General features: G+C 50.4%; 35 protein-coding genes. 21 read left to right on the top strand and 14 right to left on the bottom strand.

The window, feature by feature from the left end:
- Nucleotides 1–442: 442 nt before the first annotated feature.
- Together xylB and FD28_RS07155 are read left to right on the top strand one after the other, a co-directional pair.
- On the top strand, nucleotides 443–1,951 hold the full coding sequence (xylB, locus tag FD28_RS07160) for a xylulokinase (protein WP_057734053.1): 1,509 nt from the start codon (nucleotides 443–445) through the stop codon (nucleotides 1,949–1,951).
- A gap of 474 nt (nucleotides 1,952–2,425) precedes the next feature.
- Nucleotides 2,426–3,799 (top strand): sugar porter family MFS transporter, encoded by a 1,374-nt coding sequence (locus FD28_RS07155; RefSeq protein WP_057734052.1) that lies wholly within the window; start codon nucleotides 2,426–2,428, stop codon nucleotides 3,797–3,799.
- A 150-nt stretch (nucleotides 3,800–3,949) separates the two neighbouring features.
- Here the strand turns inward: FD28_RS07155 and FD28_RS07150 are convergent, their stop codons facing one another.
- Entirely contained in the window at nucleotides 3,950–4,663 is a 714-nt protein-coding gene (locus tag FD28_RS07150; protein WP_057734050.1) for an MIP/aquaporin family protein, read from the bottom strand.
- A 380-nt stretch (nucleotides 4,664–5,043) separates the two neighbouring features.
- On the opposite strand from FD28_RS07150, the gene FD28_RS07145 reads away from it, so the two are divergent.
- From FD28_RS07145 to FD28_RS07125, 5 genes are all read left to right on the top strand, one after another.
- The gene (locus tag FD28_RS07145) at nucleotides 5,044–7,077 is read left to right on the top strand and encodes a right-handed parallel beta-helix repeat-containing protein (protein WP_057734048.1); all 2,034 of its coding nucleotides are present in this window, start codon (nucleotides 5,044–5,046) and stop codon (nucleotides 7,075–7,077) included.
- Nucleotides 7,078–7,247: 170 nt separating this feature from the next.
- Nucleotides 7,248–8,489 carry an MFS transporter gene (locus tag FD28_RS07140; protein ID WP_057734046.1) on the top strand — a complete coding sequence of 414 codons (1,242 nt, stop codon included), beginning with the start codon at nucleotides 7,248–7,250 and terminating at the stop codon, nucleotides 8,487–8,489.
- 579 nt (nucleotides 8,490–9,068) lie between these two features.
- Nucleotides 9,069–10,439 carry a sugar porter family MFS transporter gene (locus FD28_RS07135; protein WP_057734043.1) on the top strand — a complete coding sequence of 457 codons (1,371 nt, stop codon included), beginning with the start codon at nucleotides 9,069–9,071 and terminating at the stop codon, nucleotides 10,437–10,439.
- Between the two features lie 732 nt (nucleotides 10,440–11,171).
- Nucleotides 11,172–11,546: an iron chaperone gene (locus tag FD28_RS07130; RefSeq protein ID WP_057734041.1), complete on the top strand. Its 375-nt coding sequence runs from the start codon at nucleotides 11,172–11,174 to the stop codon at nucleotides 11,544–11,546.
- 263 nt (nucleotides 11,547–11,809) lie between these two features.
- On the top strand, nucleotides 11,810–14,371 hold the full coding sequence (locus FD28_RS07125) for a YfhO family protein (protein ID WP_057734039.1): 2,562 nt from the start codon (nucleotides 11,810–11,812) through the stop codon (nucleotides 14,369–14,371).
- A gap of 104 nt (nucleotides 14,372–14,475) precedes the next feature.
- Here FD28_RS07125 and FD28_RS07120 read toward each other — a convergent pair whose 3' ends face one another.
- Nucleotides 14,476–14,988 carry a universal stress protein gene (locus FD28_RS07120; protein WP_057734036.1) on the bottom strand — a complete coding sequence of 171 codons (513 nt, stop codon included), beginning with the start codon at nucleotides 14,986–14,988 and terminating at the stop codon, nucleotides 14,476–14,478.
- A 31-nt stretch (nucleotides 14,989–15,019) separates the two neighbouring features.
- Nucleotides 15,020–15,532 (bottom strand): YbhB/YbcL family Raf kinase inhibitor-like protein, encoded by a 513-nt coding sequence (locus FD28_RS07115; protein ID WP_057734034.1) that lies wholly within the window; start codon nucleotides 15,530–15,532, stop codon nucleotides 15,020–15,022.
- A 193-nt stretch (nucleotides 15,533–15,725) separates the two neighbouring features.
- On the opposite strand from FD28_RS07115, the gene FD28_RS07110 reads away from it, so the two are divergent.
- Complete coding sequence (locus FD28_RS07110; RefSeq protein WP_057734032.1) at nucleotides 15,726–16,898, top strand: ArgE/DapE family deacylase; 1,173 nt, start codon at nucleotides 15,726–15,728, stop codon at nucleotides 16,896–16,898.
- A 220-nt stretch (nucleotides 16,899–17,118) separates the two neighbouring features.
- A complete protein-coding gene (locus FD28_RS07105) occupies nucleotides 17,119–17,877 on the top strand; it encodes a potassium channel family protein (RefSeq protein ID WP_191982163.1) in 759 nt (252 codons plus the stop codon).
- 55 nt (nucleotides 17,878–17,932) lie between these two features.
- On the opposite strand, the gene FD28_RS07100 is transcribed toward FD28_RS07105, so the two are convergent.
- The gene (locus tag FD28_RS07100; protein WP_057734030.1) at nucleotides 17,933–18,544 is read right to left on the bottom strand and encodes a hypothetical protein; all 612 of its coding nucleotides are present in this window, start codon (nucleotides 18,542–18,544) and stop codon (nucleotides 17,933–17,935) included.
- 206 nt (nucleotides 18,545–18,750) lie between these two features.
- Here FD28_RS07100 and FD28_RS07095 point away from each other — a divergent pair, with 206 nt between their 5' ends.
- Complete coding sequence (locus FD28_RS07095) at nucleotides 18,751–19,614, top strand: aldo/keto reductase (protein ID WP_157059866.1); 864 nt, start codon at nucleotides 18,751–18,753, stop codon at nucleotides 19,612–19,614.
- Here FD28_RS07095 and FD28_RS07090 read toward each other — a convergent pair whose 3' ends face one another.
- On the bottom strand, nucleotides 19,615–20,004 hold the full coding sequence (locus tag FD28_RS07090; protein WP_057734028.1) for a hypothetical protein: 390 nt from the start codon (nucleotides 20,002–20,004) through the stop codon (nucleotides 19,615–19,617). It abuts the gene before it with no gap.
- Nucleotides 20,005–20,637: 633 nt separating this feature from the next.
- Between FD28_RS07090 and FD28_RS07080 the strand changes: the two genes are divergently transcribed.
- Both FD28_RS07080 and nhaC read left to right on the top strand, forming a co-directional pair.
- Nucleotides 20,638–21,168 carry a GNAT family N-acetyltransferase gene (locus tag FD28_RS07080; RefSeq protein WP_057734024.1) on the top strand — a complete coding sequence of 177 codons (531 nt, stop codon included), beginning with the start codon at nucleotides 20,638–20,640 and terminating at the stop codon, nucleotides 21,166–21,168.
- A 355-nt stretch (nucleotides 21,169–21,523) separates the two neighbouring features.
- Nucleotides 21,524–22,984 (top strand): Na+/H+ antiporter NhaC, encoded by a 1,461-nt coding sequence (gene nhaC, locus FD28_RS07075; RefSeq protein ID WP_057734022.1) that lies wholly within the window; start codon nucleotides 21,524–21,526, stop codon nucleotides 22,982–22,984.
- A 120-nt stretch (nucleotides 22,985–23,104) separates the two neighbouring features.
- On the opposite strand, the gene FD28_RS07070 is transcribed toward nhaC, so the two are convergent.
- Complete coding sequence (locus tag FD28_RS07070; protein ID WP_057734020.1) at nucleotides 23,105–23,752, bottom strand: metal-dependent transcriptional regulator; 648 nt, start codon at nucleotides 23,750–23,752, stop codon at nucleotides 23,105–23,107.
- A 399-nt stretch (nucleotides 23,753–24,151) separates the two neighbouring features.
- On the opposite strand from FD28_RS07070, the gene FD28_RS07065 reads away from it, so the two are divergent.
- From FD28_RS07065 to FD28_RS07055, 3 genes are all read left to right on the top strand, one after another.
- The gene (locus FD28_RS07065) at nucleotides 24,152–25,732 is read left to right on the top strand and encodes an Nramp family divalent metal transporter (protein WP_057734018.1); all 1,581 of its coding nucleotides are present in this window, start codon (nucleotides 24,152–24,154) and stop codon (nucleotides 25,730–25,732) included.
- 3 nt (nucleotides 25,733–25,735) lie between these two features.
- The gene (locus tag FD28_RS07060) at nucleotides 25,736–26,167 is read left to right on the top strand and encodes a universal stress protein (RefSeq protein ID WP_057734016.1); all 432 of its coding nucleotides are present in this window, start codon (nucleotides 25,736–25,738) and stop codon (nucleotides 26,165–26,167) included.
- Between the two features lie 183 nt (nucleotides 26,168–26,350).
- On the top strand, nucleotides 26,351–26,782 hold the full coding sequence (locus tag FD28_RS07055) for a universal stress protein (protein ID WP_057734013.1): 432 nt from the start codon (nucleotides 26,351–26,353) through the stop codon (nucleotides 26,780–26,782).
- Between the two features lie 659 nt (nucleotides 26,783–27,441).
- Here the strand turns inward: FD28_RS07055 and FD28_RS07050 are convergent.
- Both FD28_RS07050 and FD28_RS07045 read right to left on the bottom strand, forming a co-directional pair.
- The gene (locus FD28_RS07050; RefSeq protein WP_057734010.1) at nucleotides 27,442–28,428 is read right to left on the bottom strand and encodes a GMP reductase; all 987 of its coding nucleotides are present in this window, start codon (nucleotides 28,426–28,428) and stop codon (nucleotides 27,442–27,444) included.
- 25 nt (nucleotides 28,429–28,453) lie between these two features.
- Nucleotides 28,454–29,740: an adenylosuccinate synthase gene (locus FD28_RS07045; RefSeq protein ID WP_057734008.1), complete on the bottom strand. Its 1,287-nt coding sequence runs from the start codon at nucleotides 29,738–29,740 to the stop codon at nucleotides 28,454–28,456.
- 273 nt (nucleotides 29,741–30,013) lie between these two features.
- Between FD28_RS07045 and purB the strand changes: the two genes are divergently transcribed.
- The gene (gene purB, locus FD28_RS07040; protein WP_057734006.1) at nucleotides 30,014–31,309 is read left to right on the top strand and encodes an adenylosuccinate lyase; all 1,296 of its coding nucleotides are present in this window, start codon (nucleotides 30,014–30,016) and stop codon (nucleotides 31,307–31,309) included.
- 26 nt (nucleotides 31,310–31,335) lie between these two features.
- Nucleotides 31,336–31,563, top strand: a complete 228-nt coding sequence (locus FD28_RS07035; RefSeq protein WP_057734004.1) for a type II toxin-antitoxin system prevent-host-death family antitoxin — start codon at nucleotides 31,336–31,338, stop codon at nucleotides 31,561–31,563.
- Between the two features lie 333 nt (nucleotides 31,564–31,896).
- On the opposite strand, the gene FD28_RS07030 is transcribed toward FD28_RS07035, so the two are convergent.
- Both FD28_RS07030 and FD28_RS07025 read right to left on the bottom strand, forming a co-directional pair.
- Nucleotides 31,897–32,838, bottom strand: coding sequence for an alpha/beta hydrolase (locus FD28_RS07030; RefSeq protein ID WP_057734002.1), 942 nt, complete (start codon nucleotides 32,836–32,838; stop codon nucleotides 31,897–31,899).
- A gap of 580 nt (nucleotides 32,839–33,418) precedes the next feature.
- Nucleotides 33,419–34,213, bottom strand: coding sequence for a tyrosine-protein phosphatase (locus FD28_RS07025; protein WP_057734000.1), 795 nt, complete (start codon nucleotides 34,211–34,213; stop codon nucleotides 33,419–33,421).
- A gap of 177 nt (nucleotides 34,214–34,390) precedes the next feature.
- Between FD28_RS07025 and FD28_RS07020 the strand changes: the two genes are divergently transcribed.
- Nucleotides 34,391–35,278 (top strand): alpha/beta hydrolase, encoded by an 888-nt coding sequence (locus FD28_RS07020; protein WP_057733997.1) that lies wholly within the window; start codon nucleotides 34,391–34,393, stop codon nucleotides 35,276–35,278.
- Nucleotides 35,279–35,466: 188 nt separating this feature from the next.
- Here FD28_RS07020 and FD28_RS07015 read toward each other — a convergent pair whose 3' ends face one another.
- The 3 genes from FD28_RS07015 to FD28_RS07005 all read right to left on the bottom strand — a co-directional run bounded on the left by FD28_RS07015 (nucleotide 35,467) and on the right by FD28_RS07005 (nucleotide 39,358).
- Nucleotides 35,467–37,302 (bottom strand): DUF5776 domain-containing protein, encoded by a 1,836-nt coding sequence (locus FD28_RS07015; protein WP_057733994.1) that lies wholly within the window; start codon nucleotides 37,300–37,302, stop codon nucleotides 35,467–35,469.
- Between the two features lie 593 nt (nucleotides 37,303–37,895).
- Nucleotides 37,896–38,543, bottom strand: a complete 648-nt coding sequence (locus FD28_RS07010; RefSeq protein ID WP_420806197.1) for a YczE/YyaS/YitT family protein — start codon at nucleotides 38,541–38,543, stop codon at nucleotides 37,896–37,898.
- Between the two features lie 80 nt (nucleotides 38,544–38,623).
- The gene (locus FD28_RS07005) at nucleotides 38,624–39,358 is read right to left on the bottom strand and encodes a gamma-glutamyl-gamma-aminobutyrate hydrolase family protein (protein WP_057733990.1); all 735 of its coding nucleotides are present in this window, start codon (nucleotides 39,356–39,358) and stop codon (nucleotides 38,624–38,626) included.
- Between the two features lie 208 nt (nucleotides 39,359–39,566).
- Between FD28_RS07005 and FD28_RS07000 the strand changes: the two genes are divergently transcribed.
- The 3 genes from FD28_RS07000 to glpK all read left to right on the top strand — a co-directional run bounded on the left by FD28_RS07000 (nucleotide 39,567) and on the right by glpK (nucleotide 42,811).
- On the top strand, nucleotides 39,567–39,812 hold the full coding sequence (locus FD28_RS07000; protein ID WP_057733988.1) for a hypothetical protein: 246 nt from the start codon (nucleotides 39,567–39,569) through the stop codon (nucleotides 39,810–39,812).
- A 680-nt stretch (nucleotides 39,813–40,492) separates the two neighbouring features.
- Complete coding sequence (locus FD28_RS06995; protein ID WP_057733986.1) at nucleotides 40,493–41,140, top strand: endonuclease III domain-containing protein; 648 nt, start codon at nucleotides 40,493–40,495, stop codon at nucleotides 41,138–41,140.
- Between the two features lie 153 nt (nucleotides 41,141–41,293).
- Nucleotides 41,294–42,811 (top strand): glycerol kinase GlpK, encoded by a 1,518-nt coding sequence (gene glpK / locus FD28_RS06990; protein ID WP_057733983.1) that lies wholly within the window; start codon nucleotides 41,294–41,296, stop codon nucleotides 42,809–42,811.
- 171 nt (nucleotides 42,812–42,982) lie between these two features.
- On the opposite strand, the gene FD28_RS06985 is transcribed toward glpK, so the two are convergent.
- Nucleotides 42,983–43,318, bottom strand: a complete 336-nt coding sequence (locus FD28_RS06985) for a helix-turn-helix domain-containing protein (RefSeq protein ID WP_235806867.1) — start codon at nucleotides 43,316–43,318, stop codon at nucleotides 42,983–42,985.
- Between the last annotated feature and the right edge of the window lie 488 nt (nucleotides 43,319–43,806).

The following is a 43,806-nucleotide window of genomic DNA, read 5'->3' as shown; positions in this document are numbered from 1 at the left end:
TGGGGACCGCCTGCGGCCTGAGAAGCGGTCCTCCGGCTCGGTTTGAAGCCTGACAAGAATCGTCAGTCTCCAAACGCGTCCCACGCTGTAAGCCGAGAATCGGCTAACACCGTCGACACAGCTGGCTACATCTCTGCCCGCCTCCGGTTAAGCTAGTCTTTGAATAGTAAATTGGTTTAAACACCTGGTAAATCAACATTTAGCCAATAGTAATTGGTAATATCCAGGTAGCCGTGAGTGAGTCAAATTTGGACTCAGCCGTGGGATTTTCAAGCGATCTTCTTGAAAATGGCGACTTGAAGACGCGTTCTTCGGCTTCAAGCGAGGGGCAAGACTGCCCCGTCCTGCTCACCGCGTTCCAGTCCAAATTTGGCGAACGGTAAGGCGTAGGTAAACACATTAAGCAATGAACAGATGAACCGAAATTTAGGAGGAATGACCGATGGGAAAGTACGTACTCGGTGTTGACCTAGGGACAAGTGCCGTTAAGGTCTCCGCACTAGATCACAGTGGGCAGATTGTCGCCCAAGAGAGTTTTGATTACGATTTGATTCAAAAGAAGCCCGGTTATAACGAGCAAAATCCAGAGGACTGGGTTTCCGGTACGACCGTTGCGATTGTACGCTTGATCTTAAACGATCACTTGAGCGCCAGCGACATTGAAGGCCTGAGCTTCTCCGGGCAAATGCACGGACTGGTTCTGCTGGATAAGGACAAGAAGGTTCTGCGGCCTTCCATTTTGTGGAACGATACGCGGAGCACGCCCCAACGGAAAGAAATCGAAGCCAAGATGGGCGACGAGTTCGTTGACATTACCCGAAACCAACCACTAGAAGGGTTCACCCTGACAAAGTTGTTGTGGGTTAAGGAAAACGAACCCGACATCTGGGCACAAGCCAAATACTTTGTTCTGCCTAAGGATTACGTTCGTTACCGCATGACGGGGAACCTCGCCATGGATTACTCCGATGCCACGGGGACCGTCTTACTGGACGTTGCCAAGGGTGAATGGAGTAAGAAGATCTGTGAGACCTTTGATATTCCGTTGAGCATGTGTCCACCATTGATCAAGTCCGTTGATTTTGCAGGGACGGTCACCCCGGCCTACGCTGAATTCTCCGGCTTGACCACGGACACCAAGGTCTTCGGTGGGGCCGCCGATAACGCCGCCGGTGCCGTGGGTGCCGGGATTTTACACCCCAATATGGTGCTGTCCAGTATCGGGACATCTGGGGTTGTGTTGAAGTATGAGGACACGCCTGATGTGAACTACCACGGGGTTGTTCAATTTGAAGATCACGCCATTCCTGACAAGTATTACTCCATGGGTGTGACGCTAGCTGCCGGATACTCCCTCAGTTGGTTTAAGAAGACCTTTGCGCCCGCTGAAGACTTTACGGACGTTGTAGCGAGTGCCGCCAAGTCAACGGTTGGAGCCAATGGTTTGCTCTACACCCCTTACATTGTGGGTGAACGGGCACCGTACGCCGACGCTGATATCCGGGGAAGCTTTACCGGGATCGATGGGACTCATCAACGTTATGACTTCGTCCGGGCCGTTCTAGAGGGCATTATCTTCTCCTTTAGAGACTTGTTCGATATCTACGAAGAAAACGGTGGCGACTTCGATACGGTGGTTTCCATCGGTGGTGGGGCCAAGAGTCCGCTCTGGTTACAGATTCAAGCTGACATCTTTAACCGTAAAGTCGTCAGCCTGAAGAACGAACAGGGTCCCGGCATGGGAGCTGCGATGATCGCGGCCACCGGCTTGGGCTGGTTCGATTCCTTACAAGACTGTGCCAAGACCTTCGTTCACTTCGGCAAGGCTTACGAACCAAACCCAGAGAACGTGGCGAAGTACGCCAAAATGCACAAGATTTACAAGCAGGTTTACCAACAAACGAAGAGCATCAGTGCCCAATTGTTGGATTACCGTCGCGAAGAACTTTAAAGATGAGATTGAGGCGTGAGTGGCGCTATTTGGGGGCCGCCGCCTCCTCCATCATTCAAAGGTGAAGAGATTAGAGAAGCTGGGATTTTTAATCCCGGCTTCTTTGTGTCTCTATTAATACTAACGAAAAAAACCGAAAATCAGTCTCACTTTTTGGCGGTTTAATTTTGATGACTGCGCAATTCCTAATCATTGAAAGGAACAGGGACCGGTCAGAATAGAAAACATTTACGCGTTAGACTGGGATTTTACTAAACTTATGGTGAGCGACTAGGAAGGTGTTTTGCAGCTGAACAAATTAATATAAATCGTTTAGAAAGCGCTTCCATTTTGATGAAGGTCGTGCTATGATGAGTTCATGGTTGGTTGGCAACCTCAACCAACCGACAACCAACTTACATGTTCAGCTATACTTCTTTACATACACTGCCACTGCTGACTATACGACGTTCGTCATACGAAGGAGCGATATCTATGCGAAAGGTTTCGACCGGATTTGTTTACTTTTTCGGTGCATTAGGGGGATTACTGTTTGGCTATGATACCGGGGTTATTTCCGGAGCCATTCTGTTTATCCAAAAGCAAATGCACCTGGGTTCTTGGCAACAAGGGTGGGTCGTGAGTGCCGTCCTCTTGGGTGCTATTCTCGGGGCCGCTATCATTGGGCCCTCCTCTGACCGTTATGGTCGGCGGAAACTACTGTTATTATCAGCTATTATTTTCTTCGTTGGGGCGTTAGGTTCCGGACTATCACCGGAATTCTGGACCCTGATTATCTCACGGGTCATCTTAGGGATGGCCGTGGGGGCGGCTTCGGCGTTGATTCCAACGTACCTAGCCGAGTTATCTCCCGCTGACAAACGGGGAACCATGTCTAGCCTGTTCCAACTGATGGTTATGACGGGGATCCTGTTTGCCTACATTACGAACTACGCCTGGGCCGGTGTCTACACCGGTTGGCGTTGGATGTTAGGGTTTGCGGCTATCCCGGCCGCACTGCTCTTCTTGGGTGGTCTGATTTTACCCGAAAGTCCTCGGTTCCTGGTCAAGACGGGACACTCTGATCAAGCGCGTGAAGTTCTGGATACCATGAACAAGCATGATCAGACGGCCGTCAACAAGGAATTGAGCCAGATTGAAGAACAGGCCAAGATGAAGAATGGTGGCTGGAGCGAACTCTTTGGCAAGATGGTACGACCTTCCCTGATTATTGGGTTGGGCTTAGCCATTTTCCAACAAGTCATGGGTTGTAACACGGTGCTGTACTACGCGCCAACCATCTTTACAGACGTTGGTTTTGGGGTTAACGCAGCTCTGTTAGCCCACATTGGGATCGGGATCTTTAACGTGATTGTGACGGCTATTGCGGTGATGATCATGGATAAGATCGACCGGAAGAAGATGCTGATCGGTGGTGCCATTGGGATGGGGGTTTCCCTGTTCGTGATGAGTATTGGGATGAAGTTCTCCGGTGGGTCTCAAGCTGCAGCCATCATTTCAGTGATTGCCTTGACCATCTACATTGCCTTCTTCTCCGCAACCTGGGGTCCGGTAATGTGGGTCATGATCGGGGAAGTCTTCCCACTGAACATCCGGGGGTTAGGAAACTCCTTCTCCAGTGTGATTAACTGGTCGGCTAACATGGTGGTTTCCTTAACCTTCCCTGCTTTGCTGAACTTCTTTGGCACAGGGAGTCTGTTCATCGGTTACGGGGTTCTCTGCTTCCTGTCCATCTGGTTCGTGAAGGTGAAGGTCTTCGAAACGCGGAACCGTTCACTGGAAGAAATCGAAGCAACATTGCGGGAAAAAGCGGGTGCCACTGCGACCGATCTGAGTTCCGCTAAATAAGGTTTTAAGCGAGAGACTACTCCAGTGAGGGTAGTCTTTTTTTGGTGGGTAATAGGGGCGTGTAAGCCGGCAAAGCGTGTTTTTGAGAGTAATAAAAAACCGCGCCTCATGGGTTGCAGGGCGGTTTGGCGAATGACTAATCGTGAATGATTAAACGAGCACGGACTGAATGGCGGTCGCAGCGATGGCGCCCAATAAAGGACCAAACAGCGGCACCCAAGCGTATTCCCAGTGGGCAACGTCTTTGTTGGGAACGGGGATGATGGTGTAGGCCAGGCGGGGTGCCAGATCACGTGCTGGATTCAGGGCGAATCCCGTGGTGGTCCCCAAGCCAGCACCAATGATAAAGATCACGAGGCCGACCACAAAGGGTTTGAACCCTTGGCTGAAGTTACCTAGGTTGAGGAGGATCTGTGTGAAAAAGAAGGTGGCAATGAATTCGCTGAGAAAGTTAAAGAGGTTATTTTTGATGGTGGGCTTGGTTGCAAAGATGGCGACGGAGTTCCCTTGTTTAACGGTCTTGGCTTCCTTGAACTGCGGATAAAAGTGAACCATCACGATCGCAGCGCCTACGAAAGCGCCTAAGAATTGGCCAAGCAGGTAGGGGCCCACCTCATGCCAGGGAAATAAGCCGAACAGGGCGTAAGCAATCGTAATGGCCGGGTTGAGATGACCCAGGGAGCCGAGAGAACTCGCAACGTAAACACCCATTGTGACGGCGATTCCCCAGGCAAAGGTGATATAAAACCAGTTGGTTCCCGTAGCGGTTCCGAATGTTTTCTTTAAATTGCCACCAGCGGCAACGGATTGTCCTAAAACGATCAGCACGCAGGTCCCAAAAAATTCTCCAATAAAGCCATTCATGCGGTTATCTCCTCGTATAAGCTATAAGTTTACTAAACATTATTAAGTTGGTTCGATAAACATACTAACACGAGATGGAATCGGTTTCAATATCCTATTGTGGTGGAGCGGGTTTTAGAAAATAAATTCAAAAAGATTTCTCGCACATTAGGACAGGGGTTAACCGGCGCTGCATCGGCATTCCTTACAAGCAATAATCGATATATCCCAAAAAACATTCAAAAAATCGGACGTTTATTCAAACGGTTTGCAACGTGAGCGGCTAAACTAATAAATGTAAGCGCTTCACCGAAACGTAAACCGGACTTGCCACTCAGCGTCAGGCTGGGATGACAGCGAGGGTTTAAGCAGGTGAGTTAAGACTAAGGAGGCAGTTTATCGTGAAAATCTATGTTGATGCAAATGCAGCACATGACGGTAATGGGACCAAGGTAGCACCTTATAAACAGATCAATACAGCCGCACAGGTTGCCCAACCGGGTGACAAGGTTCTGGTATTCCCCGGAACTTATCGGGAATACGTTAATCCCAAAAATGGTGGGACCGACGACGAACGCATTACATATCGCAGTGTGGAACCCTTGAAGGCCATCATCACGGGGGCCGAAGCAGTTAAGAACTGGCAACAGTATCAAGGCAACGTGTGGGTGAGCCGGATTAACAATGGCTTGTTTGGGTCATATAACCCGTATACCGAGTTTGTTATGGGGGACTGGTACTTCGGTCCCGTGAACAAGCATACCGGTGCGGTTTACATGAACGATCGGCAATTCTACGAAACCACGTCATTGGAAGAGTGTATTGAAGCCAAGGTTTATGGGCGTTCTTGGGAACGGAAGAATTCCGTTTACAAGTGGTACACCGAACAAGATACGGCTCGTAATGAAACCGTGATTTACGCCAACTTCCAAGGGAAGAATCCTAACGAAGAGAACGTAGAAATTAACGTTCGGCGGGAAGTCTTCATGCCTCAAGAAACGGGCATTAATAATATTACCGTGAGTGGTTTCAACGTTAACAAAGCGGCCACGACTTGGGCACCGCCTGCATCTTACCAAGATGGGATGATTGGCCCCCACTGGTCTCGTGGCTGGATCATTGAAGACTGTGACATTAGCCATAGTCGTTGTGCCGGTATTTCTCTCGGGAAATACGAAGATCCCGTGAACAACCAATACTTCACCTACAAGCACGTGAAGAGTCCAACACAAATGGAACGGGACGCGGTTTGCCGCGGTCAATACCATGGCTGGTTAAAGGAAAATATTGGGCATCACATTATCCGGCGTAACAACATCCATCACTGTGAACAAGATGGGATCGTCGGTCGTCAGGGTGGGGTCTTCAGTATCATCGAAGACAACCACATTCATGACATCAACAACATGCAAGAATTAGCAGGTGCCGAAATTGCCGGGATCAAGATGCACGCTGCGATCGATGTCATCATCCGGCGCAACCACATCAATGATTGCACGATGGGAATCTGGACGGACTGGGAAGCGCAAGGTACTCGGATCACGCAAAACCTGTTAGATCATAACTACGCGCCAACTGGCACTGCAACACGGATCGTGGGTGCTATGCAGAGTCAAGATATCTTCGTTGAAGTGGGTCATGGACCAACCTTGATTGATAACAACTTACTGTTGTCTAAAGCCTCACTGCGGCTGGCTACTCAAGGTGTGGCTTGTGTCCACAACCTCATGTTGGGGTCCATCACGTCCATTGGTGCCAACACCGACTTCTTTGTGGATGGGAAGAACCAACCTCGGTTCACGCCTTACCACATCCAACACCGGACGGAAGTTGCTGGTTTCATGACGATTCTTCACGGGGACGATCGTTTCTACAACAACGTCTTCGTTCAGAACTGGCCAGTTGAAAAGACTGAGGATGAGACTCTGGTTGACCGTGAACACGAGGATACGGAACAAGTTGGGACGGACGGCTTCGATGAATATCCAACCTATGACGAATGGTACGACCAATTTAAGAACGTCAACGGCACGTTTGCCAAGGAAACGGATATGAATGACCTGATGAGTGCGCATTACGGTCACCTGCCAGTCTGGGCTGCCGGAAATGTTTACTTCAACGGCGCCAAGGCTTGGAAGAAGGAAACCGACAACCTGGTTAATACCACTGACAAGGTTTCCGTCGAATTGGTTGAAGATGGCGATAAGGTTTCTGTGAAGACCAACCTCTACGACCTGATTGGCGACTACTACGAAGGCATTATTACCACGGATACGCTGGGCGAGGCCTTCGAGCCGGAACAACGCTACGAGCAACCTAATGGCGATGACATTGTCTTCAATGAAGACTACTTCGGTAATCATCGTGGCGTATCGACGGTACCTGGCCCATTCGTATCGGGCGATGACGCGCGCGAAGTTTTGTGGAAAAACTAAGAATCGAATAATTAGAGTATTCATATTCTAAGCGGCACCGACTGGGTGTTGTGACGTGGATTCTTACTAGGAAAATCAATTTGAGATGATATTTCTAGTAAGGATCCTTTTTGTATAGCAACATCCAGTTGGTGGCTACATATGTCCATTCCTGTGTGAGGAGGATAATCATGAAAAATGAACAGCAAGCAGTCCAAAAGGGAAAATTTCCCTATAGATTAGGTTTTGGGATTCTATTTGGTTTACTGGGGTGGCTGGTTCCCTACTTGGGGGTTAACTCAACCTTACTGCCGGCAAAGATTCAACAGATTGCGCCGGGGCAAAAAGTTCAAATTGTGGCGTTACTAGCCACGATAGCGATGATTGTGGCTACCATTGCCAACATTATTGAAGGGGCACTTTCCGATAGAACGACGAGCCGCTGGGGAAAGCGGAATCCGTGGATCTTCCTTGGGATGATTAGTACGCTGGTGTGCTTTTACTTCTTGACGAAAGTGACCACGGTTCCGGGAATCATCATTAACTGGTCACTGTTCCAAGTGGCGTTGAACATGATGGTAGCGCCCTTGGTCGCATTTATCGCGGACAAGGCACCGAAGAAGTATCGGGGGTCAATTTCCGCCTTCTATGGGGTGGGGATGAACATTGGGACGCCCGTGGGGACGATGATTGCCTCCCACTATATTACCAACGTTAACAGTGGAATTTACATCTTCATGGTATTCGAAATTATCTTTACGATTGTTGGGTTACTGTTGGTCGGTGACGGAAGCAACAAGGGCGAAAAGGTCGAAAAATTACATGGTTCCGAATTGATTGAAGCCTTCTCATTTCCCATTCATGGGGACATCAAGGACTTTTACTTAGCGGTCTTTGGAAAGCTGCTGTTCGTCTCCGCGCAATTTATTATCACCGGTTATCAGTTATACATTTTCACGGATTATATGAATCTGTCGTCAGCAAGTGCCACGCATAATCTCTCAGTGATGTCGATGATTCTGCTGGTGGCGGGGGTGTCATTCGCCATTATCGGGGGGCCTTTAGCCGACAAATTCCATAGCTTGAAGCTCTTGGTAGCCCTGTCAACGGTTGCGATGGGGATCGGGGTTGCCATTCCCGCGCTTGATCCCGCGCCTTGGACGATGTTTGTTTATGCCGGCTTGAGTGGTGCCGCCATGGGGATGTACAACTCGGTTGACCAAGCCCTGAATGTGACGGTATTACCGAACCCCAACAGTGCTGCGAAGGACTTGGGGATTGTTAACTTAGCTAACTCACTGGGTCAGGTATTTGGGCCCATCATGGCGTCCCTGGTGATTGGTTTCTCAGGTTACCGCATGATCTTCCCAATGGCAGGAATTATGTGTTTAGTCGGTGCCGGACTGATTCTGATGATTAAGAAAGTTCATTAGGGCTAACTGAAGGTTGAAAGTTTCAAAGTACTGGCCATATCTGTTCTATCATCAACGGTGTGACTAAAATTAGGCAATTGAGATAATGACTGCAACAATCGTTATCAATTTTGGGTCGAAAATGATAACTTGCCACGTTCTCCAACTGTTTTTGTGATAAAACACAATCATAGCCGGAGTGCGGTAATTTAGACTAATTTAATAGCGTCAAACCAGATTGAGATTGCGCCATCGGTGGGCAATCTCTTTTTCTACAGTTAAATTTAGCAAATGAGTATGTAGATCTCACCATGATTGTGTACAGAATAGGTAAAGACGCTAATGTTAAGTCACCATTGGGTAGACATCTTGCAGTATGAATAGTCTGGCGTATGCAGAATTGAAAGGCGATCATTAACTTTCAATGGTACGCAAGATTCGTGCAATTAATCACAATTTTTTCACGTAAACGCTTTCAAAAGTAGAATGTAAGTGCTATCATAGACTCATAGTTGGTTGCCGCAATCAACCAACAAAAGCTTGCCAACTTACATATTGCATAATTCAGCGGCGATGAACCGCGAAAAGGAAGTAATATTAATGCGAAAAGTTTCTACCGGATTCGTTTACTTCTTCGGTGCCCTTGGGGGTCTCCTCTTTGGGTATGATACCGGGGTAATTTCAGGGGCGATTCTGTTTATTCAGAAGCAAATGCACCTGGGATCTTGGCAACAAGGCTGGGTTGTCAGTGCCGTTTTGTTAGGTGCCGTTTTAGGTGCCGCGATTATTGGGCCATCTTCTGACCGGTTTGGTCGGCGGAAGCTCTTACTGTTATCTGCTATTATCTTCTTCATTGGGGCTTTAGGATCAGCATTTTCTCCAGAGTTCTGGACACTGATCGTTTCGCGGATTATTTTAGGGATGGCCGTTGGTGCCGCCTCTGCATTGATCCCAACGTACTTGGCCGAATTGTCACCTGCTGATAAGCGGGGGACGATGTCCAGTCTGTTCCAATTGATGGTTATGACTGGGATTCTCTTGGCCTACATCACCAACTACTCCTTCGCCGGGATGTACACCGGCTGGCGTTGGATGTTAGGTTTCGCTGCGATCCCAGCGGCCTTACTGTTTATCGGTGGGCTGGTCTTACCAGAAAGTCCCCGGTTCTTGGTCAAGATGGGTCACATTGACAGTGCCCGTGAAGTTCTGGATACCATGAACAAACATGATACCAAGGCCGTCGACAAAGAACTTTCTCAGATTCAAGAACAAGCCAAGATTGTCAGTGGTGGCTGGACCGAACTCTTCAGTAAGATGGTTCGTCCTTCATTGATTATTGGTTTAGGCTTGGCGATCTTCCAACAAGTCATGGGTTGTAATACCGTGTTGTACTACGCACCAACCATCTTTACGGATGTTGGTTTCGGGGTTAACGCCGCTTTGCTGGCCCACATTGGGATCGGGATCTTTAACGTGATCGTAACGGCCGTTGCCGTAATGATTATGGATAAGGTTGACCGGAAGAAGATGCTGATCTACGGTGCCATTGGGATGGCTGCTTCCCTGTTCGTCATGAGCTTTGGGATGAAGTTCTCCGGTGGTTCTCACGTGGCGGCGATCATTTCCGTTATCGCTTTGACCATTTACATTGCCTTCTTCTCCGCAACTTGGGGCCCTGTTATGTGGGTCATGATTGGTGAAGTCTTCCCATTGAACATTCGTGGGTTAGGGAACTCCTTCTCCAGTGTGATTAACTGGGCTGCTAACATGGTCGTTTCCTTGACGTTCCCATCCTTACTGGACTTCTTCGGTACTGGGAGCTTGTTCATCGGTTACGGTGTCTTGTGCCTGTTCGCGATTTGGTTCGTTCACGCCAAGGTCTTCGAAACGCGGAATCGTTCTCTTGAAGAGATCGAAGCAACGTTACGTGCCAAGGCTGGCGAAACTGAACCTGCCAGTGCAACGAAGTAATTTTAAATAAATCACGTTTGAAATTGAGGTGACTCCTGAGAGGGTCGCCCCTTTTTTATCTGACTAAAGGTTGGAAGTTTTAAAGTACTAGGTATACCTATTTAGCAATAACAGTCGACCTAAAATTAGGCAACCTAGTGGTCCCTTCGCCTTACCGGTCGTCAGATATGGACTGGAACGGTGCGAACGCAACTTGAAGCCTCGAAAATCACGAGTCTACAAGCTTGGTTTTCTACTAAGCCAGTAAGAAATTCACTTACTGACTAAGTAGAACGACGCACCTGAGCCCATATCTGCCGACCTCACGGCTTACATGGTGCTCTTAGCTGACTGTGATCATAACTATAGCAGTCGTTATTAACTGAACCGAATACGCGGGGTAGTCACGTTTTCGAACGATGTGTTGTGATAAAACACAACCAGAGCCGGAGGAGGCCAGGGATGGAACCAGCCGTGAAAGTGGTGTTAACTGGCGTTTTTTCAGCCAGTTTACAGCACGGGCGACTTTGGAGACACGTGATCTTCGTGGCTCCAAATCGAGCGAGAAGACCGGTTTCTTTCCGGTCTGAAGCGTCCCCACAGCAGGCGGAATCCCTGGCAGCCGTAGTGCGTCTACTTCAGACGGATTTAATGGCGCAAATATTTACCAATATCGGGACGCGGCGAGCATTTCGGTTCTGCCAGCGTGCTATACTGACTAAAAGATTAACGAAATCGTTAAGGGGTGACCATATGATTGCAGCGTTTGAAACGTATTTGGACAAAATCGAGGATCCCAGCCAGCAGGCACGGGTCCGAGAGGTGTTGAATTGGGTGCAGACGGCATTTCCCCAATTGGAACAACGCTTTGCGTGGAACCAGCCGATATTTACCGATCACGGAACGTTTATTATTGGTTTCAGTGTGGCCAAGGCCCACATGGCTTTTGCGCCGGAGGGTGCGGTCATGACGGAATTTGCCGACCAGATTGCCGCCGATAACTACAATCCGGGTAAGAAATTTGGACGCATCAAGTGGACACAACCCGTAGATTATGACCTGTTGAAGCGGATCATTGCCTTTAACCTTGCGGATAAGGCGGACTGCACGACCTTTTGGCGAAAGTAAATGATTACATCGCTTACAGTCGGTAGCGGCATGACCAGTGCGACCGGCTTTTTTCGTCACGATGATTAAGCCAATTATGCAAGCGAAATTTACATTGGCTAATCGTTATTTTAGGTCACGTAAATGGTACAATAAGGAAAGCTTCAGCCGTCAATGGTGGCGGAAATTGTACGGACAACGGCCACGGTCACGGCGATTATCGGGGGATGAGCGCGTGACCAGTGACCACGGAGTAGTTTAATTATCGGGGAGATTTTAAAACAATGCGACGAGAAAGATTACGGTTCAATCACTGGCGCTTGCCCGTCTTGGCGGGTGTTTTAGCGTTAGCAATGGTGGCCGGTTTATTTGCGGTGCGAGGGATTACACCCTTTGGCGATCGCAACCTCTTAATTGGGGACCTGGGAACGCAGTACATTCCTTTTTTTACGGACTTTACGCGGCTGATTCACGGTCACGTGTGGGATCTTTATAATTTTCATCAGGCCTTTGGCGGGAGCTGGGTCCCGGTCATCGCGTATTACCTGCTCAGTCCCTTCAACCTGTTACTGGCGTTCTTTAAGGCCAGTCAGATTCCCGTGGCGATGGCCATCATTATCATGCTGAAGATCGCGACGATGGCAGGGACCATGACCTTTTACCTGCAGGAACACTGGCGCACCCAGCGGCCCTTTGTGATGGTCTTTGGCGTGGCCTTTGCCTTCAGTGGCTTCGTAGCCCTGAACTTCTTTAATCTGATGTGGTTAGACGCGCTGATTTTTCTACCGTTGATCACGTGGGGGATTGATCGCCTGGTGGTTTCCGGCCGGACGGGGGCCTACTTTGCCTGGCTCTTTATCAGTGTGCTGACGGATTATTATTTGGGTTATATGACCTGTCTCTTCGTCGTTGCCTACTTTATTTATGAGGTGACGGCTGACTGGCCAGCGGGGCAAACGGTGCGCGACTGGCTACGGGCACAGCGGCATCTATTCTACCGCTTCATTGGCGCGTCTCTATTGAGCGTAGGAAGCACGCTGGTCGTTTTATTGCCAACGGTATTGAGCATGTTAGAAACGCCGAAAACACAGTCGCAGTCTGGCAACTTTCATTTGTTGCCGACGTTTGGTCTGGAATTCTTCAGTCAGCTGGGCGTGGGATCGGCAAATTATTTGCAGCGTTTGAACCATGGGCCAGCCATCTTTGTGTCGTCGCTGGTGGTCCTGTTGGTGGTGGCCTATTTCGGCTTGCCACAGGTCAAAGGCTGGGCCAAAGCGCGCGCGGGCCTCTTTCTGCTATTCTTATTCCTGGGAATGTGGTTACGCGGGTTAAATACGATCTGGCATTTGATGACGCCGCCCGCGGGTTATCCCTTCCGTAATAGCTTCTTCTTTAGCTTTGTGCTCATCCTGATTGCCAGCAGTGCCTGGCGCCTGGGCGTCTCGCAGTTGTCGCTACGGTGGCGCTGGGGGATACCGTTAGGGTTAGGCGTCGTGATGCTGCTGGGTAGCGCCCTGATTCCTTGGATGCAGACCGTGACGCAGTCCGATTATTATGCGAGCCTACAGCCGTTAAATTGGCCCGCTATCATCACGAGTCTGGTGATAGTGGTGCTTACGGCCGGTCTGCTCTGGGTGGGTCGGGCGCGTCCTGTCCTGCTGGGCGTAGTCGTGGTGATTGAACTCTTGGTGAACTTTAGCTTTGCCTTGACGGGCGTCGATTATGGGAGTCAGCGTCGGTATGCCAAGGCCTATGACCAGTCCGTCAAACGCTTGCAGCCGATGACCACCGCCACCACCCTCTACCGGATCCGTAATGACACACCGACCGTGGCCCCGGGCTTTCAGGGGCATTACAATCCTTATAACGACAGCATGTGGTTGGGCTACAATGGTACCACGGCTTATAGTTCAACGATTTCTGCCAATACGATTTCAATGGCGAAGTCCCTGGGTCTGTACACACGCAACGAACGGCGCTTGAGTCATCAAGGCTTTACGCCGGTTACGGAGATGGTCTTCGGGATTCGCGAAAAACTGGCGAAGACGGGCAACGTTCACGTTGGGAGCTACAGTGGCATGGGCTTTGCCGTGGGTGCCCCGTTCCTTAACCTCAAACTGTCGTCCAACGCGATTGCCAATCAGGAAGCAATTCTTCAGGCGTTGCGGCCGAGCAAGCGAGCTTACTTCATGCCGGTGTCGGCGGGTCATGATCAGGTTAAGGCCATCTGGCGAATCAACAATCATCCCACTAATTTCGTCTACAATCACAGGTGGCATGTGACCCCACAAGCGACGGGGCGGCTATACCTCTTCGATCCCAGCAGTTCGAGCAAATATTCTACAATGCGGGTCAACGGGCATACCGTGGCCCCACGGATGTTTACGGACGGCAATACCAGTCTGATTAATCTGGGTGAGTATCGCCGGGGTGAGGCCTTGACAATCACGTATGCCAGCAATCGGCCAACACCGAAGTCCCTGGAGGTCGCCACACTACCAGCCAGTCGCATGGCGGCCGTGCACCAGTCGGTCGCTGCCCACGCGTTGACGTTAAAGCGGCATCGCGGTCATCTGCGGACGGCTTATCAGGGGACGTTGACGGCAACCGCAACGAAGCGGTGGGCCTACCTGAGTTTGCCACAAGAACAGGGCTGGCGGATCACCGTGAACGATCAACCGGTGAAGACGCGAACCGTGTTGGGGGATATGACGGCCGTTCCGGTCACGCCGGGGAGAAATCACGTGGTCGTTCGGTATCACGTGCCCGGCGGTGTGGTGGGCCTGGCCATCACGTTGGTCAGTGTCAGCACCTACCTTATTTTCTGGTATCGGAAACGGTTGTAACTAATCGTGGCCAGATGCCATGCTAGAAACCATTAAAAATACCCGTAACTGCCAAACATCAGCGGTTACGGGTATTTGTGTTTCTGGTTATTTTGAAGTGAATCTTAGAGTTGGGGCTGATCCTGGTTCTCGACCGCAACCTGTTTGGTATCAACGGGCTGGCCGCTCTCATTGGTTCTCACGACCAGAACGTCCACTTCCGCCATCCGACTCACGTAGGCGGTGACGGAGCCCTCGACCATCTGCGCGACGGCACTCATTCCGGTCGCCCCCAGCATGATTAAATCATTCTGGTGGTCGCGGACAAATTCGTGGGCGATGACGGTCTTGGGATTGCCGAACCGCACGTGAATGTCGAGGTCCTGAAAGCCCGTTGCGGCCTTGGTCGTTTCCATGAGCGACGTGAGGTAGGACGTCGCATCCGTTGCCAGTTCATGAATCACGCTACCTGGCATGGAGCCACTGGCATAAAAGCCGTAGTGGTTGATCCGCAAGACGTTAAGCAGATCGACGTGAGCGTGGTTGCGTTGTGCCACGGTCACCGCCTTTTTTAGGGCCAGCTCCGCTTGAATGGAGCCGTCGACGGGCACTAAGATCTGTTGGTATTGTTGTCCCATAATTAGCCTTCTTCTTTGAACTGAGTTGTGGTTAGGCCCGTCCACGTAACGTAATCGTGGCGGTGTCCAAGACGTGGCCATTGATTTGATGGAGGAGGTCGTTTAACCAGAAGCCATCGGCCAGGTCAAGCTTGGTGTTTAATGCATAAATGGTCAGACTGTAATCGTGATCGCGGTCTGGTGGGAAGGGTCCCGTGTAGTTTTGGAAAACTTGGGGATCGGTGTTACCCACTAGAGAGCCGGCATTACTGTTGCGGCCATGGACGTGAGGAATGGCGTTCGTGCGGGAAACGTCCATCGGAATCTCACGGGTACTGCCCGGAAAGTTGGCGGCGACCCAGTGAATCCAAGGGAAACCACTGACGGGAACGGCATCGAAATCAATGAGGTTCAACGCCAAGGTCTGGGTCTTCTTCGGAATCTTATGAAGCTTGATCGGGAATGATTTGACGGGTTGCCCGCCGTAAACGTCATCGCCCGTGGCATATTTGCTAAATTCATCGGCTAAAAAGCCATTTTCTTCGGTTGGCACAACGATTCGCATGAAATCCCTCCTAGGTATAACTAACACTCTTCATTATACCGCAGTCAAACGTCAGTCGCGAATATGCATGAATAATGTATAAAAATACGAATATGTCGTATATAACTAATATATTTGCAAAATAAGCTTGATTTTTGCACGAAAGGGCGTATGCTAATAACAACTTAACGAAACGACGAAAGGATTGATGCGTATGACGCCCCAAGCAAAGATTGCCATTTTACAGCACTTGATTCAGATTCCCTCAGTGAACGACCACGAGGCCCAGGTGGCGGACTACATTGCTAGTCTGTTTGAACCCTATCCCCAAGCCAAAATTGAAAAAGTTACCTATGCGCCTGGTCGTGACAACCTGGTGGTCACCATTGGCCATGCGGGTCCCCAACTGGGACTGTGTGGGCACATGGACGTTGTCGCTGCGGGAGATGAAAGTGCCTGGCAGCATGCGCCCTTTGCCGGGGAAGTCGTGGGTGATCAACTCTTTGGTCGCGGTGCTTCCGACATGAAGAGCGGACTGGCCGCTATCGTCATCACCATGCTGGAGTTCTTGGAACAGGGTACACAGCTCCCAGGAAGTATTCGGTTACTGGCGACGGTTGGTGAAGAGACCGGCGAGTATGGGGCGGCTCAGCTGACCGATGCGGGTTATGCGGATCAGTTGGCCGGTCTCGTGATTGCCGAGCCCAGTGGCCTGGATAACGTGGTTTACACGGCGCGGGGCGTGATTGATTATAAGGTGGTCTCTACCGGGAAGGGCGTGCACAGCGCCCAGCCGGAAAAGGGCATCAACGCGATTGATAATCTCATGAAGTTTTACAACGCCGTGGGGCCGGTGATGGCAAAGTACACCAAGACCGATCCCGTTTTAGGCAAACTGCTTCATAACGTCGACCTGATTTCCGGTGGCGAGCAGGTCAATTCGATCCCGGCTCATGCGGAATTGATGGCGAATATGCGGACGATTCCGGCTTACCCAAACCAGGTGATCTATGACGAGTTGGAGGCCCTCATTGCCCAGTTGAATCAAGAGCCGGGGGTGCAGCTTGACCTCAGTTATAGCTTTCCAGAAGAGGCCATTCCGGGTGATCCGAATGCGCCGTTGGTCCAGCTAGCCAAGCAGATCAGTGACGATATTTGTGGGCACGACACCCAGGTAGTGGGTTCCGGTGGTGCCAACGATGGGGCCGAATTCTTACGGGCCAAGGCGGACTTCACCAGCATTGAAATCGGTCCGGGGAGCAACACCTCTCATCAAGTGGACGAGTATATTTCACTCAAGGAATACCTGCAGGCCGTTGATTTTTACGAAGCGTTAGTACCGGCTTTCTTGAAGCAGGCGGCCCAACCGGAGAAGGTACAAGGCTAGCTGATAACGCCTATTGTGACTAGTCGTGTATTGACGTAGGTTTCAGCAAAAATAAATAAAGAGTGTCTCGCGGTCAGGGCCTTTGTCCTGGCCGTATTTTTGTGGTCCAATTATTAAGTTTGCATATAGAAGCTAGCAAACTGCTAAAATTTTAGGCCGGCTACTGGTAATTCTCGAAGGAGCGCCTATATTAGATATCATTGTTATGGGGGGAGAAAAGATGATGACCAAACGCAAGCAACAACGGCTGATTGGCTACCACGTGGGGGTCACGCTGCTAACGCTTTTATCAGTGGGGTTGGTGACGGCTTTGCTAATGGGCTGGGGGGATCGCTGTGCGGAATTAGTCGGAATTAATGGCTTGTTAGTGGTGTTTGCCATTGACTATGTGGTCCGCCTCATCTGCACGCCCAACCGAAAGATCTTTCTCATTCAATCGGCGTTTGATTTATTGGGCATTATCCCGTTGCACCCGGTCTTTGCCTTCTTTCGGCTGGGGCGGTTGGTCCGCTTCATTCGCTACCACCACTTATTCTGGCGCCTGCGCCTCAACAGCAAGTGGACCCGGGCTTATCATCAATTTATGTATAAAACGGGATTTATCTACCTGTTTTCAATCAGTGTCAGTATTATTGTCCTCAGCGCGTTTCTATTCTCACTGACGGAAAAGCAGAGCCTGGCTAATTCCTTGTGGTGGGCGATGACGACGGCGACAACCGTGGGTTATGGGGATGAGACGCCCCACACCGCGTTTGGCAGAATTATTGCGAGTGTCCTGATGGTCGGTGGTATTGGGTTCATTGGGTTGTTGACCAGTACCATTAGTGGCTTTGTGGCCGATCGCAGTCGTCAGGTGGCGACCAGCCAAGAGCGGCAGGAACAGGCGGACCTCAACCAACTCTTGGCGAAGATTGAGACGCTGACGGAGAAGGTGGATCATTTGCAGAAACAAGTGGATGATTCCAAAAAAATCAGATAATTCTGTGACAAATTTTGAGTCAAAAAAAAACGCGGTGCTCCAAAGAGCGTCGCGTTTAACGGACAAATTGTAGATTGTAATTGCCTTGACCATCCGATGTAATCGTATAGGTCGTGTAGCCGGCCTGCAGCCATTGATTCTTAGAGGCCTGGGCCCAGTTTTGGGCATCGTCAACGGAAGAGAAAGTGTGCACAGCGTCAAATGAGGTCGGATTGTGGCTACTTGCCGAGGAACTTGAGGCGCTGCTCTGCGTGGAAGACGACTTCGTTTGCGCCTGGTCGAGGAGCTTTTGCTCACGGGACTGGACAGCACTATTCGATTCATCATTAATCATGTTCTGAAGCTTTTGTTTTTGCGAAACGGTAATGCCATTATCATTGAAGTCATCGTACTTATCTTTAAAACTTTCGTAGGCACTCTGCTCGGAGACGGATGACGCCTTGGCGACGAGCGAAGCACTGTTGCTCGATGATGAGGCAGTTTTGGATGCGGAATTATTATGGTGTGTGATGCCTAAGACCAACAGGATAGCGATGGCCAACGTTAATAGCGTCATGACCCAAGGCCACCACCGTCGCGGCTTCCGGGGCCGTTGGCGGGTTGGCCGGTTAGGGTCCTGATTAAAGTTATACCGTTGTACGCGTGATTTTGGCTCTTGGTTGTTCAACTGAAAAACCTCCATGTCAGAAACGGTGTGAAAAAACAAGCTTGCCGTTAAGACGACAAACTACCACACTCTCCATATTAACGCAAAATGGGTACAGAAGAAAATTTTAACCCTAAATTTTGTGATTTCCTTGGCTTTCTTACCGCGGAAACCGCCAGCATATTGTATGATGGTAGTGGAACTAAGTTTGAAAGGTGGTTTTTAATTTGCATAATGACATTCCTGAATTACCTCTAAATAACGGCAACCGGATTCCGCAACTGGGTTTGGGTGTTTTCCAAGTGGACAACGCCGAAGATACCAAAAACGCGGTTAAATGGGCGCTAGCTGCGGGCTATCGGCACATTGATACGGCAGCCTACTACGGCAACGAACAGTGGGTCGGTGAAGCCATTCGTGAGAGTGACGTCAAGCGCGAGGATATCTTTGTGACTTCCAAGCTCTGGAACAGCGAACGGGGCTATGACGAGACCAAGGCGGCATTTCAGACGACCTTGGACAAGCTGGGGTTTGACTACCTCGACATGTTCCTGATTCACTGGCCAGCTCCTGGCTACGCCGAAAGTTGGCGGGCGATGGAAGACCTGTACAAGGCCGGTAAGATCAAGAACATCGGGGTTTCCAACTTTAACCAGGCCCAACTGGAAAAACTGATGGAAACGGCCACCGTGAAGCCAGCGGTTGATCAGATTGAAACGCACCCGTATTTCCAAGAAAACGACTTACACGCTTACCTGGAAACGCAAGGCATCTTGCACGAATCCTGGAGTCCGTTGGGTGGCGGTAAGAACAACGCGTTGACCGATCCCGTCATTAGCGAATTGGCCGCAGCGCATGATGTGAGTGCCGCTCAGATTATTTTGCGTTGGCACATTCAACGTGAAGAGATCGTGATTCCTAAGTCCACGCATGAAGCCCGGATTCAACAAAATCGCGACGTCTTTGCCTTTGGCCTGGATGAAGATGAAATGCGGGCCATTAGTGACTTAGATGCCGGCAAGCGTGTGGGACCAGACCCAGCCGATGAAGCTTGGCTCAAGCAGTCGCAGACGTATTCCAGCCGAAAGTAACTAGCGGTAACGTGGAATATCGTGTTCCTTGGCCTGAATCTCTAGCTGATCAGTCAATTGATTGACCACGCTAAGGGGCACCTTGGCAAAGGGACTGAAGAAGTGGGGATGGTCCGGATCGGGCACGTCCTGTGTTTCTTTTAATTTAGATACCATTGAGACTAGGTCATCCTTGTGATAGCCTAGTTTTTTTGCGTAGTAGACGACTTCGCGATAACTCACGTTTTTAAAGTAAAAGTAGTAACAAAGTCCGGCCGCCGTAAAGTACCAGAAGATGGTCCATTCTAAACCAACCTGTTTCGGGTCAATGATGCCGGTAAAAATAGCGACCAGCACGAAGGCAACGTAAAGCAGAATGGAAAGGCCAGCCCAACGCTGTTTGGAGGTCATAGAGTTCAACTCGATTCTTGAATGATTTCGTCCAGTTTACGGGGTTAGCGGCCAGATTTCAAGTTATTTTCGGTGATAAGTTAGTGAGAGTTCAAACAGTTTGGGCGATCCCAACTTGCGTGACAGCGCCATCCCGTGAGATGGGGACGGACAGGGCACGTGATGGTTGGAAAGTCAGTATGGGCCCGATTAGGCGTGTACTTTTATGGCAGGTTATCGAGTCTAGAGTGGCTGTCAGTTTTGACTGGATGCGAGTGGAGTAATCCCTTTTTAAACAACTTCTAGTAACTTGAGATAAGTCGTTCTTAACTGGGGCGTCTTTACGAACAGTTGCGGTTTATTGAAGGTTAGTCGATGGTCTTCGGCTTACAGCGTGGGACGTGTTTGGAGACCAGCGATCTTTGCTGGGCTTCAAACCGAGCCGGAGGACCGCTTCTTAGGCCGCAGGCGGTCCCCACAGCAGCCGGAATCTCTGACTGCCGCAGGCAAAACCGACTATCTGAAATCAATTAATTCTTTAAGATTCACTTAGGTAAACCATTAAGGCCAAATGAATGTTTCGCATTTAATGATGAGTCGTGTATAATAGCACAGTATTGATGCAGACCGCTTTGGAAATGAGAGGTATACGAATTGAATTTGAGTTTTGAAACCATTCAACCGGAAGATTACCAGCAGGTAGACCAATTAGTAACGGCAGCCTTTACGCCCGCGCAAGAAAGCGCAGGAACCGAAGGCAACGTGATTCACCAACTGCGTTCGACCTATGACTATCAACCTAGTCTAGAAGTTGTGGCCAAGCCGGCACTTGACCAGGTCGTGGGCCATGGGTTGTTAAGCCCCGTCACGATCCGGGGAAACTGGCACACCACCACGATTCTAGGACTCGCCTCATTGGCGGTTGATCCTGAATGGCAGGGGCAGGCGATTGGTAGCCAACTCCTGAGCGAATTGGAATCACGGGCACGGCTGGCCGGCTTCGCTGCTATCAGCGTGGTGGGTGATATGAATTTCTTTGGAAGCCGGGGCTATGTGATGGCAGAAGATTTTTCAATTCATAATAGCTTGGCCGTTCCTATGGGGAGTCACCTGATCAAACCACTGACAGCTGGGGCTTTGGCTCATGTCGGGGGGATGTTGGAATACCCAGCCTCATTTAAATAAATTTTAGATTAGAGGTTGACGGTCTTTTCTCATCGTGCTATTATCAAATCAATCAAATAACGAACGCTAATTTCCATTACCAAGTAGCGTGTCATCTGTGTGTCAGAAAGTCGGTGGTTGCTGCGAACCGATCAGGGTGATTACGACGAAATACAGTGGAATGTCCTGCTCCGGCAGGCGGAGAATAACTAGAGCCGTTACCATCTAGTGAGTGGAGTTGACTGGGTCTAGAACCAGTGGCTCAAACTGGGTGGTACCACGGTTGTCGTCTAAATCGTCCCTGTTGCAATGTTGATTGCAGCGGGGGCGATTTTTTTGTACATAATCTAGGCATAAACAAAGAGGAGCGATTTTTATGAAAGAACAAGACAACAAGCGTACCTGGAAGCCAGTTAAATTTGGCGAAGCAATTATTATTCTATTGGCCATGTTGGTCGTTATGGGATTGGGTGTCATTAAGTTTGGGTTATCACCGATGACACCGGTCTTACTGGTGATTGCGTTAGTGATTCTGTGGGCCAAGTTACGTGGGGCCGACTGGGATGATATTCACGGCGGCATTATTGATGGGATTAAGACCGGGATTATTCCCATCTTCATCTTCCTGTTAATCGGGGCCTTGATCAGTGTCTGGATCGCCGCTGGGATTATTCCATCCATGATGGTCTTCGGGTTCCATTTGATTTCAGCACAGTGGTTCGTGCCATCCGTCTTCCTCGTGTGTGCGATTGTAGGGACGTCCATCGGGAGTGCCTTTACCATCATTTCCACGATTGGGATTGCTTTGTTCGGGATGGGGACTACGATGGGCTTTAACCCCGCATTAGTTGCTGGGGCCATTATCTCCGGTGCCATCTTCGGTGACAAGACGTCGCCACTGTCTGACTCCACCAACCTGGCTTCTGCCATTGCGGAATCTGAATTATTTGCCCACATCAAAAACTTAATGTGGTCCACGATTCCGGCCTTCTTGGTTTCCCTGGTGCTCTACTTCTTCATGGGCACGGGGTCATCCGATGCCAATGCCATGGGCAAGATTAACAAGACCATTGCCACTTTGAGCGGCAACTTCTCCATTACGTGGTGGGCCGCTTTACCGATTATTCTGATGTTCGTCTGCGCATGGCGGAAGATTCCAGCCATTGCGACCTTACTCTTAAACATTGGTTTAGCTATTGTGATGTTATTCATTGAAAAGCCAGCCACTTCTCTGAGCAGCGTGGCAACAATGATCGAATCTGGTTTCGTGTCTAAGACCGGTAATGCTAGTGTGGATGCCTTGCTGACACGTGGTGGGATTAGCGCCATGATGTCGACGGTTTCCTTGATTATCCTGACGTTGACCTTAGGTGGTCTGTTGATGAAGTTCAACATTATTCAAACGGCCATGGTACCACTGGCGCAACGTTTGAAGAATACCGGTTCTGTGGTGACCGCCGCTATCCTTTCCGGGATTGGGGTGAACATCTTCGTTGGGGAACAATACCTCTCCGTTATCCTGCCTGGTAAAGCCTTCAAGCAAACCTTTAACGATCGGGGCTTAGACAACTTGGCCTTGAGCCGGGTCCTTGAAGATGGTGGGACCGTCATCAACTACTTGGTACCATGGGGTGTTGCCGCCGTCTTCGCTGCCAACACGCTGGGTGTCTCAACGCTGGCTTACCTGCCATTCTGTTTCTTCAGTCTCCTTTCACCCGTCTTCTCCATCCTCAGTGGCTTCACTGGTGTTGGTTTGAAGCGCCTGCCATCATCCGATGACAGTAGTGCTACCGCCGCAACTGTAGCCGCACCGGGTCGTGAGGGACAAGGTGCTTAAGTTAAGATTTCTGCGTGTCGGCCACTGTGGGCGTCAGCGAAACCTCTAGAGTTCGCTGACTGGCGACCGTAAGTGTTAGGTGATTAAATCGTATCCTTTGGAAGGCGTGAGCTAAAGTGCTCACGCCTTTTTAGTATAGATATAGTCGGCGGCCTGATCGTTAACGGTCATTTCGTGATGCTGGTCATCTTCTAGGTAGAACAGACTCAGACTGGTATCGTGCTTGGTCACGTGGAGCGGCACGCCTAGGGGCAGACCTAAATGTTGCAGGTAGTCCACTAGTGCCGCCGATTCTAGATAACTTTCTAAGATGACCGTGGTGGGCGCCGTGACGCTGCTTAGCCGGGTGATCGGAGTATCATCTAATAATTTACTGGGATCAACGAGGCCGCCAAATGGACTGCGCTGCGGGTTTCCTAAGTAATCGTTGAGTGCCAGTGCCGTTTCCGGGGTCAGCGCATCCGCCATGGCCCAGGCCTGAGTTGGAACGAGAGCGAGTGGTAAATGAAGCTTCTGGGCGAGAAAGGTTTCGCAAAGCCGATAGTGATGTAGCAGCTGGCAGGCGAGTCGTTGGCCGGGAGCGGTGAGGGTCACGCCGGTATAGCGCCGCCGGTTGACCAACCCCGCGTTCTGAAGTGAACGGGTCATCTCGGTAACCGTTGCCGGTGTGACAGAAGCAAAGTGAATGATTTGTTTATTACTAACGCGTGGTCGTGCAAAACTGCACTCCGCGATGATCTTTAAATAAGTATTCCGATGGTTCAACATCTAATCAACTCCCCAATAGAATGAAAATAGTTAAGTGCCCCTAAAAATTATATTTCCCAATATGAATTTTAAGGGATGATACGGTGACTTGCAAATTTTTCTGAAATAAGTGAGTTGCTCACAATGAAAGTTCACTTTATTTTATAGACAAAATGCCTATACATGGGCATTTGATATGATACATGTTAGGGATAGCAAAAAAATATTTAGAAAGATTGCAAGACTTTCACATGTCAGCAGAAAAGGGGATTTCGTGGGAATGAAACCGCTTAATTAACTCAAAAGTATCTTAATATCCATTCATTTTAAAGTTAAGTTGCCCTAAAAAAGTATTTGCAAAGGTTAACTTTTACGTTACAATGATCCCGGTTAGAAATTTTCGAGGAGGAGGCTTTTAACATGAGTGATAATGTTAAAAAGCACAAATTGATTGAATATGCCAACGGCCGTTCCCTAGAGGAAATTAACGGTAGTGTGGCAGTTCCAAAGAATATTAGTTTTTGGAAGGCTTTGTTTATGTATTCCGGGCCTGGCGCACTGGTTGCTGTGGGGTACATGGATCCAGGGAACTGGTCCACGTCAATCACCGGTGGGCAAAACTTCCAGTACCTCTTAATGTCCATTATCTTGATTTCAAGTTTGATCGCGATGTTGTTACAGTACATGGCGGCTAAACTTGGCATCGTGAGTCAAATGGATTTGGCACAAGCGATTCGGGCCCGGACCAGTAAGTCGCTGGGAATCGTGCTGTGGATCATGACGGAATTTGCCATCATGGCGACGGATATCGCTGAAGTTATTGGGGCAGCGATTGCGTTATACTTGCTCTTCCACATTCCATTGGTCATCGCTGTATTTATTACGGTTTTTGATGTCTTGCTATTATTGCTGCTGACCAAGATTGGCTTCCGGAAGATCGAAGCGATCGTTGTGTGCTTGATTCTCGTGATTCTGTTCGTCTTCGCCTACCAAGTAGCCTTGTCCAATCCAGATTGGGCGGGTGTCTTCGCTGGCTTGATTCCAAGTCCTAAGACGATTGCCTCAACGCCTTCAATTGGTGGTCAAACGCCAATCACTGGGGCACTGGGGATCATTGGGGCGACGGTTATGCCACATAACCTGTACCTGCACTCTGCGATTTCTCAAACCCGGCAGATCAATCACAAGGATGAAGAAGACGTGGCTCGGACCGTTAAGTTCGCTAGCCTGGATTCAAACATCCAATTGACCTTAGCCTTCTTCGTCAACGCTTTGCTGTTGATCATGGGGGTTGCCGTCTTCAAGAGTGGGACTGTGAAGGATCCTTCCTTCTTCGGTCTGTTCCAAGCCTTGTCCGATACCAGCACCATGAGTAACGGGGTGTTGGCCGGTGTTGCGAAGACCGGGATTTTATCGACATTATTCGCCGTTGCGTTACTGGCTTCAGGGCAAAACTCAACCATTACCGGGACCTTAACGGGTCAGGTTATCATGGAAGGTTTCGTCCACATGCGGATGCCACTCTGGTTACGGCGCCTAGTTACCCGGTTGATTTCAGTGATTCCTGTTTTGATTTGTGTCATGTTGACCAGTGGTAAGAGTGCCATTGACGAACATGCGGCCCTGAACGATCTGATGAACAACTCACAAGTCTTCCTGGCGTTTGCCTTACCATTCTCCATGCTGCCACTGCTGATGATGACGGATAGTAAGCTGGAAATGGGCAATCGTTTCAAGAACTCCTGGTGGATCAAGGGGCTGGGCTGGTTCTCAGTTCTCCTGTTAACCGGATTGAACCTGTACAACATGCCGGCTTCCATCCTGGCTTTCTTCGGCAGCGCACCATCGTCTGCTGAAACGGTGATGGCAGACGTGATTGCTTGGGCGTTGAACATTGCTATTATTGCCCTGTTGGCTTGGACGATCACCGAACTTCATCGAAGCGCTAAGCAGATGGCTGCTGATGCAGCAGCTGGCAATCAGGAACCTAAGGGGGAATAAGCAATGGCAACGACATTCAAACGAATTTTAGTAGGGGTCGATGACTCGGCCGATGCATTATTAGCCTTTAACTATGCGATTCATCAAGCCAAACGAGACGATGCCGAACTGGTGATTGTTTCCGTGCTGGAAAGTGATGATATGAACGTCTACCAGGCACTCGATTCGGATTATATTCACGGGGAACACCGTGAACTCGTGCGTCACGTGGCCGAGTACCAGAAGCAGGCGGAAGATGCCGGCGTCAACAAAGTTAAGATGCTAGTCGCTGAAGGCGATCCGGGTGAGACCATTGTTAAAGATGTGATTCCTCACGTGGAGCCAGATTTACTGATTGTCGGTTCTGAGGCCAAGAAGGGCGCTCGGCGGCATTTCGGAAGTCAGGCGGCCTACATGGCAAAATATGCACCAATTTCAGTCCTAGTTATTCGCTAAATAAATTGACTAATCAAAGCCGGCAGACCGGGGAAACCCAGTCTGCCGGCTTTTTGGCGTCCCATCGTGAGCGCTGTTCAATTTGTATGAGCGTGAAAGGAGAGGTGAGCGGCGGACGCGCGTACACTGGCCGATATAAGAGAGCTGTGTCAGAGGAGATTGGTTTGAAGGAGGGAACGGCCGATGGCGACCACGTTTAAACGAATTCTAGTTGGTGTTGATGATTCTAAGGATGCCTTATTGGCTTTTGAGACGGCGATTCAGCTGGCAAAGCGCGATGCGGCGGAACTGATTATTATTTCCGTTTTGGAAAACGAACAGCTGAGTATCTACCAGACACTGGACAGCGACTTTATCCACAGTGAGTACGATGACTTGGAAGCGCATCTACGGCAGTACCAAAAGCAGGCGCAAGTCGCGGGAGTCACCGATGTCCGCATGATGATTACGGAGGGAGAACCCGGGGAAAGCATCATCAAGGACGTCATTCCAGACGTCAAACCGGATCTCCTGGTCATCGGTTCATTGGCCAAGAAGGGGGTCAGTCGTTACTTTGGCAGCCAGGCAGCCTACATGGCCAAGTACGCGCCGATTACGGTGTTGGTGGTGCGATGAGCGGTGTTAAAATTCTTTTGTTTGTGTAGCTGGACTATTCGTGCGGCTAAATGAGTCTAAAATTGGATGCACTATGGCTGCCAGGGACATTAAATTTGAAAGCTCCAAAGTACCGGCCAAGCCTGTCCTAGCAACAACAGTAGTCTTCGAACTAGGTAATCTAGTTGTACCTTCGCCTTGCCGACCTCACGGCTTAAGTTGTATTCTCAGACAACTGATATCATGACGGTGACCGTCTTGATTGAGCCGAAAATGCTAATTTGCCACGTTTACCAACAATTGTTATGGTAAGACACATTCAGAGCCGGAGGTGGTCAGGGATGGAGCCAACCGTGAAAGTGGTGTTAGCTGGCGTTTTTTCAGCTAGCTTACACCACGGGCGACTTTGGAGACACGTGATTTTCGTGGCTTCAAAGCGAGCGAGAAGACTGGCGTACTTTCAGTCTGAAGCGTCCTCACAGCAGGTGGAATCCCTGGCAGCCGGAGTGCGGTAAATTTAGACTAATTTAATGGCACGAAAGCTTACCAATATTGAGATGTTTAACCTTCAATTTTTAACCCAAAATCCCCCCTTGATCAACTGGATACTGATCAAGGGGGGATTTTGGGTGTGGTTTAGAGTATGACGATGGTTCACTTAGTTCAGTGAGGCGTCACGGCTAGTAATTATCGCCGTTCATGATGGAACTCTTAACGATGACGTAATCGACCGTCCGAATGTCCAGCAGATTACGGCCACCCGCGTAGGAGATTGAGGATTGCAGATCTTCCTGCATGGCATGCAATGTGTCCGCAATGTCGCCCCGGAATGGGACCAACATTTGCTTACCCTCAACGTTCCGGTAGGCACCCTTTTGCTTTTCGGAAGCGGAACCCCAGTATTGCTTGAAGGTCCGGCCGTCGATGGTCAGAAGGCTACCAGGAGATTGTTGATGGCCCGCCAACATTGAGCCGATCATGACCATGCTGGCACCGAAACGCACGGACTTAGCGATGTCGCCATTGTAGCGAATCCCACCGTCCGCAATGATTGGCTTGCGGGCAGCCTTGGCACAGAGCCGGAGGGCGGCAAGTTGCCAGCCCCCAGTCCCAAATCCGGTTTTGAGCTTGGTGATGCAGGCTTTACCAGGACCGATACCGACTTTGGTTGCGTCGGCACCAGCATTTTCTAGTTCGCGGACGGCTTCGGGCGTGCCCACATTACCGGCAATCACGAAACTGTCCGGCAACTTGTCCTTAATCTGCTTAATCATTCGAATCACGGCGTCACTGTGGCCGTGGGCAATGTCGATGGTGATGTATTCTGGCACCAAATCGGCGGCTGCTAACTCTTCGATGAAGGCATGTTCGTCGGCTTTAACGCCGACACTAATGGAAGCAAACAGAGATTTTTCATGCATCCGTTCGATGAAACCCCGACGTTCTTCGGGTTGGAACCGGTGCATGACGTAGAAGTAGTCGTTCTGGGCGAGCCAGACGGCCAGGGGTTCGTTGATCACCGTTTCCATATTGGCAGGCACCACGGGAATCTTGAAGCGGTGGGGACCAAATTCGATGCTGGTATCGGCGTCGTGACGGCTTTCAATGATACATTTATTCGGTACTAATTGGATATCTTCGTAATCAAATACTTCTGCAGGATGCATAGAGGTCACTCCTTAGTCGTGGGATTTAGGCATTCCAGACGTCTTTTAAAATGTTCGTCTGTTCACGGTCGGGGCCAACGGAAAGGGTGGCAAGATCTACACCGACCAGTTCGGCTAACCGCTTGACGTAGTTTTGCGCGTTAACGGGTAGTTCTTCAACGGATTGGCAGTGGGTAATGTCTTCCGTCCAACCGGGTAATTCGTCGTAGATGGGTTGGCAAGCGTCTAGGTCAACCAGACTAGCTGGATAGTGGTAAATCGTCTCGCCGTTGAGTTCGTAAGCCTTGCAGATCTTAACGGTCTTCAAGCCAGTCAAGACATCCAGACAGTTCAGGGACAGAGTAGTTAAGCCAGAGACACGCTTGGCGTGACGCAAGACCACACTGTCAAACCAGCCGATCCGCCGTGGCCGCTTGGTTACCGTTCCGTATTCATGGCCGGTTTCGCGGATAGTATCGCCAATCTCATCGAATAATTCGGTTGGAAATGGACCATCGCCGACCCGAGACGTGTAGGCTTTGCAGACACCGACAACGTGGTCGATCTTGGTTGGGCCGACCCCAGCACCGATGGTTACACCACCAGCAACCGGGTTCGAGGACGTGACGAATGGGTAAGTCCCGTGGTCGATGTCGAGCATGACCCCTTGGGCGCCTTCAAAGAGGACATTCTTACCGGCATCCAGTGCATCGTTGATGACAACGGACGTATCCGTGACGTGATCCTTGAGTTGTTGACCCAAGGCGTAGTATTTTTCAAAAATTTCGTTAAAGTCTAAAGGTTCTTCATTATAGAGTTTCGTTAAGACGTTATTCTTTTCGATTAAGTTTTGCCGTAGCTTGTCGGCGAAGATATCGTGGTCGAGTAAATCAGCGACCCGAATTCCGATTCGTTCGGCTTTGTCCATGTAGGCGGGGCCGATCCCTTTATTGGTGGTCCCAATCTTGTTTTCCTTCATCTTTTCCTGCGCTTGATCCAACAGGATGTGGTAAGGCAGGATCACGTGGGCCCGGTCAGAAATCCGAAGATTGTCCGTCGCCACGCCGTTTTCGTGGAGGTAAGTGAGTTCTTCAATCAATGATTGGGGGTTCAGGACAACCCCATTACCAATCACACTGGTTTTATCGGCGTAGAAGATCCCAGAGGGAATCAGCCGGAGTTTAAACGTTTGACCATTGAAAACGATGGTATGACCGGCGTTGTCACCACCTTGGTAGCGGGCAATGACATCAGCCTTCTCACTTAGAAAATCCGTGATCTTTCCTTTACCTTCATCGCCCCATTGACTACCAACTACTACTGTTGATGACATAACAACACCTCATTACTTTATTTTACCAGGCCGAACACCCAGCAAGAATAAGTGTACCAAGTTCGGAATTAAAAAGCAACCGAAAAGCGAACTATTTTTATATAAATAGCTAATAAAGTTCTATTTATTTCAATATAAAAGTAATTATGGGGCGCAAACAATGGAAAATACTGGCTAAAGTGGGATTATCTGTGGTATGATTACTAACGGAGCAACAACTGATATTATTAAAATAATGTTCGGGTTTTAGTCCGTATTTATAGGAGGAAACGCATGTTAGAACGTTATACCCGACCAGAGATGGGGCAAATCTGGTCCTTAGAGAACCAATACAAGTCTTGGCTAGCCGTTGAAATTGCCATCGATGAAGCGTGGGCGCAGTTAGGTGAGGTTCCCGTCGCAGATGCCCAGAAAATCCGGGCCAACGCTACCTTTGATGTGGACCGGATCGCCGAGATTGAAGCCGTCACGCACCATGACATGGTGGCCTTTACGCGCAATGTTTCGGAATCATTGGGTGCCGAACGAAAGTGGATTCACTTTGGGGTGACCAGCACGGATGTCGTGGACACGGCACAGGGCTACCGATTGAAGCAGGCCAACGTTGTGATTCGCGAGAGTCTAGTCGCGCTCATTGCGACCCTGAAGAAGATGGCGCTTCGCTACAAGGAGACGGTCATGATTGGGCGGACGCATGGGGTTCAAGCGGAACCCACTACCTTCGGCTTGAAGATGGCCCGTTTCTATGAAGAAATGCAACGTAACTTGGTTCGCTTTGACCGGGCCGCGGCCGAAGTCGAGACTGGCAAGATCAGTGGGGCGGTGGGGACGTTTGCCAATGTGCCACCAGAGGTTGAAGCCTTTGTCTGTGAGCAACTGGGCCTCAAGCCGCAGCCGATTGCCACGCAAGTCCTGCCGCGGGATCTTCATGCGGACTACATCGCCACGTTGGCCCTGATTGGGACCAGCGTTGAAAACATCGCGACCGAGATCCGGGGCCTTCAGCGCTCGGAGATTCATGAGGTTGAAGAACATTTTAATCCCGGTCAAAAGGGCTCATCCGCAATGCCGCACAAACGCAATCCGATCGGTTCGGAAAACGTTACGGGATTGGCGCGGGTACTACGGGGAACCATGGTGACGGCCTATGAGGATGTCAGCTTGTGGCACGAACGCGACATTTCCCATTCATCGGCTGAACGCATGATCCTCCCAGAAAGCACGACGTTATTGGACTACATGTTGCACCGGATCAATCGTATTTTGACCAATTTGGATGTCTTCCCAGAAACCATGAAGACCAACATGGGCCGGACGTATGGCCTGATTTACAGTCAACGCCTGCTGTTGAAACTGATCGAGGCGGGACTCAGCCGAGAAGACGCCTATGATCTGGTTCAACCCCTAACGGCGCAAGCCTGGGATCAGCAGATTCAGTTCCGACCATTGGTGGAAGCCAGTGCCGAGATTACGGTGCGCTTAACGCCAGACCAGATTGAAGATGCGTTCGATTATCACTATCACTTGCGACGGGTGGGTTACATTTTCCACCGGTTAGGCTTAGACTAGCACGCGACTTATAGGAGGAATGGCTCATGAAGACGACCTATTCACTGACTGACGCACAGCAAAACTTTTTGACGTTAATGCAAGCAGCCAACACCGGTAATCCGGTTAAAATTGAATCGGCAACGGGCAACCAACCAGAAGCCGTCCTCCTCAGCGCGGCCAGTTGGGCAGCTATTCAGAAACAGCTGGGAGATCAAGCAGAAACGGAACAGCATCATCGCGCGGCCCTGTACCACGCGTGGGGCCGGTTATAATTAGCGCGTTTCGGCCAGATATGATCAGTATACAAAAAGATCCGCACCGTCTCGGGGAGAGAGCAGTGCGGATCTTTTTTGAGGAGTGAGGTCACTTAGGGGGAGTGACACTCAGTTTAGAGGAGTTGGTTAGGCTTGAGGGAACCTAACCAGGGATCAATTCTCTTAGGGGGAGAGAATTGAAAAAGGGATTGGATATAGAATTGAGTAGTAACAGTTATTGGCTAATTACTATGATTATTACTATACCCGGAGTTTGTGAATAGAATCGGGCGAAACCTGTGACGACTTTTTGATCATTTATTAAAGGAAGTCTAAACGTGTGAAGATTTTTTAGTCTTTCTCGTCAAAGTACGTTTGCAGAAATTCTTCCACGTGTGCCTGGTAACGCGCCGGATTGATCCAAAAACTCTCCGCGTGGGAGGCGTTCTTCACAATCCACAACTGCTTCGCCGCATGGGTCGCCGCGTAATTCTCGTAAGCCATCCCCACGGGTACGTAAACGTCCTTTTCGCCGTGAATGAAGAGAATCGGCCGCTTGTTCTTTTTGAGCTGGTCGGTAGCGGTGACGTCGCCAAGGTAGTAGCCGAGGCGGCGCTTAGAAATCGTACTGACGAGGGGTTCAATCGGATATTTTGGCAAATGAAATTGGCGTTTCAAGAGGTAGGTCAGCTCGGCTTCAATGCTGGAGTAGCCACAGTCGGCGATGATAGCCTTGACCTGTGGTGGCAACGTTTCACCCGACAGCATTTCCATCGTGGCGCCGCCCATGCTGACGCCGAACATTAAGATCTTTACGTCGCGGTCGGACCGGTCGATGACCTGTTGAATCCATTGCAAGTAGTCCAGCCGGTCTAGCCAGCCAAAGCTAATGTATTTACCGGCACTCTCGCCGTGCCCGCGATCGTCGGGCAACAGGACGTTAAACCCCAGTCGGTGGTACATTTGCGCAAAGTTCGCCATCGTTTCGCCATTGCCCTTATAGCCATGAGAAATAATGACGGTGCGATCGCTAGGGGTCTCGGCGGGGATGTACTCCGCCACCATCCGGTTGTTGGGATCATGCTCGTGGAGGTACCACTTTTCCTTGTCGACGGCTTGATACCAGTTAACGTAGGCGTAGTAAGCATCCGCATATTTTTGTTTATCTGCGGAGGTTTCCGGGACGTAATTGACCCGCTTAAAAGCGAAGTTAAAGAGCCGTTCGCTGGCAACCAGCGAGGTCGTCGCGATGCCTATCAGGGGCAGTGTCCAGGTCAACGTTTTCTTTTTCAATCAATCAAGTCCTTTCAATGGGGTTAAAAGCCAGGCTAACCATTAAGCGATTAGTCTGGCAGATGTGGCGTCCAACGTCAATTAATTATCTTAAATTCTACATTTGGAGAAGGCTGGCCGCCGTCGCCTCGGCAGACAGGAATTCCGCCTGCTGTGACGACCGGTGAAAGCCACAGAGCGGTCTTTCACCTCGACTTGAAGCCACGTAAAGTGCGACGCGTCTTCAAGCTCGTCTAGTGATGTAACCTGACCCAAAACGTCAGCTAACATCACGGTTACGGCTGGCTCCATTCCTGTCTGCCTTCGGCTATGGCTACACAACACTATTCCAAATCTACACGTTCATGTAGCCGTGAGGTCGCCAGATATGGGCTCAGGCGCGTCGTTCTGCTTAGTCGGCGGTGCTTTTCCGCTGGCTTAGCGGAAGGCCAAGCTTGTAGACTCGTGGTTTTCGAGGCTTCAAGTTGTGCCCGCACCGTTCCAGTCCATATCTGGCGACCGGTAAGGCGGATGCATGGACAATCAGCAGGCGGAATTCCTGGCAGCCGCAGGCGAATGGCCTATGACCAACCAAAAAGGGTTAGTCCAAGTAAAGACGCTTTAGGTCGGTGAGGTCGCGGGCTGAGAGGCCGAGGACATCGTGCAAGTAGTCCTTTGCCCCGCCGTACTGGGTATTCACAATCTTGGTGGCGGCATCGAAGTAATCGGGACTGACCGTGTAGAGGGCCCGCATGTTCGTGATAAAGGTGTCGCTCATCCCGCGTTGCTTGGCTTCCGCGCTCTGTTCGGCCACCCGTGAGGCAATCACGTCATTGGTCATCAGGTAGTCTTGGCGAATGACTTGTGGATCAACGCCTAAGGCGCTCAGGGCAAAGTACGCCCCCATCCCGGTACGATCCTTGCCGGCGGTACAGTGAAATAGCACGGACTGTGATGGTTGGTCGTTGGCCAGTAGCGTTTCAAAGAAGTCGTGGTAGGCCACTTGAGCGGACCGCAACGTCATCATTTGCCGGTAAACGTCCAGCATGTGATTGTGGCCGGATTGGTCGTCCTTAGAGAAGCGTTGTTCCAGCTGGTCTTGCGTGGCGGAGGCGTCCGTCTCGTCGTCGGCTGGGAAGACCGGTAAGAAGTGATATTTTACGCCGGCTGGTACCTTGTCAGGCGACTGGATCTGTTCGTCCTTAGAACGGAAATCCACATCGGCCACGACACCGTAGTCAGTAAGGTGCTGTTGATCTGCGGGGGTGAGGTTAGCCAGTCCAGCAGTCCGAATCAATTTATGCCATTTAACTGTGTGCCCGTCGATCGTGGGGTAGCCCCCTAATTCTCTGAAGTTGAGGCCTCCAGTCACGGATAAAATTCGGTTGTTTGTCATTAATTTTCCACCCTTTCGTGTCAGTTGCTACGCGTTCTATTCTAACGGTTTTTCGAGAAATTACCTAGTAATTGATTCTGAGGGGGGCGTTTTGCCGCTAAACGCTGTATACTGGCATAAGAGTAAAAAGCATGAGCGTTAAGAGAATGGTGAAGGCAAAAAGATAGGGTGATAGTCGTGAGTTTGCGTGGGAAATGGTTACTCTTCAAGACCCAGCATAGTCAGCTCAAACAGCAGATGCAGCAAGCATTTTTACAGCCTAGTCGGCAGAACCAAGCCGTCGTGCCCCAGAAATTCCCCCAGGCCATCGTGACCAAGGAACGGGAAGTCTTCGGCGGACGGATTCTGACGGCGGGGTCCGGCGCACCATTGCCCCAACACGTGATCTTACTGCATGGCGGCGCGTACACCATGCAGGGGACCACGGGCCATCGTAAGTTAATGGTGGCCTTGATCCAACAGGCTAATCTGCGGGTATCCTATGTCGATTACCCCCTGGTTCCCGAAGCAACGGTGGATCAGACCGTGTCGTTTGCGATGAATGCCTACGATTACCTGCGGGCGCAGTATCCGGATGATCAGTTCTTCTTGATGGGCGATTCCGCTGGCGGCGGGCTGGCCTTGACGGTGCTCCAACAGCTGCAGGAGCATCAGGAGCCCTTACCAGCGGGGACGGTGTTGATTTCACCGTGGACCGACCTTAGCATGATGAATCCCGATCTGAATGTCGCGGCCAAACACGATCCGTTTCTGACCTTAGCGACGTTAAAGAAGATTGGGTTCAAATATGCGGGTGATCGGCCTGTTACCGACCCAATCGTGAGTCCCATTTATGGGAATTTCGACGATCTGGGGCCGATCATGTTGTATTACGGCACCAACGAGCTGTTGCGGGCCGATGACCAGCGCTTGCTTCAGAAGTTGGAAGCCGCGGCGGGAACCCCGTTTACGGCTCACGTGATGAAGTCCATGCTTCATGACTACATTCTGTGGCCAGAATTACCGGAATCCAAGAGAACTTTTAAAGAGATTAAGCAGTTTATTCTGACGGGAGAGTTGGCTTAGACTGGCTGGAGGGTGATCACAAAAGGTTGTGGTCGCCCTTTTTTGATCCTGTTAAACGGGGACGGTGGGTCATTGTTCCCGCGTATTTTGCGCCTAGGGGGCGTTTCACCAGGCATCACCATCAGAGAACAACGAAAGAAGAACCGTCACCCAATCTTTCGGGTGGCGGTTCTTCGGGTTACTAGTGTTTATTTAAATGGGGTGACCAATTGCTTATTTCCGGTAATGTAGCCACCGGCCACTTGGTAACGCAACGTATCACTCTTACTAAAGTTATTGGCGTTGGAGTAGTTCCAGCCAGTTACCTTAAAGGTGGCGTGATCTTGCTTGGTGTAGTGTCGGTTGCGTTTCGTCAGGTTGACGTTGCTGTAGCGATTCAGTGCGGCCTTGGCTTGGACACGCTTGGGCCTCGTCTGCTTGCCGGACTGAACCAGGAGCTTATTGGCAGTGATGTAGCGGCCGTTGCTTAAGACAAAGCGGGTCGTCAGGTTCTGGTTCACAATCTTCTTAACCTTCAGAACCTGTCCTTGCTGGTAATGGGCCTTCTTGCTGGTCAGGTTCTTCTTGCCATAGGCATTGATGCCCTTCGGATTAATGACCGTGATGGTCTTGTGCTTCGTCGCGTAATAAACCCGGGTGGTGTACTTAGCATTGGCAGTCACGTAACCGGTCTGGCCGTTGGTCTTGCTGTGGTGGTTGACGTCCTTGACCTGGTAACGCTTGACGCCGTTCTTAGATTTGGCATAACCCGTCACCACGAACATGGGCCGGTTGATCCGAGATTTCTTGGCGTACCACTGTTTGCGCGCCTTGTTGGTGAAGGTGGCCTTCTTGTAGAGACCAATCTTCTTGGTGGCGTAAATTACGGTTCCCTCAGGGGCAATCGTATCACCGTCACCACCACTAATCAGAACGGCGGAATACGTATAGGTCACGGACTTAGCGGTACTGCCGAAGGTGCCGGATTCTTCACCGGTAGTCTTGGTGACCGCGTAGCCATCGATGTCGAGTGGGGTTGTCCGGTAGCTGTCCCCTAATTTACCGGTTAAGGTTTTGTCGGGCTTGAGTGTTTTACCCTGGTCATCGACGTAGTGGACGGTGACGGGTTGGCTGGTGGTCGGTGTCGGATCGGGTGTTGGGTTAGGTAACTCCGGTGTGTCTTCATACCAGAAGCTGTAAGCGAACAAACCCGATAGGAGCAGGCCACTTAATTGGTAGGTGCCATCGGCTTGTTTTTGTATAAAGAAAGAGAGTGGCTTCTTGTATAGCGCGACCATCTGGCGATAAGTGGCGTCAGGATCAAGCTCACCGAGTTCTTCCGTGGTGTAGTGTTTATCCAAGTTGGAATTACCGGCAAAGCCTTTCAATAGGTAGGGACTTTGTAAATGGTAGTATTCTTCGCCGTGATCAAACACGCCATCCATTTGTGGCAATATCTCTTCAGAGTTTGGCATCTTTTCAAGTTTCGGTCGAAGGGTCTTGAGATACTCAGCGTTGAGGGTCGCGTAGTCGATCTTTCCAGTCTGTTCCTGAGCAATGCGACTAATGATCCAAGCTTGAAAATAGAATGAATTCCCCACATTGTCCAAGGCTTCTTCCTTAGTTGTGTCGCCCATCTCACCGGTTTCTAGTTGGAGGTCGATAAATGGTTTATCATGATCAAGCGTGTCAAATGCAGTGAGCACATCAGGTACTTGTGCCCAAAAAGCGGGATTTATATCCGGATGATCTGCCTCCAGCTTGGCCATGTAGTCTGGATCGTTGATTTGTTCAGCGGTCAATACGGTTGGCATATTTGGATAAAGGTAGATTTTGACATTACCTTCTTTGCTGCTAACCAGCGTATATGGCAATTCTACAGAACCTGCTTTGAAGGCTGTATTGTTGTCTGCGGTCTTAGTCGTGACCGTAGTTGTGTCCGAAGTGCCCGTGCTGTCCGCGTGAACCACGCTGGGACTGATAACTCCCCCAAAGAGAATCAAGGCTAATCCGGCCGTTATGAGTGTTCGTGTCGTCTTAAGCATTTAGCTCACCCCTTATACTTTATACTTATTCATTAGAGAGCAGTATACCATAATTGTGGGCATTACATAACTCCGAAATGCCATTCTAAAAGCAACTGTATCGCTTTCATAAAATACTGAATTTATGAAAACTGTTGGAAAAAGTAACCGCACACAAGTTGATTAACGGAGTAATCGGCTGATATGTCAAATAAGAAAAGGTTCATACGAGTAACGGCTTGTCGAAATACTTAGTCAGAAAGCTCGGTGCTTCAATGGATTTGGACGTGATATGTCCTTGGCCAAAATGATTAATGGGGATGTTAAATAATGTTTAGGGCATTGACAATTGTTGGCAGCATCAAAATGGTGAACCAGTTAGGACATATACTGTCCCAACCGGTTTTAGTGGCGAAAAAAAGTTCTTTTTCATTTTAATGTTAAGTCAACCTTTTAACAAAGTGATCTTTTCTTGTGGGCTAGCCATCAGCCAGTTGGTCACGCAGGGGAAGGGCCCGTTGATTAAGTACCATCTATTTGAACAGCTTATGGCGGCCAAAAAAAAGAGACTCGGCCGCAAGCGGCCAGAGTCTCAAATCAGATTAAATTTAAAGTTAAACATCCACGTGGTGCTTCAATCGTGGGAACATGTGAACATCGGACCAACCCATGACGGCACCCTGAGCAACCAGTGCCAGGATCGTCCCGAAACCAATCGCGTGCAGCTGACCCGTGAAGATGTAGGACAGCACAATGATAGCGACGGGCGGGATGTAGCTGGTCCACTGCGCGATGATGGCCGACCCCTTCAAGAAGCGGAATCGCAGGATATAGGCCAAGTCATCGTTCGGGTGCATGATGATGTTGCAGCGTTGGTAGATCGACACGGCGACCGCTACCCCGAATAACCCAATGATGTCGACGATCACCCGGCCGGTCAGGTTGAGTGAGTTGACGCCAATCCAATTCCAGAAGTAACCGATCCACTCGACCAGATAACTGAAGGGAATGATGTACAGGATGTTAGAGACAAACCGTTTGCGGTCAAAGTGGCCCAAAAACAGTTGGTTCATGATGGTCACGACGATGCCGTAACCAAATAACGTGGTGCCTAGGGGCACGTGAATCCAGTTGGCCAGGTTCACGGATGACCCGGTCCAAACGGCACTCCCGAGGTTGGTTGAAATGGTCAGTGCGTTGGCAGCAGAGTTCAGAAAAATGGAGAACACTAAAAAGCGCATGCGTTGCCCAAAATCTTGCATCTTTGCCACTGCTCGTCACCCTGCCTTTCTTCCATATAGTCTCTAGTGTAGTTTAATTTTGGTGCAATGGGAAGCCATTTTCACAAAGTCGCGGTGCGTTTTGCTGCACGTTGGACAAAGTTGGCGAAGATTTGCCGGGATTCTTCGTGATGTTTGTACATGTTTTCGGGATGCCACTGTACCGCTAAAATCTGGTCGCTGTCCGGGGATTCAAGCGCTTCAACCACGTGGTCATCGGCAGTCGCCGTGACGCGTAGGCTAGGCGCAACGGCCTTCACCGCCTGATGATGGCGTGAGTTCACGTAAGGCCTTGGGCCAACCAGGGTGCTGAGCATGCTCCCGGGGGTGACGGTCACGTGGTGGCTGGGCTGATTGCCCATGGCGGCCTGACTGTGTTTGATCCGAGCATCGGGATCTTCACTGAGGTCTTGGTAGAGGGTGCCGCCTAAACCGACGTTGATCAGCTGTAGGCCGCGGCAAATTCCCAGAATGGCCTTACCGCTGGCAACGGCTTGTTTGAGGAGTTCGACCTCAAATAAATCCCGCTTCCGGTAGGTTTTGCCCAACCGAACGTGGGGCTCTTCGTTGAAAAAGGTAGGATCGACATCCGCGCCACCGAGGAACGCGATGCCGTCAAAGAGGGGCAGGTATTCAGCGACATCGGTGGGGTCGACGCTGGGTAAGATAATGGGGAGGCCGCCAGCTTTGACAATGGCCTCCACGGCGGGGCGGGGCGCAAAGGCCGCGTTCCGTTCGTTAATGATATTGGTCGCTTCGTCGAGGGTATCGGCGGGTAAAGCAATCCGTGGGCGCATAGCGTCGCTTCCTTTCAGAATTTAATTAATCAGTTAGTGATCAGTATACCCGTGATACGGCGCGTTTGTCACGCACATTTGGGCCCGACTGACGGGGGATGACAGCGGTATCGGTCGGTCAAAATATATTTTGACAAAATAGTTCACAATTTTTTTGAATAATCCTACAATAGAATAGTAGACAAAAAAATAAAGCGAGGTAAACATGATGACAGAACGGCAAGTGATTCAAGAAATTTTGAATTCCGAAGCGATTCTTTACAGCTTTGAAAACGTCGATGAGGATTCAAAGGAATACACGCTTTTATTGCAACGACAAGACAAGGACGTTCGGCCTGTTGAGGAGTTAAACGACGAAATCAAGAAGTATTTCGAAAGCGCTAACTTCGACTACAAAGAACAACTGAATCCCGAAGGTGAGGGCGACATTCGCTTGGTAATCAAGCGGGTTTAATCTTTACATATTCACAGTTATGGTAGTGAATCGGGCGTATCAAATCTTAGAATTACGAGAGTTTGGGTGAAAGCCCAAGCTCTTTTTAAATGGCCAGCTGAATGCCCTGACTAACCTGCGGCTGCCAGAGATTCCGGCTGCTGTGGGGACCGCCTGCGGCCTGAGAAGCGGTCCTCCGGCTCGGTTTGAAGCCCGGCAGAGTTCACCGGTCTCCAAACACGTCCCACGCTGTAAGCCGATACTCGGCTAACACCGTTGTCACGGCTGCCTACATCTCTGGCCTCCTCCGGTTAAGCTAGTCTTTGACTATGCAACTAGTTTGAACACGTTGAATGCCAGTCTTTAACCCAAACTTAGTCAATCGTGTTTGACGGCCACCATGTACCCGAGAGTGAGTCAAATTTGGATTCAGCCGTGGGATCTTCCAAGTGACTCTCTTGGAAAATGGCGACTTTGAAACGGGGGCTGTCGGTTTAAAGCGAGGTCAGAGACCGTTCCTTCAGGCTCCCACTGTCCTGCCCACCGCGTTCCAGCTCAAATTTGAGGAACGGTAAGGCGGCAGGAATCGTCCATGCTGCCCTATATTAGTCGAATGTTACGGGAAGCCTTTGCTGGTTTCCAGCGGATGGATTCGGTAGAATAGACGGTATTGATTTCGGAAGACTGAGGAGGCACCAGACGTGACATTAGAAGAGTTATACCGCACGATGGCAAAGGAGATGGGGCCACAGCCCTGGTTAAAACCGGGAACCCCGTGGGCGGAGACGCCGGTGGAAATCATGTTGGGCGCCATCTTGGTGCAGAACACCAACTGGCGCAACGTGGAACCATCGTTAATCAATTTGAAGGCACAGACGGGGTTCGAGCCCGCTAAGCTTCGGGCCTATACCGTGGACACCTTGATTCCGGTGATTCGCAGCAGTGGGTTTTACCAACGTAAGAGTGCGGCTATTTTGGCACTGGCAACCTGGTTGGGAACGGCCGATGATGATTTGACGGCACTGAAGCAGCGGGATGGGGCCAGTCTACGCGCCGATCTCCTGAGCATTACCGGGATCGGCAACGAAACGGCCGACTACATTCTGATGTATACGCTGGATCACGGGACGTTTATGGTGGACACCTACGCGCGGCGCTTGTTCACGTGGTTGGGGGCAACGATGCCCAAGACCTATCCGGCGTTTCAGAAGAAGGTCATGGGCCAGCTCGACTTCGGCCTGGCGGACTACCAGGAGTTCCATGCGTTGATTGATGAGTTCGGCAAACGTGTGAAGAGCGATGCGGACTTTGCGGCTTCCTTCCTGGCGGGGCAACGGCTGGTGGTTTAAGCCGTGGCGCCCTCACAAAACTTAAGAAATTGCCAAGCGCTATCATGGCCGATACAAAATCTGGTCTTTTCGACCGGGGTCGTGCTATGATTAGTGAAGTGAAAATTGGAACCGCTTCCGATTCGAAAGCAGTTATGGAGGGAGTCAATACATATGGCACTTAAAAAACCGGAAGATTATATCTTGGCCATTGACCAAGGGACCAGTAGTACCCGGGCATTAATTTTTGATCACACCGGGCGGAAAGTCATCGAGGGTTACAAAGAGGTTCCCCAGTATTATCCGCACGCGGGCTGGGTTGAATCCGATGCCAACGAGATTTGGAACAGCGTCTTATCGGTGATTGCCAGCGCCCTCATCGACGCGTCCATTCATCCAGAAAACATTCAAGCCATTGGCATTAGTAGCCAACGGGAAACCACGATTGTGTGGGACAAGATCACGGGCGAACCCATCTATCACGCCATTGGGTGGCAAAGTCAGCAAACGGCCAGCCTAGCGAAAAAGCTGGCTGCGGACGGCCGTACCAAGGCTATCAAAGACAAGACCGGGCTGGTGCTGGACGCGTACTTCAGTGCGACCAAGGTGCGGTGGATTTTGGATCACGTCCCGGGTGCCCAGGAGCGTGCCGAAAGGGGCGACCTGTTGTTTGGGACCGTTGACAGTTGGTTGGCCTGGAAACTGTCCGGTGGTAAGATTCACGTGACCGACTACAGTAACGCTAGCCGGACCATGTTGTTCAACATTCACGAGTTGAAGTGGGACCAGGACATCCTGGACTGGCTGAATATTCCGGCCGCCATGTTGCCCGAGGTCAAGTCCAGTTCCGAGGTCTACGGCGTGACGCAGAATTTCCAATTCTACGGGGTGGAAGTGCCAATTGCCGGGATTATCGGGGACCAGTCCGCCGCGTTGTTGGGCCAATTAGCCCTGGAACCCGGCACCGTCAAGAACACGTACGGTGATGGGGCCTTCGTCATGATGAATACTGGGGATGAACCCCGGGCTTCGGAACACAACCTGTTGACCACGATTGCCTATAAGATGGACGGAAAAGTCACCTACGCGCTAGAAGGGTCGATTCTGGTGGCCGGTACCGCGTTGGCCTGGCTGCACGAAAGCATGAAGATTATCAATAACGTCCCAGAGTCGCGGCAGGCGGCCATGGCCTCGACCGATGAGGATGAAGTCTATGTGGTGCCCGCCTTTAACGGGTTGGGTGCGCCGTACTGGGATCCCGATGCGAAGGGGGCCGTCTTTGGCCTATCGCGGGGAACCAACCGCAATGACTTCGTGAAGGCCACGCTCCAGTCGATCGCCTATCAAACGCGGGATGTCTTGCGCACCATGAAGCAGGACACGGGCATTGATATTTCCGAGTTGATGGCCGATGGTGGGGCATCCCGGAACCGTTACCTGATGCAGTTCCAGGCCGACATTATCAATACGCCGGTGCAACGGGCAGCCGACGAGGAGACCACGGCCATGGGGGCGGCGATCACGGCCGGTCTGGCTGTAGGCTACTGGGAAAATTTGGAAGAGATTAAACAAATTCGGAGTGCCGGGCACCTATTCACGCCCAACATGTTACCGGATCGCCGGGCACGCTTGTACGCCGGTTGGCAGCAAGCCGTGAAGGCCACGCGGGCGTTTAAACCGGATAATCAATAACCAGCAAAATAGAAATGGTGCAGGGGGTCAGTTCCGAAGAGGACTGACCCCTTTACTAGTACTAACGAAAAAAACCGAGAATCAGTCTCATCTTTTGACAAAGCGGCCGGTGATTTTAGGAGACACAAAAGGCGTTGGGCTCGGGGCCCAACGCCATATTTGGTGGTTAACCTATAAGTGTTCGTCGTTAGTTGCGGGATTCACAAATTTAACGGAGAGATCCTTGCCAGCGGCGGTCGCGATGTCGCGGAGAACCTTAACGGAGACATTCATCGACCCGGCCTCAATTCGCGCGATGGTTGATTGGGGCTTGCCCACTAGCTTGGCAAACTTGTGCTGCGAGAGGGCCGTTTCCTGGCGGAGGTGACGCACGGCAAGCGCCACCTCGGGATTGTCGACGTGGTGACGGGTCAACTGGTCAAGCTGTTCGTTGTCAGGGCCTATAGGCTGTAAAGCTTCGTAGTGACTAGTCATGGTAACGGGTTCCTTCCCAAATTGAAGTATCACAATGGTCCGTGGCCAAGCGCGTACGTTGGTGAATTAGGAAAACCAACATACACGGTTTAGTTGGACATGAGATTAATTAATACTATCCAGTTTAGCTATCTTTGGTCGAATTCGCAAGATTTCTTGTACAAAAGTAAGCGGACTGTAATATTAGTCTGGCTTCAAAAATGGCCATACCTGCCCTAGCAACAATAGTTGACTTGAAACTGGCAATCTGGCAGTTCCTTCGCCTTACCGGTCGGCAGATATGGGACTGGAACGGTGCGAACGCAACTTGAAGCCTCGAAAATCACGAGTCTACAAGCTTGGTTTTCTACTAAGCCAGTAAGAAGATCGCTTACTGACTAAGTAGAACGACGCGCCTGAGCCCATATCTGCCGACCTCTCGGCTTACGTGGTGTTCTGAGACGACTGGGTTAATGACGGTTATAGTCGTTATTCGTTGGACCAAAAACACCAAGCCGCCACTTTTCCAACTGCTGGCGTGG

This window comes from Levilactobacillus hammesii DSM 16381 (genome assembly GCF_001434395.1).
Lineage (GTDB): Bacteria > Bacillota > Bacilli > Lactobacillales > Lactobacillaceae > Levilactobacillus > Levilactobacillus hammesii.
Note: the sequence above shows the minus strand (reverse complement) of the source record. Positions and strands in the feature narration are given on the sequence as shown.

Coding starts and splice junctions, on each gene's coding strand:
- xylB (WP_057734053.1), top strand. CDS start 443: ATGGGAAAGTACGTACTCGGTGTTGACCTAGGGACAAGTGCCGTTAAG.
- FD28_RS07155 (WP_057734052.1), top strand. CDS start 2,426: ATGCGAAAGGTTTCGACCGGATTTGTTTACTTTTTCGGTGCATTAGGG.
- FD28_RS07150 (WP_057734050.1), bottom strand. CDS start 4,663: ATGAATGGCTTTATTGGAGAATTTTTTGGGACCTGCGTGCTGATCGTT.
- FD28_RS07140 (WP_057734046.1), top strand. CDS start 7,248: ATGAAAAATGAACAGCAAGCAGTCCAAAAGGGAAAATTTCCCTATAGA.
- FD28_RS07135 (WP_057734043.1), top strand. CDS start 9,069: ATGCGAAAAGTTTCTACCGGATTCGTTTACTTCTTCGGTGCCCTTGGG.
- FD28_RS07130 (WP_057734041.1), top strand. CDS start 11,172: ATGATTGCAGCGTTTGAAACGTATTTGGACAAAATCGAGGATCCCAGC.
- FD28_RS07125 (WP_057734039.1), top strand. CDS start 11,810: ATGCGACGAGAAAGATTACGGTTCAATCACTGGCGCTTGCCCGTCTTG.
- FD28_RS07120 (WP_057734036.1), bottom strand. CDS start 14,988: ATGGGACAACAATACCAACAGATCTTAGTGCCCGTCGACGGCTCCATT.
- FD28_RS07115 (WP_057734034.1), bottom strand. CDS start 15,532: ATGCGAATCGTTGTGCCAACCGAAGAAAATGGCTTTTTAGCCGATGAA.
- FD28_RS07110 (WP_057734032.1), top strand. CDS start 15,726: ATGACGCCCCAAGCAAAGATTGCCATTTTACAGCACTTGATTCAGATT.
- FD28_RS07105 (WP_191982163.1), top strand. CDS start 17,119: ATGATGACCAAACGCAAGCAACAACGGCTGATTGGCTACCACGTGGGG.
- FD28_RS07090 (WP_057734028.1), bottom strand. CDS start 20,004: ATGACCTCCAAACAGCGTTGGGCTGGCCTTTCCATTCTGCTTTACGTT.
- nhaC (WP_057734022.1), top strand. CDS start 21,524: ATGAAAGAACAAGACAACAAGCGTACCTGGAAGCCAGTTAAATTTGGC.
- FD28_RS07070 (WP_057734020.1), bottom strand. CDS start 23,752: ATGTTGAACCATCGGAATACTTATTTAAAGATCATCGCGGAGTGCAGT.
- FD28_RS07065 (WP_057734018.1), top strand. CDS start 24,152: ATGAGTGATAATGTTAAAAAGCACAAATTGATTGAATATGCCAACGGC.
- FD28_RS07060 (WP_057734016.1), top strand. CDS start 25,736: ATGGCAACGACATTCAAACGAATTTTAGTAGGGGTCGATGACTCGGCC.
- FD28_RS07055 (WP_057734013.1), top strand. CDS start 26,351: ATGGCGACCACGTTTAAACGAATTCTAGTTGGTGTTGATGATTCTAAG.
- FD28_RS07050 (WP_057734010.1), bottom strand. CDS start 28,428: ATGCATCCTGCAGAAGTATTTGATTACGAAGATATCCAATTAGTACCG.
- FD28_RS07045 (WP_057734008.1), bottom strand. CDS start 29,740: ATGTCATCAACAGTAGTAGTTGGTAGTCAATGGGGCGATGAAGGTAAA.
- purB (WP_057734006.1), top strand. CDS start 30,014: ATGTTAGAACGTTATACCCGACCAGAGATGGGGCAAATCTGGTCCTTA.
- FD28_RS07035 (WP_057734004.1), top strand. CDS start 31,336: ATGAAGACGACCTATTCACTGACTGACGCACAGCAAAACTTTTTGACG.
- FD28_RS07025 (WP_057734000.1), bottom strand. CDS start 34,213: ATGACAAACAACCGAATTTTATCCGTGACTGGAGGCCTCAACTTCAGA.
- FD28_RS07015 (WP_057733994.1), bottom strand. CDS start 37,302: ATGCTTAAGACGACACGAACACTCATAACGGCCGGATTAGCCTTGATT.
- FD28_RS07010 (WP_420806197.1), bottom strand. CDS start 38,543: ATGCAAGATTTTGGGCAACGCATGCGCTTTTTAGTGTTCTCCATTTTT.
- FD28_RS07005 (WP_057733990.1), bottom strand. CDS start 39,358: ATGCGCCCACGGATTGCTTTACCCGCCGATACCCTCGACGAAGCGACC.
- FD28_RS07000 (WP_057733988.1), top strand. CDS start 39,567: ATGACAGAACGGCAAGTGATTCAAGAAATTTTGAATTCCGAAGCGATT.
- glpK (WP_057733983.1), top strand. CDS start 41,294: ATGGCACTTAAAAAACCGGAAGATTATATCTTGGCCATTGACCAAGGG.